We start from the raw sequence: 56782 nt of genomic DNA, 5'->3' as shown, positions 1-56782 counted from the left end.
CGACCCGAGCCGCGGCACCTGACCATCAGCGTGACGCCGACCTTCGCATCGAAGTGGCTGATCCCGCGATTGGCGGAATTTACGCACGCACATCCCGATATAGAATTGCGCATTGTCGCCAGCGACAAGGTCGCCAATTTCCAGACCGATGCCGTCGATCTGGCGGTACGCTACGGCGCGCCGCCTTTCGGTCCTGGGCTGAACGCGGAGCTGCTTTTCGAGCACGTGATTGTCGCCGTGGCAAGCCCGGTGCTGGTCGAAAGGCTTGGTGATCCGGGGCTGCCGGAAAATCTAAAGCGCTATCCGCTGCTGCACGACGCGCATAATTTCTGGCCGCAATATTTGGAAAAGGCTTTTCCGGGCGGTGTGTCGACATCGCCGAAGAATGTCCGCTTTAACCAGACGTCACTTGCCATCGATGCGGCGATTGCCGGGCAGGGGTTGGCACTGGCAAGCCGTTTCTTCGTGGAAAAGGACGTTGCAGCGGGCAGCCTCGTCCAGCCAATGGCCACCGAGCTACGGGTGGGCGCGGATTTCTATGCGGTTTCCCTGCGAAAACCGCGTCATCCGGAATCGGTCGACGCAGTCAAAGCCTGGTTAAAAAGCGCATCCCGAAAAGTGTGAAACGGTTTTCGGACAGTGCGTGTCAGGTTGATGGCTCGGGCACTTCCAGCGGGGCTTTCTGGCTGCGGGTCGGTATGGTGATACAGACAAGGCAGATGACAACCAGAAGAACACCAAACCAGCCGAGGGCGGAAAGGCGTTCACCGACAATGACCACTGCGAAGAACGCGGCGACAACCGGTTCAAAAAGTGTGATCGTCGTCGCCACACTGGTTTCAACGCGGCCCAACCCGTAACCGAAGCAGACATAGCCGAGGAACATCGGCACGAAGGCCATGTATAGGCCGACAGCTGCATTGTTCCACGAGGCGAGGAACGGTCCGCCGGTTGCGAGCAGAACTGGCATCAACAAAAGACCGCCTATACCGAAAGTCGCGCCCATGGCGGTTGTCGATGATATGCCGCCCTGCATCAGCTGGCGCGCGCATGAGGAATAAAGCGCATAGGTGAAGCCCGCCACCAATCCGACCAAGGCTCCCATGAGTGTGGAGCCTTCTGCTGACGCGGCGTGGCCGCCGCCGTCCTCCGACATGCTGAGCAGCACCATGCCGACAATGCCGATGATCGCACCTGCCAGCCAGCGCAGCGAAGGGCGAAAGCCGCTTTGCCGATACTCAATCCCTGCCGAAAGAAGCGGGGCGGAACCGAGCGAAATGACCGTTCCGATGGTCACGCCAGCCATCCGCATGGAGCCATAGAAGGCGAGGGGATAGATCGCGACGCAGACGGCTCCCACCAACAGGACGCGCCATTGATCGGCGAGCGCCTTTCGTGAAGCGATCAGCCCGCGCCAGGCGATTGCCGCCTGCGCCAGTCCACCAAGTCCCATGGCAGCGGCGCCGATCGCCGCCGCGCCAACCTCGGGCGCAAAGGTTGCTGCGGTGCCTGTCGTGCCCCAGATGGTGGAAGCGACGATGATGGCGGTCACTCCCAGAAGATAGCTTTTTGATGATTGCATTTTACACTGGTTTCAAAATTGTCGTGATCATGGCCTTGGCCTCGCCAAGACGCGCACTATTGCCTTCAAGGCCAGCCCGCATGATTGCTCCTTCGAGAATGAAGGAGAGCTGCACGGCGAGCTGGCGGACCCGAGGTGGATCGTCCGGGATCAAGCCGGTGAGATGTGTCACAAGCAGGCCTTCGACTTCTTCCTTGTGTTTTCTCACCGCCTTGCGGCCCGGATCGCCAGCGGGCAGTTCTGCTGCCGCATTCAGCAGCCCGCAGCCGCGAAACCCGTGTTCGTAGGCAAATTCCGCGTGATCGCGATAAGCGTCGAATATGGCCAGTATCCCATCCATCGGGCTTGCTGCCTTTTCCAGGCGCTTGTCATAGAGGCCCAGCCATTCGGCATGGCGATGCTCCAGATAGGTGGCCACCAGCTCCGCCTTGGATGCGAAGTTGTTGTAGAGGCTCTGCTTTGCCACGCCCGCACGCTGGATGATCGCGTCGATCCCGGTCGCCGAAATGCCCGCATCGTAAAACAATTCCGCTGCCGCTTGCAGAAGCCGCTCGCGTGCCGGTTTTGAACTAGGTGTCGCGGGATCGCTCATTACATTTCGTCCGAATGATTAGGTAGACCAGTCTACCTAATTGATAGGTGGAGTCAATCGGGGGAGAAAAACTGTTTGGAAGCCTCACTGGAGGAGAAGTTCTGCGCCGGTTTTGGTTTTAACCCCTTGTCCCTTGGGAGAGATTCACGTATCCGCTCTATTAGGCAGATGGAACGGGAGGTCGTCCGGTGCCGCAGAGAATTTCCCCCCTGGCGCCTTTCCAATACAAAACATTTCGGGCGCTCTGGTCAGCTACATTGGTTTCCAACCTCGGCGGTCTGGTGCAGACGGTCGGTGCTGGCTGGATGATGGCAACCATCGCCCATTCGGACGATATGGTTGCACTGGTGCAGGCTTCGACAACTCTGCCCGTGATGATCTTTTCAGTTGCTGCAGGCGCCTTGGCCGATAATTTCGACCGCCGCTGCATCATGCTCACCGCGCAGGTTTTACTACTGATTGTTTCGGTTGCACTGGCGGTTTTTGCCTATCTTGGCATTCTCACACCATGGATGCTGCTCAGCTTCACATTCCTGATCGGCTGCGGCGGGGCCTTGCACAACCCGTCATGGCAGGCGTCGATGGGGGACATCGTGCCCCGTACCAATCTGCCCGCAGCTGTAGCGCTCAACAGCATGAGCTTCAATCTCATGCGCAGCATTGGTCCTGCCATCGGCGGCATCATCGTTGCGGCAGCGGGTGCTGCTTTTGCCTTCATTTTCAACGCGTTCAGCTATTGTGCGCTTATTCTGGCGCTATGGCAGTGGAAGCCGGAAACGGTCAAATCCACCCTGCCGCGCGAAACGCTGGGACCGGCCATGGTGGCAGGGCTGCGTTATGTCGCTATGTCGCCGAACCTGCTCAAGGTGATGTTCCGGGGGTTTCTGTTCGGTCTGTCCGCGATTGTCATTCTGGCGCTTTTGCCGCTCGTCGCGCGCGACCTCGTCGACGGAACAGCGCTCACCTACGGTATCATGCTGGGCTTTTTCGGGCTTGGCGCCATTGGCGGCGCCTTGCTCAGTGCCCGGCTTCGCGAACTGCTCGGCAATGAATGGTTGGTGCGCGGTGCTTTTGTGGCCTTTGCGATCAGTTGTGCCTTGCTGTCGATCAGTCGGAATATGTGGCTGAGCTGCATTTTCCTGCTGCCTGCGGGTGTTTCGTGGGTTTTGGCGCTGTCGCTGTTCAACGTCACCGTACAGCTTTCCACGCCGCGCTGGGTGGTGGGGCGTGCTCTGGCGCTCTATCAGACGGCGACTTTCGGCGGGATGGCGGCAGGTAGCTGGCTATGGGGCTCTGTCGCAGATGAATATGGCGTGCCAGGCGCGCTTCTGGCTGCTGCCGTGGTGCTGATGTTCGGCGCGCTGATCGGTCTGCTCCTGCCGCAGCCTGAATTTGAAGACCTCAATCTCGACCCGCTCAACCGTTTCAGCGAGCCGCAGCTTCGGCTGGATTTGCGTTCGCGCAGCGGTCCGATCATGATCATGGTCGACTACAAGATCGCACAGGAAGATGTTCCAGCCTTCCTTTCCGCCATGGCTTTGCGCCGCCGTATGCGTATCCGCGATGGTGCCCGGCAATGGGTGCTGCTGCGTGATCTGGAGAATCCGGAAACCTGGACGGAAAGCTATCACGTGCCAACTTGGGTCGAGTATGTCCGCCATAACCAGCGTCGCACCCAGGCCGATGCCGAAGTGTCGGAACGGCTCCTTTCTTTGCACAAAGGGGACAAGCCGCCGCTCGTCCATCGCATGATCGAAAGGCAGACTGTTCCGGTTCATGACGACATGCCGCTCAAGGCACATCTGGATCTGTCTTAGAGCACCGATCTGATTCAATCAGATCGGTGCTCTAAGATTTTCTTTCCAAAGCATAATCTTATCGATCCTCGTTTTGCTCCGTTCGGATTATGCTCCAAGCGCCGATTTCAAATTGAGGAAGTTCGGGATTTGCGTCCGTTCGGCGCTGAAGCGGCATTTTTTGGAGCAAAATCTGCTTATTTCGCATCAAATTTTGTGGCGACGAACGGGCGAAAACAAGGCGAAACAAAGGCTAGAAGCCCAGGCGCTCCCGCAACGCTTTTCGATAGGATCGCGAGACCGGCCACGACTGATCGATGCCACGCATCCTGACCAGCCATTTGTCGATGGTACTTCTGTCCAAGTCCGATACATGCAGCACGTTTATGAACGTCGTGCGGTGAATGCGAAAAAAGACGCTAGCGGGGAGAATGCCTGCCCATATGCCAAGCGGTCTGGAATCAAGAACGGAGGAACCATCGCCAAGCCATATCTCGCTGTAATTGCCAGCCGAGCGCACCCCGATGATTTCCTCCGGGGACACTCCGCGCATTACGCCGCGTTTGCTGACATAGATTACTGATGTCGGGTCGGGCTCTTCGTCTGACACCGCTTCCTCATCGGAGGTCGAATATTTCGCCTGTGCGATCAGGCACGCACATTGGAACATGGCCTTGATTTCCGCGCGCGACCAGTGTCTGGCTTCCACGGTCGTATCGAAACCGACGATCCCTCGCAGCCGACGCTGATGAAAAACCGGTATGCTGAGTATGCTTTGATTGCCCTGACGCAGGAATTCAGCCTGGATGGCGCGCGCGGTGCGCGGCAGCCCCCTGACATCGTGGACGGCGACGGCCTGTCCCTCGGTCAGATAACGGTGCAGCCAACCAATTAGCGTGGTTGGGGTTTCCTGAAGTTCGGAAATATAGGCGGTTGTATCGCCTTTGCACCATTCATGCGTGTTACAAAACCGCAGCAGATCAGGCGAATATTCGATCATCCAGGCGCGATCAGCCCGCGATGCATTGCCCACGAAGGCGAGAAACTCCGAAATCGCGTTCTCGAAGGGTTCTCGGAGCAGGTGCAGTGCGCAAACGTAGGGCCAGTCGAGTGCAGGTGCGTCCGAGCACTCCTTTTCAGAATAAATCCGGTAGGCCCCAACTGCGCTGTCCAAGCTGCCTCCCAAAATGTTGCGTTATCGAAATCGATAGTCCTTTAATAGTAAGACAGTATATTGAATATAGTTTTTCGCTATTTGCAATGGAAATCATGCTGCGGCTGCAACCATTGTGCCGGTTGATTTACCTATCAGAGTGAAGAAATATCTGGAATGGGGCGGCGTAATGGACATGAAACGGCCAAAAGCCCCGGAAAGCCTCGGTATGTGTGGTGATAGCATAATCATACCGAGGCTGCGCATTTGCCTGATTCCGCCGAAGCGGTGCGCTGGATCAGATTAGTGATCATTGCGACAGAAAGAAGTCTTACTTCATGGCCCGATGTAATGCCTGTGGATCAATTAATTTGTATGCAAATTATTTCCATATCGCGGTTATTTTATTTCAAATACTTCGCGCGGCCATGCCTTCGATTTCGACCTTCAGCTCGGGCCGTGCCAGTCCGGCGACATAAACGAGCGTGGTCGGTGGAAGGCTGTCACCCAGTAACTCAGCGCGGATGTTTTTGGCGCGTTCCGGGTCGAGCCGGTCCACGAGGAAGATGTTCAGCTTCACCAGACTGGCCGGAGTGAGGCCCTGACTGTCGAGGATGCCGACAATGTTGCGCAGAGCCAGTTCGTATTGCTTTTCCGGCTCTTCGGGAATTGTACGGTTCAAGTCCAAGCCGACCTGGCCTGCAATAACCAGAAGTTCCGTGCCGGACGGAATGACTGCCAGATGTGAATAAGCCGCTATAGGCGGTGCGACATTGTCAGGGTTTAAAATCCGAACGGAATTCTTTGTTTCGTCTGGCAAGGTCGCCTCTATCTTTGGAGAGCATTCAGGCCCGAAACGGGTCCGGGCCTGACATAGAAATCAACCGATATCTTCGACCTGATCGAGATACTGACCATATCCCTCCGCTTCCATCCGGTCTTTTGGAACGAAACGGAGTGAGGCCGAATTGATGCAATAGCGAAGGCCGCCGCGATCAACCGGCCCATCCGGGAAGACATGGCCCAGATGACTGTCGCCATGTGCCGAGCGCACTTCGGTCCGTACCATGCCATGCGAGATATCGTTCAGTTCGGCAACATTGGCGGGTTCGATCGGCTTGGTGAAGCTGGGCCATCCGCAATGGGACTCATATTTGTCGGCCGAGGCGAAGAGCGGCTCGCCCGAAACGATATCGACGTAAATTCCCGGCTCTTTGTTGTAGAGATATTCACCGGTCCCGGGGCGCTCGGTGCCGCTTTCCTGTGTGACGCGATATTGCTCGGGCGTGAGCTTCGCAATCGCTTCGGGGTTCTTGCTGTAGGTCATGATATGCGCTCCCTTGATATGTGCCCTGAATCTAGGACGAAGGGAGCAACTATTCCAGCCCGTCGCAAGTGACGAACTGTTGAAGAAGGAAGGTTGCGTGCGAAAAAGATTTTCTTCACATGCAACAAACGCTTCAATTGCAGAGTTCAGTCAACTGCGATCATCACGTCGGATGCCTTCACCACGGCATAAGCGGCGCCGCCAGCTTTCAGGCCAAGCTCGTCGACAGCCTCGTTGGTGATGGACGAGGTAACGACCACACCATTGCCGATATCGATCCGGACATGGGATGTGGTTGCCCCTTTGGTGACTTCGACGATTGTTCCCTTTAGTCGATTGCGGGCGCTTATCCTCATTGTGCAGTCCTTTCGAAGGTTGATTTCGATCGCTGAATATAGAGTGACTCCACATATTTGGAACAGAAAAACCCCCGCTGGAGCGAGGGTTCTGTTTCAATAATTTCGCGAAGATGAACCTTATTTGGCAGTGACCACTCGCCCTCCTGGAGCGGCCTTGCGAGCACCTGCGAGAAGCAGAACAGCGATGCCGCAGAGGGCCGCAAGTGTATAGAAACCAGCATCGTGATTGCCCACTGCGACATCGGCCCAATTCTTGATTTGCGGCGCGAAGAATGCACCGAGATTACCGATGGAAACAATGAAGGCGATGCCGCTGGCCGCGCCGATCCCGCCCAGATAACGGGTAGGCAGGCTCCAGAATACAGGTTGCGAAGCTGTGAGGCCCGGCACGGCAATGCAGGCCGCAAGAAGCATCAGCCATGGGTTGCCGGTAAGCCCGATGACGGCAAGCGCCACTGTTCCAGCGATGACCATGCCCATACAGACAAGCCGATGCTGGTTGGTCTGGTCGGCCAGAACCGTGAAATAACGGGTTGCGATGACCGAGCACAGCCAGGGAAGGGCGAGAAGCGAGCCGATAAGAAGATTCATCTGCCCATTCGATGCTGCCTGTGCGAAGCGCGATGGGAAATAGAAGGTCAAAGGCGCGGTGCCGATCTGCAGGAAGAAGTAGATGCCAATAAAAGCCCAGACGCGGCGGTCTTTCAGTACCGACATGGCTGAATGCTGAGCCTGTGTTTCTTTTGCGGCTTCTTCCGCGGCGATAACCCGTGTGAGGGCATCGCGCTCCTCGACCGAGAGCCAGCGCGCTTTTTCGGGGCGATCCGTCAGGTAGAAAAGGGCGATGATCCCGACCAGTGATGCGCCAAGCCCTTCGACCACGAACATCCATTGCCAGTTGGTGAGGCCAAAAATACCGTGATGGGTCAGCAACCAGCCGGAAAGCGGGCTTCCCAGGACGAGCGCCAGCGGAACGCCAAGATAAAAGATACCGGTCGCGCGTGCGCGCTGCTTCGCGGGGAACCAATAGGTCAGATAAAGCAGGACGCCCGGATAGAAACCGGCCTCGCAAACGCCGAGCAGAAAACGCAGCGTGTAGAAGACGCCTTCCGTATGAGCGAACATCATGGCGGCGGAGACGATACCCCACGAAATCATGATCCGGCTCAGCCAGAGGCGTGCGCCGACCTTGTGCATGATGATGTTGCTGGGAACTTCAAAAAGCGCATATCCGATAAAGAATATGCCGGCTCCGAATGCATAGGCAGCGTCACTTAAGCCCGTGTCAGCCTGAAACTCGGACTTGGCGAAACCGATATTGGCGCGGTCCAGAAAGGCCAGGATCAGCATGATTGCCAGAAATGGCAGAAGTCGCTTTGTCGCCTTGCCAACGGCGGAATCGACGAGATTGTCTTGCATCGTTGAGCCTCCTCCTCAATGCTGCCCCTCCGGGCACGATGGTGAAGCGGAAACTAGTCGCAATTCTCTGATAAATATATAGCGCATATATGAATATATGGCGATGTATTTGAGGCTTTACCGGTATATCCGGTGCGATGACAGCTGCTTTAATCTTTGGTTCTATGTGTAAGTTGAGGTTTAATTTATATATAAATAGTATTTTTAGTATGCGAGTTTTGATGGATTATCAACGATAGTTTCCTATTGGAATAATCCGTGATTTTGCGTGTCAATCACCGGCTGATCCGCACGCGCGGGAAAATTTCCATGGTCAGATAGTGCTCATCGAAGCTTGAAATATGGACGAGAGCTGACCGGTTCAGAAATTCGACCTCATTATTGCGGAAGACGAGAAGATCGTCCTCACGAAGTTCACGCAGCATCCGGTTGATATGGATCGGCGTAAGCCCCAGCGCATCGGCCAGCTCGCTTTGTGTCAGCGGACAGAAAAAGCTGTTTTCATCACCCGTTCCGTTGATCCGCGCCCTGTGCCCCAGTTCGAGCAGGAGATGTGCGATACGCACAAGTGCACTTCGGCGGCCTATACTGATGAGATGCTCAATCAGAATGGCACGCTGGCGCGCCATCAGTTCCATGAATGTCATTGCAAGGCGAGGGGAGTTGAGAAGGCTTTCGGTGAGATGATCCAGGGAGATTTCGAGGACAGAAAGCTCGGTAACCGAAATCAGGGTATAATAGTTGAAGCCGAGCCCGGTTCGGAAACCCAGAAAATCACCTTTCATGGGAAAGTCCAGAATCTGGCGGTCGCCATCGGGAAGATCGCGATAGATGCAGCCCCAACCGCTCTTTATTATGTGAACCGAGTTGGCCCAGTCTCCCTGGCTGCTCACCACGGTGTGCGGGGCATAGTTTTTTGAGGATATGGGCAGGGCGCTAAGAACGCTCAAGTCGCTTTCATTGAAAACCGCACTGATAGGCGCGCTTTCCAGAAAATGGCGCAGCGTTTTTGCTTCGTCGGCATTTACCACCATAGAGCCTACCTGCCGTTTCGCCCAGCATGAGTGCATATAAGTTTAAAGTCGAGCGACCCCCACGGTTCGTTTCCCCCAGCTCTTCCAAGGAAGCCAGGTATCTAAAGAGTTTCAGCGAGGCCATTTGTTTTGGCAAGGTAGTAATTTCTACCACTAATTGGGTATATATCCGCGCTTTGTCTAAACCATATTTTGCCGAAACCCTTAATCTAGGTTAATGACACTCAAATAAATTTCAGGCAGTCTTTTCATCAAAATAAGAACAAAAACGAGAATTGCTTCCGGGGTTTTGTCTAGATCTCAAGAAGAAAAAATATAACAGGTAACCGATGCGCTTCCGTGATTGTGATGTGCAAACAATGGGGTCATGCGCATAAGTCGGATTAGAGGGCGAACAGATGAACATTTCTCCACAATTCAGTAGCAGGACGAGTGAATTAAAGAATAATGGCTTTGGGGCGTCAAAAGATAGTTCTTTTAAACCTGAACAGCCTAACGACAGCATGTTGCCGCTACTGGTCATCATAGACAACCGTGCGTTGGATCGCGAATGCCTCGCACATGGACTGACAAACCACAGCATCGAAATGTCGATCGCCACATTCAGCTCGTTCGAGCAGTGGCAGCATCAGCGCAAGGGCCGCACCGCAGGTGCAGTGCTCTTCAACATCGGTGGCCAGAAGGTTTCGGACCCGGCTGTCGGCAATTATCTCAATCGCATTGTTACTGACTGCGCTCCGGCACCGGTCATTCTTCTGGCCGACAAGGAAGAAATCTCGCAGGTTCTCAAAGCGCTCGACCATGGCGTGAAGGGGTATATTCCAACATCGGTGAATGTGAATGTCTGCGTTGAAGCATTGCGGCTCGCCATGGCAGGGGGAACTTTCGTTCCAGCCAGCAGCGTGCTGGCTCTGCGTCACGCCACCGATCCGAATTCGCAGCGGCTGCAGCCTCTTGGCGGAATGTTCACCCAGCGTCAGGCCGAAGTGGTCAATGCGCTGCGCCGGGGCAAGGCGAACAAGATCATCGCCTATGAGCTGAAGCTGCGGGAAAGCACGGTGAAGGTTCATATCCGCAACATCATGAAGAAGCTGAAGGCGTCCAACCGTACCGAGGTGGCTTGCATCATCAACGAGCTGTTTCCGTCGGAGACTTCGTTTTCCGATCTGCAATAGGTCGGAAACTGGAACAGTGGGCGTTCGGCAGCCTGCGGATTGAATTATTCCGTGAAGGAGAATTTTGGTGATTATCTCCGACGTTTCAGCAGGAAACGGGAGGCAGCCGGTGGCTGACCTGCTCGATATTATAAAACGTAGAAGAATGATGCTTGTCGTGCCGGTGCTTGCGGGCATCGGCGTCGGCTTTGCGGGCTATCTTACAGCACCGATCAGTTATGTGTCGGAGTCGGTACTGGTGCTGGATATGCGGCGATTGCAGGCACTGCCCAGTGAAAGCGCAATCACGCCGCTACCGCAGGACAGTCCGGTTCTGCGGTCCGAGCTCGACATCATCAATTCGCGCATGATGGCGCTGAAAGTCATCGACATCCTGCAAGCGGAGAACATTGTCGTGCCGACGGAGTTCCGTTCGCGCACGGTGTTGTCGTCTGCTTCGGATACGGGCTCGCAAACGAAAGGTGCGCGTGATGTCGATCCGGCGATGCGCGAACGCCAGCAGATCGACCTTCTTCTCTCGCGGTTGCGGGTTACCAATGACGGTCGGTCCTACACGATTTTCATTTCCTATCGTGCGTCCGATCGGGTTTATGCGGCACAGGTCGCCAATGCCTTTGCGACGGCCTATCTCAATCACCAGATCGATGTGCAGCAATCGGCCACGCGGCGTATCAGCGATTGGCTTGGCGATAAATTGGGCAATTTGCGCAGCGATCTTGAAAATGCAGAACGCGCGGCGGAAGAGTTCCGCCAGAAATCCCGGCTTGCAGGCGAGCAGGGGCAGATCAGCTTTCAGGCCCAGCGCGTTGCGGCGCTGAACAGCGAGATTGTCGCGGCAACAGGTGCGGTCTCGCTTGCCGAAGCGCGGCTGCGCACGGCCCAGGAGCTGAAGAACAACAATGAAGCGCCTGCGCTCGCCGAAGTGCTGGCATCGCCAGCGATCCAGAGCCTGCGCAATGAGGAGGCGCGTGTCGAGCGTCAGCTTGGCGAGTTACAGTCGAATGGAGCGCTGAAAAGTGCCGAAATTCCGGTGCTGAAGGCTGAACAGGAAGCGCTGAAGCAGCAGATTTCGAACCACGTTGGTGAAATCATCAAGAGCCTCGGCAATGAAATCCAGATCGCACGGCAGCGGCGCAGCGGACTGGAAGATGCGCTGAAGAATGCGGAAGCCGACCTTGCCGAAGCCAACCAGGCGCAAGTCAAGGCCGGGCAGCTCGACCGTGAAGCCAATGCCAGCCGCACGGTCTATGAAAGTTATCTCACACGCTACAAGCAGCTGATCGAGCAGGACGGCATCGCCGCGCCGGAAGCACAGATGATCTCGCCTGCCGAACCGGCCATGGCCAAGGCCAGCCCGAACTTGGCCAATTGGCTGCTGCTGGGGCTGGGGCTGGGTGGGCTCGTCGCGCTTGTTGGCACCATGCTGAAGGAAACATTCGACAAGATCAGGCCTGCGCAAACGGCATCTCTGGTGTTGCCCGGCATTCCGGCAGCGACGCTGCTGCCGGTTTCGCCGCGGCTGACTGTACCGCTTCTCGTCAATCGCGGTCTCGATCCGGCCAGCCCGTTCGGTCGCGCCATCAAGTCGGTCCATGACCGTCTTCGGGTCCTGACACGCGGTCGGGATTCGCTGGCACTGTCCATCGTTTCGCTGTCTGACGGCGAGGGAAAGACGCTGCTGATAACCGCACTTGCACAACAGATAGCGGCGACGGGCCTGACGGTTGCGGTCATCGACGCGACGAACAAGCGAGCGGGCTTGTCGGAGGCCTTCGGGCTTCCGCACAGCGATTACGGTGGCGTGTCGACCGGACGTCTGCTCACTGGCGCAACACTTATGCATGATCACGGTTCAGGGATCGATATTATCAAGCCGAACAGGCAGATGCGCGAGGGAGACTGGCTAGCCGATCTGATTGCCCAATTGCGCGCCGATCACAAGATTATCCTCGTGGATCTACCGGCGGTTATGGAAGACAAACGTTCGGTTCTCCTGTCGCGGGCGACGGATACGGCGCTTCTCGTCGTGCCGTCCGACCGCCAGGATCAGCACGCAACCAATGCGCTCATCCAGACGATGGCGTCTTTCGGGCGTAAACCTGCACTTGCGGTCGTGAACCACAATTCCTCGTCCTATCGAAGCTGGATAACGGTACCTGTCGTGCTTTGCGGGCTGGGTCTGCAGAAGGCGAAGCGGAGCGTGAGCGCCATGTTCTCGCGAAGGCGCAAGCCAGCCACAGATGGCGTTCAGGAACAGGCGTGAGGGGCAGACCATGTCACACAAGATCATCAAAAACCGCATCGGCATGCATCTCCGGGCCACTATGCTTTCCGGGCTCCTGCTTTTGGGTGGCAGTTTCGGAGCGCTCGCCGATGGGCAGGCCTATCGCGTCGGCCCCGACGATGTGCTTCAGGTTACCGTCTACGGGCAGCCGTCGCTTACAGGGCTTTATCCTGTCGATGTGGACGGCAATATCGGCTATCCGGTGGTAGGCAATATTTCCGTCACCGGGCTGACCACCAATGAGATCAGCGAGAAGATCGCGGGATCTCTATCCCAGCATATTCCGGGACTGACGGTCACAGCAACGATCAATCAATATGCGCCGGTATTTGTCGTTGGTGATGTGAAGGTACCGGGAAAATATCAGTTCCGGCCCGGAATGGTGGTGCTTGAACTCATGGCGCTGGGTGGCGGAGCCGGAAAAGCGGAATCTCCAGCCCTGACTGCCGGGATGCAGCTTATTTCCGCGCAGCAGGAATATGTCGACCTGCAGATGCAGATCACTGCCATGGCAATCCGGCGGGCCCGTTTCGAGGCGGAACTGAACGGCACGGATTTTACTTATACTCTGCCGGATCAGGCGGCTGCGAACAAGGAAACCGTGGCTCTGACGCAGAAGATGCTGGACGGTGAAAAGACAGTGTTCAACGTCCGCCGCAACAATCTTGCAGCCGAGCGTCGAGCGCTTGAAGCGCAAGCAGCGAGCTATGGCGATGAAATCCAGACCCTGCAGCAGAGTATCAAGCTGCACGACACCGAAATTGGGCTGTTGCAGGAGAATGTGGATTCCAGCAAGTCACTGGTGGATCGCGGCCTGGCCGCAAAATCCAACCTGCGCGACATGGAGCGTGATCTGTCGGCCACACGGCGGGCCGCGCTGGAGCTTGCTTCGTTTCTTGCACGGGCGAGACAGAACCAGCTTGCCATGGAGCAGCGCATCGCCAATCTGGAAGAAATTCGCAAAAGCGAAGCGGCTACCAATTTGCAGGATATTGACCTCAACATTGCCCGCATGGAGCGCCGCAGCAATACACAACTCCAGGCTATGGCCGAGATCGCCAAGTCTTCCGGTAATATTTCCGCGGCCACGCTGCGCCAGAAACTGGTGTTCTCGATCAGTCGTATCGTGAATGGCAGCTTTCAGGATATCGTCGCCAACGAAAGCACGGAAATCAAACCGGGTGACATCCTGCGCGTCGAGCTGGATATGAGCAGGGTCGGCGGCTCGCCGTCATAGGTTGAGAGTTTCACTTCAATGGAAACTTAGGAAGGCGGGGCGTCTCTTCGTGCTTCGGGACGACGCTGCGCGTCTCCCCGGCATGAGGGATGCCGAGGAGACTTGTCCAGGATCGACAATATCGAAGAAAACGTCGCGCTTGATCGGAAAAGCGGGTTCCGCTTTTCCGGGGGCTTCAAGCGGCGACAGGATCGGCGGCTTCCTCCAACCAATCGCGATAGACTTCACGCAGGCCGTCCTCCAGACGAATTTGCGGCTTCCAGCCCAGCGCCCGCATCCGCGACGTGTCGAGGAGTTTGCGCGGTGTACCGTCCGGTTTGCTGAGGTCGTGTTCAAAGCGACCTTCGTAACCGACGACGCGGGCAACGGTCAGCGCCAGATCCTTGATTGAAATCTCTTCACCCGTCCCGATATTCATCGGCTCAATGCCGTCGTAGAAACGCAGTATGTGCAGGCAGGCATCGGCAAGATCGTCCACATGCAGGAACTCCCGCAAGGGTTTGCCGGTGCCCCAGAGCGTCACATGGTCGGTCCCTCGCACCTTGGCCTCGTGAATCCGGCGGATCAGTGCCGGCAGGACATGCGAGGTGTTGGGATCAAAATTGTCGTTTGGACCGTAAAGATTGGTCGGCATCGCCGTCATGAAGTGATTGCCATATTGCCGTGCGCAAGCCCGCGCATATTCAAGCCCTGCAATTTTGGCGACGGCATAGGCTTCGTTGGTCGCTTCCAGCGGGCCTGTCATCAGGGCATCCTCGGTGAGAGGCTGCGCTGCGTCGCGGGGATAGATGCAGCTTGATCCGAGCCACAACAGGCGTTCGACACCGTTCTGATGGGCAGTGCGGATGAGGTTCATGCCGATGGCGAGATTGTCATAGAGAAAATCTGCCGGATATTGCGAATTGGCAAGGATGCCGCCAACGCGAGCGGCAGCGATGATGATGACATCGGGTTTGCGACCGCTGATGAAATTCTCCGTTGGTCCCTGCCGGGTCAGATCGAGTGCGCTGTGCGCTGCAGTGATGATGTCGCAATCCGTGCCTTGCAGGCGGCGCAGAATGGCCGAGCCGACCATGCCTGTATGCCCGGCAACGAACACCTTCTTGCCTTCGAGTGAATAAAACGGAGCGGGGGTGATGTCAGCCGTAGAAGTCATTGCGTCCAACCTCCCGCATGATGTTGCGCAAATCCCAGTCGACCATTTCGGTGACAAGATTGTCGAAGCCGGTCCTATGCTGCCAGCCGAGGCGATTTTTCGCCTTGGATGCATCGCCGAGCAGGAAGTCGACCTCGTTCGGACGGAAATAGCGGGGATCGATCTCTATCAGGCAATTGCCGGATTTTCGGTCGCGGCCGATTTCTTCCACGCCGTTACCGTGCCACTCGATCTCCTTGTCGACGGCCTTGAAGGCGTGTTCGACAAACTCGCGCACGGTGTGCGTTTCGCCGGTCGCCAGCACATAGTCGTCGGCGGTGTCTTCCTGCAGGATACGCCACATGCCCTCGACATAATCACGCGCATGACCCCAGTCGCGACGGGCATCGAGATTGCCGAGCCGAAGCCTGTCTTGCAAGCCGCGTTCAATGGCCGCGACAGCACGGGTGATCTTGCGGGTAACGAAGGTTTCGCCGCGAAGCGGGCTTTCGTGATTGAACAAAATGCCGTTGGAAGCATGGAAGCCATAGGCGTCGCGGTAGTTTACCGTCGTCCAGTAGGCATAGAGCTTTGCTGTCGCATAAGGACTGCGCGGAGCAAAAGGCGTCTGTTCGTTCTGTGCCTGGGGCGAGCTGTTACCGAAAAGTTCCGACGTGGAAGCCTGATAGAAACGGCATGTCTTGCCGAGACCCAGAATACGCATGGATTCGAGCAGGCGCAGCGTGCCGAGCGCATCGGCATTGGCCGTATATTCAGGCGTTTCAAAGCTTACCTGAACATGGCTTTGCGCGCCGAGATTATAAATCTCGTTGGGCCGCACTTCCTGAATGACACGGCACAGATTGGTTGCATCGGTCAGGTCACCGAAATGCAGGCGGAAGCGAATGTCCTCCTCATGCGGGTCCTGATAGAGATGATCGATACGCGCAGTGTTGAACGAGGAAGACCGCCGTTTCAGACCATGTACGCGATAGCCTTTTTTGAGCAGAAGCTCGCTTAGATAAGCGCCGTCCTGTCCAGTCACACCGACGATGAGAGCTGTTTTCTCTTGCAAGGGCTTCCCTCCGACCAAAGCTTTCCAAAGCTGCAATGAAACCATGTTAGCGATTTCCTGCGTGGGCAGAACGGCTCCAAAACGGCAATTGCGGGCCGGAACATCCCTCTTCGGATGAGGCTTGAGGCGCGCCCGGTATGTCCGGTTTCACCCAAAGAGGTAGGCGGTTCGCCCGGTGTCGGTGCGTGCCATGCCTTTGTGTTTCTTGCGGTATCTGCTGCGCAGTTGCGATGCTCGTTTCAACGGGATCGAACAACAGGACGTGAAATCATGCGTGTGGTGCTTGCCAATCGTTACTTCTACCCGGACCAGTCGGCGACGAGCCGGATGGTGACGAGCCTTGCCCATACGCTTGTGCGTGAAGGCATCGAAACGACAGTGCTGGCAAGCCGCAGCTATCACGACAAGCGGAAGGACGTGTTGCCCGCGCGTGAAACGATCGACGGCATAGATGTGCATCGCATATGGACCTCGGGCTTTGGTCGGGGCAAGCTTGTCGGGCGCGCGGTCGATTATGCAACCTTTCATCTGTCCGCGGCCGCCTGGTTTGCATCTAATGCCCGCAAGGACGATGTCTGCGTCGTCTGTACCGATCCGCCGCTTCTTTCCGTTTCGGCAGCGCTGCCTGTTCGCTTGCGACGGGCAAAGCTGGTCAACTGGGTGATGGATCTTTTTCCCGAAACGGCAATGGAACTCGGCCTCATCAAGTCCGATACCGTTTCCGGTAAGCTCGCCCTGATCCTGCGCAACTGGTCGATGCGCCAGTCCGCACTGACAATCTGTCCGATAGACCGCATGGCGCATTATCTTTCGACGCGGGATATTCCGGCGGAAAGCCTGAGCGTGGTTCACCACTGGGCCGACCGCAACGAAATCGTTCCGGTGGAGCCGTCGCAGAACCCCTTGCGCCGTGGCTGGGGGCTCGGTCGAAAATTCGTCATCGGTTACTCGGGCAACTTCGGGCGCGCGCACGAGTTCAAGACGGTGCTCGATGCTGCGGAGCGGCTCCGGCATATGAAAAGCATCGTCTTTTTGATGATCGGCGAGGGGCAGCAGCGTGGTTTCGTCGAAAGTGAAGTCAAGCGACGCGGTTTGACCAATGTGATGATGAAACCATTCCAGCCCGTGGAAAAGCTCTCCGAGAGCCTTGGCGCGGCCAATGTGCATCTGGTTTCGCTGAAGCCGGAGCTGGAACATTGTATCGTGCCCAGCAAGTTCTATGGCGTCCTCGCGGCGGCCCGTCCGACAATCTTCATCGGTGATACGGAAGGCGAGATCGGCACAATCGTCCGCGATTTTCAGTGCGGTATGGCGCTGAGACCGGGCGATGTCGATGCATTGGTCAACGCGATCCTTCATTTGCGCCATTCGCCTGTGGGACGCATGTCGATGGGCAACAATGCCCGCTATCTGATGGAAACGGCCTATTCGCGTGAATATGGCGCAGCCGTCTGGCAGTCGGCCATCTCGCGGCTTGAGGAAAAGGTGGTGCCACAGGCTATGCCGGTTCTCGACCGGCAGTTCCAGCCGAGGGAATTATGATGGATGGGTCGGTCGTTGTCAGCCAGTTGGGCGCCCGCCGGCACTATGCAGTCCCGCGGATTTTTGCGAATAATCAGAAGCTGGCACATTTTTATACGGACATATGCGCTTTTCAGGGATGGCCACGTTTCCTCAACAGCTTGCCCTCCAATGCGCTCCCATCCTCTGTTCGGAGATTGATTGGACGCAAACCCCAGGGAATTCCCCAACAACAGATGACAACTTTTCCGGGCTTCGGACTGCATTCCGCCGTACGCAGACTGGCGAACCAGACCGGGCCGAAATCCACTGCCAATGCAATATGGGCTGGTGAAACCTTCGGAAGGCTGGTCGCTGAAAGCGGATTTCACGGCGCAAGTGGTGTCTATGCCTTCAGCGGTGAAGCTGTTGAGCTGTTGTCGGCTGCGCGAAAAATGGGTCTTTGGACAGCGATCGATCAGGTGATCGCGCCGCGCGCCATCGTCGACCAGCTTGGTTATGAAGAGGAATTGTTGAACCTGGGGTGGCAATTGCCGCTCGAAAGCGATGGATATTCCGAGGCTTTCGCGGAGCGTGAACGAGCCGAATGGCAGCTGGCCGATGTGGTTGTGTGTCCATCACCTTTTGTTGCCCGTCATGTGGTTGAAGAAGGTTGTGCTCCCGAAAAGATCGTGGTGGTTCCGACAGGTGTCGATACGCGTTTCCAGGTTGAACGGAAACCACGGGCACCAGGCAAATTGCGCGTGCTGACAGTGGGCGCGGTTGGCTTGCGCAAAGGTTCGCCTTATGTCGGCGGGGTTTCTCGATTGCTGGCGGGAGAGGTGGAATTCCGGATGGTCGGCCCGCTGGAACTGTTGCCGGAAGCACAGAAGAAGCTCGCCGCCTCGGTCGAATTGACAGGCCCCATTCCGCGCAGCGAGATGCGCAAGCAATTTGAGTGGGCCGATGTCTTTCTGTTGCCTTCGTTATGCGAAGGGTCGGCGATTTCCGTTTATGAAGCGCTGGCCGCTGGGCTGCCTGTAATTTGTACGGAGAATACGGGCAGTGTCGTTCGCAACGGTATCGACGGCTATATCGTGCCTATCCGGGACGTCATGGAGACAACAGAAATCCTGCGGGAACTTGCAAGCAATCCGGCAGCGCTGGAACGGATGGGCGAAAGCGCCCGCGAACGCGCGGCTGATTTTACTTTATCGCGTTATGGCGAACGGTTGACCTCAGCAATCTTTCGGGAGAAGGCGGCATGAACATTGTCCACGTCATCGGTTCCTACGATCCTGCCAAGGGCGGCCCGCAAGCCGTCGTGGTGCGGCTTGCAGCAGCGCAGGCCACGCTCGGTCATGAAGTGACAATCGTGAGCTATAGCGATGATGAAGTGAGCGGTCGCGCCGTCAGCGCCACGGCCACAATTCCCGGTTTCGACAAGGTGCGTACCCTGCTTTTACCAATGCCTGACCTGCGGGAAACCTTGTTCGGCGGGGCTGCAGCAAAAGCAATGGAGATGCTGCTGTGCTCGGCAGATTTTGTGCATCTTCATGGCATATGGGAAACCAATCTGTTGCGGGCATCAATGCTTTGCCGCCGCTATCGTGTGCCATATTGCGTATGTTGTTGCGGTATGCTTGACGTGTGGAGTATGCAACAGAGCGCATGGAAGAAGAAGATCGCGATGATGCTCGGTTTTCGTCGTATGCTCGACGGTGCAGCGTTCATCCACGCGCTGAATGCGGATGAAATCGAGCTGATGCGGCCGCTAGGCCTGAAATCACCCTCGATGATCATCCCGAACGGAATTTTCCTCAATGAAGTCGAGGGCGACAAGGATATTGCCGTGCGCGGATTGCCGGAACGGCCCTACATACTTTTTCTGTCGCGGCTGCACTACAAGAAAGGTCTTGATATACTTGCCGATGCCTTTCGTCGTGTTGCCACCTTGTTCCCTGATGTGGATCTGGTTGTCGCGGGTCCTGATGGTGGTGCGGAAGAAGATTTTCGGCAGCGTATTCGTCAATACGGGCTTGAGACGCGGGTACACATGACAGGCGGGCTCTATGGTTCGGCGAAGATCGCTGCCCTGAAACAATCGGCCTGTTTTTGCCTGCCAAGCCGTCAGGAAGGATTCAGCGTCGCCATAACCGAGGCGTTGGCCTGCGGCGTACCGGTTGCGATTACCGATGTATGCCATTTTCCGGAAGTGGCTGAAGCTGGTGCCGGTGTGGTCTGTTCGCTCGACCCGATGGCTGTGGCTTCAGCGCTTGAGCAAATTCTGGAAGATCCCGATCACGCGAGACGCATGGGTGCGGCTGGTGCCAGACTTGTGCGGGCCAACTACACCTGGCCACGCATCGCTCTCCAGACAATTGCGGCCTATCAAAGCTTTCAGCCGCAAAAAAGCGGCGCCGTTGCGGGCAGCAAGGCGCTCCGGTCCGTTCCTGCTTCCTGATTGTCAGGGCTTTCGTCGGGGTCTCACGGGCTTGGCCGGATTGCCGACATAGACCATCCATGGTTCCATATCACGGAAGCCGACCCCGCGTGCGCCAAGAACTGCGCCTTCACCGATGGTCACGCCCGGCCCGACAAAGGCTTCAGCTGCAACCCAGCCATAAGGCCCGATTTGAATAGGTGCTGCCGTGAGAGGAAAATCCGCCTGATCGATATTGTGCCCCGCCGTGCACAGATGCGCGCGTTGTGAAATGATGGCAAATGGGGCAAGCGTTACGTGCGCTACGTTATAGCAGAGTGCTCCCGGTCCCAGCGATGAATGAGCGCCCATGGTCAGATTGCCCGGCCACCAGATGCGCGCACTGCCGCGCACGATGGCGGTCTTGTGAACCTTCGCGCCGAAGGCACGCAACACCGCGCCACGCCAGCGCCACAGGAAAGACGGCGTCCATGCCGCCAGTAACAGCCAGCTTGCCTGCCAGCACAGACGCTGAACACGGTGTCCGAGTGTGAAGGTCGCGCCGCCTTCCATGGGGCGCGACGCGTTCATTCTGCCTGAAATGCCATCCAGTTGGCGCGATTTACCGGTTTCTCCGGTGAACGTCCCTTTGTGGTCTGACGTCACGGTCATGATGACCATCCTTCCTGAAACCTGGCCCCCGCAATGTTGATCGCGCCGCTTTGTGATGGCGGAAGCGGGAGCTGGATTGATCGATTGCGGATTACGCAGAACGACAGAACGGGAATGAGGAACAATGCCATGTGAATCCAGACAGGCACGACCCAATCCGTGTGATGAGAAATTGAGTGCATGGCCGGAACAATGGAAAGCATATACACCAATTGTCCGAGCATCTCGCCTGCCATTGCCGTTTCCCAAAGTCTGCGCATGGCCCAGGCAAGCAGCAGGAATTTCAGGGCTCCGAAATACCAGAATGACAAGAACGCATCGACCAATCCCGTTTCGGTCGAGCCTGTCAAAGGGTTGTAATCCCGGCTGGGTTCCGGGACATCGAGATAGAGCGCTTCCTTGATGCGACTACCCACAAGTTGCGCCGGAACGAATGTAAAGATGATACGGTTCCAGTGATACTTGCCGTAATCAAACTCGAGCCGCCGATCAATTTCATCAATACGTTGCACGGCATTGCGCATTTCCGGACCACCACGGTCAAGGGTAGCGCGAAAATTGGCGGCATAGTCGATCTCCAGAATCTCATCGAGAACAAAGCTCGCATCCGCACGGGTTACCTGTCGATAATCGCCCATACTGGTCATGAGAAATGTGCCAGCCAGGATGCTGATTGCCATGATTGTTCGAGGTACGACAATTCGTCGGTAGAACCAGAAGGCGAGAAGGAACATGAGGACCAGCTGGATGGTCTCTGCGCGTTTTCCTGTGACCAGAATACGGTCCAGATAGAAAACCAGATCGAACAGGATGATCGCGATGGCAAACCATGACGGCCGCCGTGCGAAACACAGGACGGCGATGGCCAGGCCATAGGGCATGAGCTGTGCAAAGAAGAGGTACACCACCGGCATACCAGTCATTTGTACGCCGATGGAGACGTCTCCTGGAAGGCGGCTAAGGAGGAAATAGAAGACAGCGCCGAAAGCCGACAGGCCTGCTGCAGCCCAGAGCAGTCTGCGTTCGCTGAAACTCATGCTGAGAAACTGTATCGGCTTTTTCGTCAGGCGCCACCCAAGCATCAGCATTGCGAACGACAGAATGCCCATGATCATGGTCTTGGCATAAGCGCCGGAAGGCAGAAACTGATCATATACGAGGGCGGGAAGCTGCGGCAGCAGGAAGCCGAAGGTCATCACCCCTGCAAGAAACGGAAACTGATACATGCGTTCCGGTCTGGAGAAGAGACCGCCAGCCAGAAGGCAGAGGACGCAACCGACGAAAATCCAGGTGAGTGAGAGGTTCATTGTGTAACCCCCGCATCAGCGCATACATCCGAAAGATCGGGTGCCGGTTCGTCCGTGGAAAGGTCGTGTGGGAAGATGCGGCCTGAAATCAGATACCAGCCAAGTTTCACATATTCCTTGACGACGAGTTCCATGTCCGTGGGTGTTGTTGGAAAACCGGGCCGACCGTCATCGCCGCCGATGGGAGACGAGATGAAACGCATCTGGGGGCAGGCGGCGCGAAAGCTCGCTATGGCACGGCGCGAGTGATACCAGTTAGTCACGATCAGCGCACTTCTGGCCTGTATTTCGCGCATGAGGGGCGCGGAAAATCGGGCATTCTGCCAGGTGCTGCCCGATTGGCATTCCACAAAAATCGCCGATGGTGTCACGCCTTTGCGCACCATGATCCGTTTGTTGGAGAGACAATCCCCGTCGCCGGTAACAAGGATCACCGGTGAGCGGCCTTCCTTCCAGAGACGTGCGGCCTCCGCCGCGCGGGGTGGTCCGTCTCCGCCGGGTACGACGATCACATCAGCTCTGCCGCCATCATCCTGCAAGGTCAGAACAGGTTCCGAGAAGAACATGGCGACCAGTCCGAACAAAACGGCACAGGGCAGAATAATGGGCAGCATCATACCATACGCCGTTCTGGTGCTTCGGTTTCCAAAGGGCGTCTGACTGATGATGATTCAGCCAGAAGCGCCGATTGGCGCTGGCGTTGCTCTTCCATCTTGATCACGATCATGAACTCGTAAGCCGAAAGCAGGCGGCAATAGAGATAGCCGGGCTTGCCGTCGAGGAAGCCACCGCGCAGCACATACATGTAGAAGAAGCGCAAGGTCGGCCGACACGGTAAATTGTAGGACAGGGATTTCATGGCGCGCCGACGCCGTTCCGGATTGCCCGACAGGAGGCCACCCCAATCGACGCGCCGCTCAAGAAGCCGCGCTGCCGACAAATCCGCTTCAACGGTGGAATAGAGATTGTGTTTGTCGTACCAGGCGGCGAGCCCCTTGTTGAAGCTGTAATGGATGAAATGCGCCTGTAACTGGCCGCTCGGACCTCCGGTTGCGCGTGCATGGATTGAACGCTCGAAGCGTACGCGATCCGACCTGACCAGCCGGGTGATCCATGTCGGATAGAGGCTTGCATGGCGTATCCAGCGCCCCATGAACATGTTCTTGTAGCGAAGCCGGAAAAACACTTCCGGTCGGTCGGGATCAGCGGTGACCGACAGTATTTCATCTCGCAGGTCCGGCGGTGTGATTTCGTCCGCATCGGGTGTATAGATCCAAAGATGTTTGAACTCGATTTCCGTCAGCCCGTACATGCGCTGGCGGTCCTCGGTGTCATAGACGCGCTGATAGACGCGCGCGCCCGCTGCTTTGGCGATTTCCACGGTACGATCAGTGCTGAATGAATCGAGCACTACGATATCGTCGCACCAGTCGAGTGAGGCGAGGCATGCAGGTAGATTGACTTCCTCGTTAAGCGTTCTGATGAGGACGGACACAGTCATGAAGTTGCCCCTGGATAAGTGATGTTCGGTTTGGTGGTCGGGTTGGCCTCGGCCATCGAAGCGGTAACGATCGGACGTGCGCCTCTGGTCATGCGCAGCACGAAGAGCGTGTGCGCTGCGGCAGGGATCGCCAGCGCCAGAAGCATCGGCCAGACGGGTATGTCGAACCGGATGGCGATGTAGGCGATGGCTCCCGCCAGAAGATTGAGCGCCATGACCGCTACGGCTGTTTGCCCGCAGGAAAGGCCCGCATCCATCAGCAGATGATGCAGATGCTGCCGGTCCGGCGAGAACGGGCTTCTGCGTACAGACATGCGGCGCACGATCAGACTCAGCGTATCAATGACTGGCACGATCACGATCCAGATCAGGACGGGAAAGGCGACGGCGGCGGTTCCGCTTGCAAGGATGAGGATAAATCCGGCAAGGGCTGCACCGAGAAATGTGCTGCCGCCATCGCCAAGGAAAAGGCTTGCTCGTGCGCGCCAGCGATGCCGCATGTTGAAAACCAGAAAGCCGAGGCAGGCAGCAGCAAGAGCGAGCGCCTGGAGCCCGAGGCGATGTTCGCCGATCCCGAAGCCGATGACGGCCAGCCAGAAGAATGCGGCAGCACTCGCCGACCCTGCCAGTCCGTCCACGCCGTCACTCATATTGACCGCATTGACAAGGCCGACAATGAAAGCAAGCGCGATAATCAGGAAAAGCGGTCCGGTCAGGACCTGTATAAGCATTTCCGGAGTGGACGTGGCGGCAGTTTCGACGCCATCGGAAGCAAGCCCGAGATAGGTCTGCGTCACCCCGGTGATAGCAATTATCAGGAAGGCTGCGAGCAACTGGATTGCAAGGCGCGGCGCGACAGGCAGGTTGAAACGGTCATCGAGAACACCGGCGACGAGGATGAGCACAAGCCCTGGCAGCAAGGCCATGGCATTGGCATGTCCTGAAACGCCAAACGCCAGAAACGTGGCTGCGGAAAACGAGAGGAAAATGGCAATGCCCCCGCAAAGCGGGACATTCCCGTCATGCCTCTTGCGGGCATCAGGAATGTCGATGAGATGCCATTCGCGTGCCAGCCCCCGAAAGCCGAGGCAGAAAGCGACGGAAAGAGCGAAGGCCAGAAGCGTGATCCAGGAAAGACTCGTCATGTCTCCTCCGAGGCGCGTGCAAAAGATCAAACTCCGGAAATTTTTACGCACTGACGCTGCTATCCACGACTTGGCTTTAGAGCGTGCCGCATACTCCTTTCAGGTCAGGTGCTAACACCAAGGGCGACATTTCGTGCCTGTGGCAAAGGATTATTCTGAGCGAGGATTGGAAAATTGCGCCTGCGGACGCTTTTGCCCGCGCTGTCATGAATGGGGGATGAAACGATGATGCAGAAAACGCTGGCGGTGCCAGAGAATACCTGTTGGAGCGGATCATGAATGGCAGTCGCAGGGGTTTCCTCATGGCGGCGCTCGAACAATATGCAGGGCTGCTCTTCAACTTTGTGACGGTGGCTGCGGTGTCACGTGTTCTGGGGCCAGCCGAAACCGGAATGGGTGTGATAGGCTTGAGCCTTACGGCAGTCGTGTTTTCGCTGCGTGAATTCGCCAGTCCCGAATTTTTGATAAAGATCGATAAGGTACGCGATCAGGACATCCGGACTTCGCTTACTTTTCTGATGGGTGTAACGGTTCTGCTGTCGCTGATCCTGTATTTTGCACTCGGATACTTCGCCGAATCCTATAACGATCCGAAGTTGAAGCTTTTTCTCAGCATCACGATTGTGGCCGCGCTGGTCGAAAGCCTGTCCTTACCGATTGTCGCATTGCTGAAGCGCGACATGGCCTTCGGAACATTAGCGCGCATCCGCACCGCCGGGGCCGGTCTGGGTGCATTGGTAACCATTGCCATGGCCTTCAGCGGTTTCGGGCATATGTGTTTTGCCTTCGGACTGCTGGCAAGCGCGTTGATAACAACGGGGCTGGCTGTCTCGATCCACCCTTTGAAAAATCTGTTCCGCCCGTCATTGGCCAGTTTCGACACGGCCTGGCGGTTCGGGATTTATCTTGGAGGCAATGCTGGTCTGAACAAGATTTGCATGACGCTTCCGCAGCTTCTGCTCGGGCGTTTCATGCCCATATCGGCAGTTGGCATTTACAACCGTGCCGACACTTTGAGTGGTTTGCCGGATCGCATCATCCTTTCAGCCGTCTTCACCGTGGCGTTCCCGATGCTTTCGGCGCAAGTTCGTGCCGGAGCGGATATCAGCCAGTCATACATCCGCGCCTTGTCCTATATTACCGTCGCCTACTGGCCGGCACAGGCATTGCTGGCGCTGCTCGCCTATCCGGCAGTGCACATCGTTCTTGGCCCCGACTGGACTGAATGCGTGCCCATAGTGGCGATCCTCAGCCTTGCCTGCCTTTTCTGGTTTCCTGCGATTCTGACCTATCCCTTGCTGATGGCATTGGGTGAAAACCGCGAAGCTTTCCTGTCCAATCTCATTTCGCGGCTGGTCGCACTCACCGTTATAGGCACAGCTGCATTTTATGGGCTGCTTGCCGTCGCGCTGGGTCAGTTCATCAGCTTGCCCATACAGATGGTCATAGCCATCGTTTTCGTGCGCAGGCACGTGGCCTTTTCCTATGCCGTGCTTGGTCGGGAATTGCTGAAAAGCGGTCTTGTGACTCTGATTGCGCTGGCCATACCGCTTGCAATGGTTGCCGCTGATGGTTTTTCGCTGGAAATCCCTTGGACCAGAGGCGTCGTGATGGGCCTCATCGCGGTGGTGAGTTGGCTGGGCGCGCTATTTGTGGTGCGCCATCCCTTCGCTGCCGAGGTCGAGCCATCGCTGAGCTGGCTTTTCGGAAAGCTTCGGGCGCGGCTTATGCCCCGATCGGCGTCGACCCCTGCAGAATAGGACGGCCTGTCATGGACAAATGCAAATTGGAACAGCCGACAATCGACGTTGTTATTCCCAACTTCAACTATGGTCGCTATCTTTCCGCCTGCTCCAACAGCGTCTTGCAACAATCAGGCGTCAATGTCCGTCTGCTCATCATCGACAATGCCTCGACAGATAATAGCGTCGAGGTTGCCAAGAGCCTTGCGGCCGGCGACAGCCGTGTCCAGCTGCTGCTCCGTCAGAAAAATCTGGGGCCGCATGCTTCGTTCAACGAGGGCATAGACTGGGCCGCATCGGAATATTTCCTGATCCTGTGTTCGGATGATCTGCTGGCGAGAGGGGCTCTGGAAAGGGCGACAAGAATGCTGTCGCAACGCGACGACGTTCATCTCGCGCATGGCGCGACGGGCCGGATAAAAGCCGACGATGGTGAAGCTCGTGTGACAGGTGCCACGTCCCCCGCTTCGGACGAGTGGCGGATATGGTCCGGGGAAGAATTCATTGAGTTTGCCTGCCAGCATGCGTTTAACCCGGTTACAGGCCCGACTGCGGTTGTGAGGACTGCGATCCAGAAACAGATGGGATATTACCGCACGTCGCTTTCCCATACTGACGATCTCGAAATGTGGCTTCGCATCGCCACACGCGGTTCCGTCGCCTCTACCGGCCAGATACAGGCTTTTGCGCGGTCGCATCCCCAGAACCGGTCGGCGACGGTGAATGGTATTCTGTCCTGGAACCGCGAGTTTGAGGCGGGATTCCGGTCCTTCTTCGATCATGAAGGCGCCAGCTTGCCGCATCAACACCGTCTGTTTGCAATGGTTCAGGATTGCCTTACCAAACGGGCTTATTGGTCAGCGGTCTCCAATCTGGTGCGGAGGCCGAAAGTGGCGGGTTCGCTGATGGCATTCGCGCTGAAGCGGGAGCCCTTGCTCGCTGTCATGCCACCCTTCGACTACCTGTTGAAGCGTTCCGCCTGGCGAAGCGGACGCGGCGCCTAGAACGCATCCCGAGAAATCCGAAACGATTTTCGGATCAAGGTGTGTGTAAATACAAAAAGATAGGGCTTTTCCAAACACGCACTAGTTCGGTCGTAGTGACTGAATGGCTGGATCAGCCGTACTCCTGACATTGTCGAGAAATGTGGTGCGAAGAAGCTCTTCCTGTCGTGCCAGCCGGCTGCGATAGCGCTCCACACCGGCTTTCACCTGCGTGGTCAATATCGTTCGATGCTCGAAAGCAAAGTCGACCTGGGAGAGGATTGTTTCAGGATCAAAACTGTCAATCCGGTGGCAGAATGCCGCCAGTCCGGTATCGTGCAACAAAGCGTCGTTTTTGATCGCATAAGCCGTGGAGATTGTGGGGCGTCCCATGGCCAGCGCGCAGACGATGTTATGGTAGCGGCTTGCGATAACGACGTCGGTTCTGGCGATCTGCTGCATGAGTTCGTGCAGGGAAGCGGATGGTTCAAATGCGACTTTGTTCGCTTCCGCCGGAGCGAGCTGCTCCAGTATATCGCGGGCCGCCTCTATGTCGCCCTTGTCTCCGATCAGCAGACGCACCTGACGCCCGCTGGCCAGAAGCCTGTTCACCAGTGTCGTCACTTTGGAGACATAGTCCCTGTAGATGGCATCGCCATCCTTCTCCATCTTTTTCCACCCGCGATAAGTCATCACGCCGATGCCCACACATTGTTCCGGGCTATCCCGGTTCTGATCTGGAACCGTTGGCAATGCAAAGGCGATATCAGCACTGACGAAATCCTGAGCGGGTTTTACGCCCAGCTGTTTCATGAAGTCATGAGAGATCTGATCTCTATAGGAACGAAAAGACGCCAGCATTGCAGCCTGACGGATGAAGAACCTGCTCCATCGATGATCGACCGGTCCGGCACCGATCGACACGAAGATCATGCGCGTGCCGGTCAGTCTGGCCGCCAGCGACCAACGCAGTACTGCAAAAGGCCAGCCAAAGGGGTTCTCGTTGAAGTCATCCAGTATGCCCGTACCCGGCACAATGATGAGATCGAGCTGAGAAGCAAGCAGAAGCGCGCAACTGAAACCAACTGTTCGTCGGGGAAAATGCAGCATCGCTTTGTTGGCTGCCCGGAGCAGCCAGTTGGATGGATCGGGCTGGGAGACCGGATGAGCCGAAAGATCGAATGTCTGCGCAACGATATCGGGTTTGGAGCAGATGCAGACAAGCTGGGCGTCGGGACAGTTACGCTTCAAGAGTTGCAACATGGCTTCCAGCGAACCGTCATTGCCGGTATTGCCGGAACCAAACTGCCCGAAAAGTCCTATTCTCATGCGCGTGTCTCCCGCTGCACCGACAAGCTTAGGCCAGACCGACCTGCAGGAAAACTGGCAGAAGGGTGAACACCATACTCTATTGTAGGATGGGGTGTACCCCTCATAGCCGAAATGCGTGGCAGAGCAATTTCGATACACTGGCCAGCGGTATATCCATTGCCCCCCGATATACCGGAGTAAGGCTTCGAGGGAGTTGTTCCCTCGAAGTCTTGTCTCCCCTGAGGTGTTTCTGTGGCAACAAGGTTCTGGCCATGAAATGTGCTTACTTTGTCCGTCCTCACATAGGCGGGACCTATTCGGTTTTCACGCGTCTGCGCGCCTCGCTTGCCCAGTCGGGCATAGAGCTTCGCTGGCTTGCTGCAGGCGCTGCTGGCGATACGGTCAATGTGCCGACAGGGCAGGGCCTTGATGATGCGCTTCGCAAGGGCGATGCCATCGACCGCATGGGTGTGCTGGATGAAGAAACCCGCGCAAGGCATATGATCAGCTTCCTGCGCGAAAACCATTTCGACGCCGTTTTCGTCAATGTTCTTGCGAACCGTTTCGAAACCAATCTGGCGCGCTATCTGCCCGCCGATATTCTGCGCATCATGATTGTGCACAATATCACACCCGGCACCTACGCGGCGGCGCGGGCAATCCGCGATCATGTTCACGCAACTGTCGGCGTTTCAAAACGCTGCCGTGACGATCTCGTGCGCCAGCATGGTTTCGATGCGTCGCGCACGCTTGTCATCCCGCATGGACTGAACCGGGACATTCACTTGTCGCGCAATGTTCAAAAGCCGGATGAGTCCGGCCCGCTTCGCCTGCTTTATCTGGGGCGGATGGAAGACAACTCGAAGGGCATTTTCTGGCTGCCGAATATTCTGCGCGAGCTCGATTGCTCCTATCACCTAACGGTCGCCGGTAATGGTCCCGATCTGGAACAGCTGCGGCATCGTCTTGCGCCTTTCGGCGACAAGGTGAGTTTTAGTGGCTGGGTTGCGCCTGCCGATGTTCCCTGGCTGGTGAACCAGCATGACGTCATGATCATGCCGTCACGCTTTGAAGGTTTCGGCCTGACGCTCATTGAAGCGATGAGCCAGGGATGCCCGGCGGTCGTCTCGAAGATCGCTGGTGTGACTGATACGATTGTCACCGATGGCGAGGACGGGCTCTTGTTTCCCGTCGGCGATTTCCGTCAGGCTGCGTGTCATATCAACCGGCTTGCACGCGACCGAGAGCTACTTGCCGGCATGGCAGCCGCCGCCCAGCAGAAAGTGGAAACGGTCTTCGACAACGATATTGCCGGTCGAGCCTATGCCGGTCTTCTCGAACATCTCGCGGAGGATCGCCCAGCCATTGCGCCGCCACTGCCGCTTTCGCAATGGTCGATGCCGAACGCACTTCATTCCAGTTTGCGCAGTCGCTTGCCAAAACCGGTAAAGAACTGGCTGCGTCAGGTGCGCGAGCGCCTGCATACGAGATGGTCGGCAGCATGATCTGTGAATAAGAAAGGAGAAGGGGCATGAACCTTTTCACATCGCAGTTCCGCAATTCTCAGTTGCTCGCCAGCAAGGCGCACGCGCTCATTCCGGGCGGCTGTCACACCTATGCCAAGGGTGACGACCAGTATCCGGTACTCGCGCCCGGGTTCATCCAGCGCGGGTCCGGTTCGCATGTCTTCGACGTCGATGGCCATGAATATATCGAATATGGCATGGGCAATCGTGCGGTCGGGCTTGGCCATGCCTACCCGCCCGTCGTGCGCGCCGTGCGCGATGCCTTGCAGGACGGATGTAATTTTACGCGCCCAAGTGCCATCGAAGTCGAATGCGCGGAAAGTTTTCTGGAGCTGATCGACGGAGCCGAGATGGTGAAATTCTGCAAGGACGGTTCGGATGCGACCTCCGGCGCGGTGCGATTGGCGCGTGCCTATACCGGACGTGACATGGTTGCCTGTTGTGCCGATCATCCATTTTTCTCGACCGATGACTGGTTCATTGGAACGACGAAGATGAATGCAGGCATTCCAGCTTCGGTTTCGGCTTTGACGGCAACTTTCCGTTACAACGATATTGCAAGCGTTGAAGCCCTGTTCGAGGATTATCCGGGGCGTATCGCGGCCATTATCCTCGAACCTGCAAAGGCTGACGAGCCGCGAAACAACTTCCTGCAGGAAGCAAAGCGCATCGCCCATGAAAACGGAGCCTTGTTCATTCTGGACGAGATGATTACCGGCTTCCGCTGGCATATGCGCGGCGCGCAGAAGCTTTATGATGTCGAGCCGGACCTGTCCTGTTTCGGCAAGGCGCTGGGCAACGGTTTTGCAATATCGGCGCTGGCAGGCAAGGCGGAATATATGCAGCTGGGTGGACTGACACAGACCGACCATCCACGTGTGTTCCTGCTTTCGACCACCCATGGCGCTGAAACCCATGCCATGGCAGCCGCGATTGCCACGATGACGATCTATCGCGACGAGCCAGTGATCGAGAGGCTCTATGAGCAAGGTTCCAAACTGGCAGAGCGCGTGAATGCGACGATTGCCAGTCACGGCCTGCAGAACCATGTTCGCCTGTTCGGGCGTCCTTGCTGCCTTGCCTATGGAACACTCGACGAGAAAGGGCAGCCGTCGCAGGAATTTCGCACATTGTTCCTTCAGGAGACAATCCGGCGCGGCGTTCTGATGCCATCGCTGGTGGTGAGCTATACGCACAGTGACACCGACATTGCGCGCACGGTGGATGCCATCGACGGTGCGCTCGACGTTTACGTCCGGGCGTTGAACGACGGTGTAAGCTCTTATCTGACCGGACGTCCTTCACAGGTGGTCTATCGCCGCTTCAATGAAGCGCCGACCTATCCGCCGACGATGCGATGAAACACTTTGCAGCGGCCATGATCGCCACGATCCTGCTGTTAATGGCAGCAGGATCGTCCGATGCAGCTGCTTCGTTCCCGATCAAGATCAGCCAGGATCGGCGCATTTTCGAGGATGCGACGGGTAAACCGTTTTTGTTGCAGGGCGATACTGCCTGGTCGTTGATCGCCGAACTGAAGCGCGAGGATGTCGAGATCTATCTGCAGGATCGCCGGAAGCGCGGTTTCAACGCCATTCTGGTCAATCTTGTCGAACACTATTTCTCCCGTGATCCACCCGCCAATGCCTATGGTGAAAAACCGTTCAAGGGCGATGCCTTTGGCGATCTCAACCCGAAATATTTTGACCACGCCGCTTGGGTGATCGGGCGGGCGGAGCAATTGGGGATAGTTGTTTTTCTGGCTCCCGCCTATCTGGGCGTGAACGGTAACAGTCAGGGCTGGTTCTCGAAGGCTGAGGTTGCCGGTCCCCAGAAAATGCGCGTCTATGGCGAGACGATCGCCCAACGATTTAAGGAATTTCATAATATAGTCTGGGTCTTGGGCGGTGATTTTAATGCGCCGGATCAGCGGCTTGTCTCTGAAATGGCCGAGGGTATAGCGCGCGTTGATCCAGACGCCCTCCAGACGGTGCACTCTGGCCGCAAGACGAATACGGCGGAACTCTGGGCCGATCAGTCCTGGCTGAGTTTCGATACGGTTTATACCTATGACGATGTGCATGCCACGGTTTCCGAGCGGCGCAAACCGAACAAAATGCCCGTCATTTTGCTGGAGGGGGGCTATGAGTTCGAGCGGGAGACGACCGCGCAAATGATCCGGCGCAACGCCTATGGTGCTTTGCTTGCCGGTGCTGCCGGACAGTTCTTTGGCAATAATCCCATCTGGCATTTTACCGGGCCGGGTGTTTTCACTGCTGATCGCAGCTGGCAGGAAGCACTCGACAGCCCCGGCGCGCAGTCGATGACGGCGTTGAAGAGGCTCTTCGACAAACTGTCCTGGCCGCAACTTAAACCAGATGGCGAAGGAGCTGTTCTGGTCAGCGCGAAAAGCTATGCCGTATCGCTGCCTGATGGCACTTTGTCGGTGGTCTACGGGGACGCCAACGATTTCAAGGTACAGAAAAATGTCGTGAAAGATGGCCGGAAGGCCGTCTGGTATGACCCTGTTTCCGGCAAGTTTGCCGATGCAGGCCAGCCGAGGGTGGAGGGGCCGATTGCCACCTACACGCCAAAGCAGGTGCAAAATTCCGGCGGCGGAACCGATTGGCTTCTGCTGATCGGCAGCAACGAGCGTCTGCGACCCATCCAAAAGAGGTAGGCGATACGTCCTTTCACGCTTTTCATAAACGCTTGTCCTAATCGGGCATGCCTTCGGTCAAGTCGTCGCTCCTGTCCTCTCTGGCTAACATGCATTTATCAAAGCTTGAGGAGTCGGACATGAAAGTACTGGTTACGGGCAATCAGGGCTATATCGGATCGGTCATGGTACCGGTCCTCATGAATGCGGGGCATGAAGTGTCCGGCTATGACATCGGCCTTTACGAACATTGCCTCTTTGATGAAGGCGGTGCCGTTATGAACGTGCCGACCATCCGAAAGGACGTGCGCGATGTGTCGCCGCGCTATCTGGAAGGGTTCGACGCGGTCATTCATCTAGCCGCGCTCTCCAATGATCCGCTGGGTAATCTCAATGAGGAATTGACCTACGACATCAATCACCGGGCAAGTGTCGCCATGGCGAAAGCGGCCAAGCGGGCAGGTGTCGGGCGTTTTCTGTTTGCATCATCCTGCAGCAATTACGGCATCAGCGATGCTGATTTGATCGACGAAACTGGAGAATTGAAACCGGTAACGGCCTATGGCCGGTCCAAGGTGCGGGCGGAACAGGAGATCCGGGAACTGGCGGATGCAAGCTTCTGCCCGGTCTATCTGCGTCCAGCAACGGCTTACGGTGTTTCGCCTTTCCTGCGCTTCGACATAGTGCTCAACAATCTCGTGGCATGGGCGGTGACGAAGGGGCTGATCTATCTCAAATCCGATGGCACGCCATGGCGACCCATCGTGCATATCCGCGATATTTCCCGCGCCTTCATGGCGGCTATGGAAGCACCGCGCGAAAAAGTCTGGAACGAAGCTTTCAATGTCGGTTCGACGGAGCATAACTACCGCATCCGCGACATTGCGGGCATCGTCGCCGAGAATGTTCCCGATTGCCGTATCGAATATGCGGATGATGCCGGACCGGATACACGTTCCTATCGCGTCAGTTTTGAAAAGCTGGCGCGGGTGCTGCCAGAGGCAAAACCGGAATGGGATGCCGTTGCTGGTACACGCGAACTGCTTGCCGCCTATAGCCGCTCGACGCTGACACTTGAGGAGTTTGAGGGCCCGCGCTTCCAGCGCATCGCGCATGTTCGCAAGCTGATTGCGGAAGGGGTCTTGGATGCCGATCTGCGGCGCGCCGACGATGAACCGCAACCGCTTCGGGCAACGGCGTGATGGATACGGGGGCCGGGCACAAGGGCGTTGAAATTGCCATTCCGCCATTGTCGAACGGGATGGCCATCTACGATCTTGCTGCCCGCCTCTATCCAGTCTGCCGCAGTCTCGCCGGTGATGGCGTGCGCGAAACGCTTGCCATCATCGGGGAACATTTGCCGCTGACGGTTCATCAGGTTCCAACGGGCACTCTGCTTTATGATTGGAAAGCGCCGCAGGAATGGATCATCCGTGAGGCCTATATCGCGGACATGAACGGCAATCGCATCGTCGATTTTGCCCGGCATAATCTGCATGTGGTGAATTTCAGCGTGCCTGTGCGGGTGCGAATGCCGCTCAACGCGCTGAAGGAGCATATTCATACACTGCCCGACCAGCCGGACCTCATTCCCTATCGCACCTGTTACCATGCGGAGGGCTGGGGCTTCTGCATGACGCATAACGGGTTTCTGTCGATGCAGGACGGCGACTATGACGTCGTGATTGATGCGGAGCGCCGGGACGGTTTTCTGACCTTCGGCGAGTTCATTCACCGGGGGGAAACCGACGAGACGTTCATCCTGTCGGCACATCTTTGCCACCCGTCGCTGGCCAATGACAATTGCTCCGGGCTGGCGCTGCTGGCGCGTCTTGGCGAAGTGCTGCAATCACGGTGCACGCGCCTGACCTACCGGCTGCTTTTCGGCCCGGCGACTTTCGGCGCTCTTGCATGGCTAAAGCAGAATGAAGAGCAACTGGGGCTGGTCCGGCACGGGCTGGTCCTGTCTTGCGTCGGCGATGCTGGTGGGCCGAATTACAAGCGCAGTCGTCGCGGTGATGCGGAGATTGATCGCATTATGGGCCATGTCCTTGCCGGTTGCACCAATGCGACGCTTCATGATTTCTGGCCATATGGCTATGACGAGCGCCAGTTCTGTTCTCCGGGATTCAACCTGCCAGTCGGTATGTTCCAGCGCAGTCTTTATGCCACCTTTCCGGAATATCACACATCAGCCGACAATCTCGATTTCATCAAACCGGACTATCTTGAGCAATCGTTCAACATGGTCTTGCAGGCTGTTGAAATTGCTGAGCGAAACTGGCTTCCGCTGAACACGTCGCCAAAGGGGGAGCCGCAGCTCGGGCGGCGTGGCCTTTATGGAAACATGGGTGGAGACAGTCGCGCCGCGCAAAACGCCATGGCGCTGCTGTGGGTGCTCAATCTGGCGGATGGCGAGCACTCCATTCTCGATATGGCCGAACATGCGAAACTGCCATTCGCAACCCTTGCCGATGCCGCAGGCCGGCTCCGTGATGCAGGCTTGTTGGTGGAGAGCTAAAGCAGCGGCCAGGCCAGATCCTTATCGGAAATGACGCTTGGCCTGTTCGGCCATGGTATGCCGAGCGACGGGTCGTCATAGCGTAAACCTGTCGCATAATCAGGTGCATAGGGCTTCGAGATCATGTAGCGCACGAGGACGTCAGATGTCAGGGTCTGGAAGCCGTGTGCGCAGCCTTCGGGGATGTAGAGCTGGACGCCGTTTTCGGCGGATAGTTCCACGCCGGCCCAGCGCCTGTAGGTCGGTGAATGCGGGCGCAGATCGACCAGAACATCCCAGATGACGCCCTGCAGGCAGGTGACGAGTTTGGTCTCCGAATGTGGCTCGTTCTGGTAGTGAAGGCCGCGCAATGTTCCTTCTTCGCGTGAGAAAGACAGGCTGTGCTGCGGAAAATGTGTTTCCATCTGTCGCTCCGCGAAGGCGGCTTCGCAATAGACCCGCGCGAACCAGCCGCGCTCGTCCTCAAGCCTTTCCGGCTCGATAGACCAGGCGCCATCGATGTTGAGCGAAGTGAAACGCATGTTTTGCTCCGATTTCCATACATGCGCATTCTGACAGCGGGATTATCGGGCGATAGAAGTTTCTTCGATGCATCCAAATAGCCTTCCGGGCGAGGCCAACCTGTCCGAATGAGGTAGGTGCCTACGCCCACGTCGCCATAGGGTGAAGATCGGGTACCTACTCCTCGTAGTCCGTCCGGTGAATGTTGCGCCCGATCGTATGTACGGCTCGCCCCTGATGACAGTCTCGGCAATTTTTAGGCCGCTTAGTAGTTTTGATTATCCGACGTGGATCGGAGTTCAACCCCATCAACCCGTAACGGACCAGTCCGAAGGTTCGTTGAGGCGAGGAACGACGTATGACCATCCAGACGCCGGATATTTCGCGGAGCACGAGCATGGCGCAAGAGCAGACCGGCTGTCGCCTGTGCGGTAAACTACTCAAACACACCTTTGTTGATCTTGGGATGTCGCCGCCTTGCGAAAGCTTCATTACGGCGGATCGCCTCGACCGCATGGAGCCTTACTACCCGCTCTACGCGCTTGTCTGCGATCATTGTTATCTGGTGCAGTTGAAGGAGTATTTCTCGCCTGCCGAGATTTTCACTGAATATGCCTATTTCTCGTCTTTCGCCACCAGCTGGGTCAGCCATGCGAAGACCTATTGCGACGAGATAACCGAGCGGTTGGGACTGAACGAAAACAGCTTCGTGGTCGAGATTGCCAGCAATGACGGTTATCTCCTGCAGCATTTCCTGCCGAAGGGCATCCCGATCCTAGGCATCGAACCGGCGGCCAATGTGGCAGAAACGGCCATTGCCAAGGGCGTGCCGACGCGCGTGGATTTCTTTGGTTCGACGCTCGCTGCCGAACTGGTCGGCACAGGACGCAAGGCCGACCTCCTGATCGGTAACAACGTTCTGGCGCAAGTCCCTGATCTCAATGACTTTGTGCGCGGTCTGCAGCTGTTGCTGAAGCCGGAAGGCGTGATTACGCTGGAGTTTCCGCATCTCGCCAATCTTATCGAACAAAACCAGTTCGACACGATCTATCACGAGCATTTCTCGTATTTCTCGTTGCTGACGATCCGGTACATGGCGCACCGCCATCACCTGAAGGTCATCGACGTGGAGGAACTGCCAACCCACGGCGGGTCGCTCCGGGTGTATCTTGCGCATAACAGCAGCAAGCGGAAGGCAGGACCGCGTGTGGCCGCCCTTCTGAAGCGCGAAGAGAGTTTCGGCCTCAACGAGATTTCGACCTATGAGCAGTTTGCCGAAAAGACCCGGCGCACCAAGCGCGATCTCCTGTCCTTCCTGATTGCAGCCAAGAATGCCGGCAAGCGCATCTGCGGTTATGGCGCGCCGGGCAAGGGCAATACGCTTCTGAACTATTGCGGCATTGGCACGGATTTCCTGGATTTCACGGTCGATCGCAATCCGTACAAGCACGGGCGTTTTACACCGGGCATGCACATTCCGATCTACGATGTGTCGGCGATCGACAAATACCGGCCCGATTACATCCTCATCCTGCCGTGGAACTTCAAGGACGAGATCATCCGGCAGATGCAGCACGTGGTCGAATGGGGTGCAAAGTTCATCATTCCGATCCCACACGTCACGTTGATTGACCCGGCACTACTCACAGAGGAGCGGTAAGTCATGAAAGTCGTTCTGTTCTGCGGCGGTCTTGGAACCAGAATCCGCGAATATTCGGAGAACATCCCGAAGCCGATGATTCCGCTCGGCCATCAGCCGATCCTGCATCACGTTATGGAATATTACAGCGACTACGGGCACATGGAGTTCGTTCTGTGCCTGGGCTACAAGGCCAATGTCGTGAAGGATTTCTTCCTGACGATCCGCCCGCAGACCTTCGCGGACTGTGTGGTTTCCGATGGCGGGCGCAATGTGCAATTGCTTGAGGAAGTGGATCGTGACTGGAGCGTGACGCTGCTCGATACGGGGATCTGGCGCAATATCGGCGAGAGGCTCTGGAGCGCACGGTCGCATGTGGCGAATGAGGATATGTTCCTTGCCAATTACAGTGACGGGCTCAGTGATGTCGATCTCGACGACATGACGGAACGTTTCCGTGCCAGCGGCAAGATTGCCTGTTTCCTCGCCGTCCGCCCGCCGCTGACCTATCACCTTGCCGATATTGCCGAAGGCGGCGACGTGCGAGCTTTCCGGACTTCGAACACCTCCGATATCTGGATCAACGGCGGTTACTTCCTCTTCCGCAAGGAAATCTTCGACTATATGCGCGAAGGCGAGGAACTGGTGCTTGAGCCATTCGGCCGTCTGATCGCCGAAAACCAGCTGATGGCCTATAAATATGAGGGTTTCTGGCGCTCGATGGATACGCTGCGCGACTGGCAGACGCTTGAGGACATGGTCGAAAAGGGCGACATGCCCTGGAAGAGGCACAAGGCGGAAGAGGCCGAACGACGCGCTACCAATGTCGCGATAGCGCTATGATTGATCTGCGCTCGCTCGCAAATCAGAGCCGTCCGCTGCAGTTGCTTTGTCTGGGCGCGCATTCCGACGATATCGAAATCGGTTGCGGCGGCACGCTTCTGAGCCTGATCGAGAGCGGCACGCCATTGCATGTGGAGTGGTGTGTTTTGTCGGGAAACGAGGAAAGGCGTGCGGAAGCGGAAGCTTCCGCGCGCGATTTTCTGCGCGGGATAGACAGTTTCAACATTCATCTTGCCTCGTTCGAGGATAGTTATTTCCCGGCGCAAAGCCGTGAGATTAAACAATGGCTGATCGAACAGCGCGGGCGAGGGCAGCCGGATATGGTCTTTACTCATCGCCATGGCGATGCGCATCAGGACCACCGCACGGTCAACGAGCTGACATGGAACCTGTTTCGGGATCAGGTGATCCTTGAATATGAAATCCCGAAATGGGATGGCGATCTGGGCCAGCCCAACGCCTATTCGGCGCTACCGGCTGTGATCATGGATCGCAAGATCGACCTGTTGATGAAACACTTCGGCACGCAGCGCTCGAAGGACTGGTTTGACGCGGAAACTTTTCGCGGGCTTGCCCGGCTACGCGGCATGGAATGCCGCGCGCCTGAAACTTACGCCGAGGCGTTCCATGCCCGTAAGTTGCGGTTGTTTTAGTTTGCAACTGGCTCAGCATTTGTGTCGACACGGACGACCACCGACATGCCGGGCACTAGACGTGCCGCATCCGGTTGATCTTCATTGATGGCGATGCGAACGGAAAGGCGCTGCGTGATCTTGGTGAAGTTGCCGGTCGCGTTGTCGGATTTGATGACGCTGAATTCGGAACCGGCAGCAGGCGCGAAGGCTTCGATGTGCCCCTTCAGCTCTGCGTGACGCAGCGCATCGACGGTGAATGTGACCGGCTGGCCAATCTTCATGCCGTAGAGCTGAGTTTCCTTGAAATTCGCCATTACCCATTTGATCTTCGGTACGACGGAGACGAGCTGCGTTCCCGCTGTCACATATTGACCGAGACGCACGCCCACTTCGCCGAGTGTGCCGTCACGCGGTGCAATGATATGGGTGTTCTGCAGGTCGATCCGCGCCAGTTCAACGGTTGCTTCCGCATTGGCGATATCGGCATTGAGGCTGTCGCGATTGACGATGATGGACTGCAGGTCCTGTTGTGCGACGGCCAGCGCTGCCTGAGCTTCCTCGACGGAGGCCTGCGCCTGAAGCAGGGTGCCGTGAGCCGTATCGGCAGAACTTTGCGTGGTCACACCGCGCGGCAGCAAAGCCTCGACGCGCTTTGCATTGGCTTCGGCCACCTCAAGTGCTGCCTTGGCGCCGGAAATCTGTGCCTGCCGCGACTGGATCGTCGCTTCAGCCGAACGCTGGCTCTGTTCTGAATTGGCCAGGGCTGCCTTCTTGCTGTTGAGTGCGGCCAGCGCCTGATCCAGCTTCTGCTGATAGCTGCGGCTGTCGATCTCAAACAGTAGGTCGCCCTGTTTTACTGTTTGATAGTCGTTGACATTGACCTTGGTGACATAACCGGCGACCTGCGGACTGATAACCGTCACCTGTCCACGGACATAGGCGTTATCGGTTGTCTCGACGGTGTGTTTGAAAGGCGGCAACTGCCACGCCCACAGCACCATCAGAACGCCTGCAAGGCCGATGATGAGGGCGAAGCCGCCGCGAATATACTGTTTTCCAACTGACATTTTCAAATACTCGTCGATTTAACCAGCCACCGTAGCGTTATGGTGGGTGTGCATGTTTTCATAGAAGCGATAGGCGATCAGGCAAACGAGCGAGAGGCCCGCAATGACGGAGATTGCGAGAAAAGCATCGTTATAGGACAGCACCGTCGCTTCCTTGGTGACCTGTTGTCCGAGAAGCGCCAGCCCTTCGGCCTTCGTCAGTCCCTGATCAGCCAGAACCTTTGCATAGGTGCCGGAGAGCGCCTGAACGCGCTGGGCGACGACGGGGTTGGACATAACCAGTTGCTCCACCAGATAGGCGGAATGATACTTTTCGCGGATCGCGATGAATGTGCTGAACACGGCAGAGCCGATAAGACCGCCGATGTTCTGCGTGAACAGGAAGATGACGATGAAACTCGTCATGTAGGTCGGTCCTTGTTTCAGCGCCTTGGTGATGCCCGCAAGCATGGCCGGGGGCAGGAACAGAGCGCCGCCGAAGGCTATCAGGCCCTGACTGAGATAGGCGTTGTGCGGGCGGGTCAGGTTTGTGGCATGGCTGTCCAGAAAGGCACCGACCGCGATGAAGACCAGCGCCAGCCCGAAGATGAACGATACGCGTTCAAGCTTCATCCACATGCCGCAGGTAATGCCCCCCGCCAAGGATGCAGCGAGAATGACGAGATAAAGGCCGCGGCTCTGGCCGTCCTGCAGGCCGAATGCCTGAAAGAGGCCGACCGCACCGGTTGTCTGCTCGGCAAGCACGATGCGGAATATGAAGAGGATCAGCGTGAAGCGCAGGATTTCCGGTTGGAACAGCCAATGCAGGTTCATCAGCGGCTGCTCGCGGTTGAGTTCGATTGCGGCAGCGCAGGCAAGAACAGCGATTGAGATCGCCAGACATATGCCGATCCAGGGGGCTTCGAACCACCAATAGTTCTTGCCCTGAACCAGTACGACCGCGAGAAGCCCAAAGCCGATGGCAATCAGTCCGTAAGCGACGAAATCCAGCCAGTGCAACACTTTTGCACGCGGCGCTTGTGTCATCGGCAAAATATAGACCACGGCGAAGGCTGCGAGCGACAAGCCTATCTCGACCATATAGAGCTGCTGCCATTGGCCGATATCGAACAGTAGCGGTGAGATGACACGCGCCAGTGGGCCTGCCGCAGCCGAACAGGTGAGCGCGAGGCTGAGGCCCCAAGTCATTTTCTTGGCGGGCGGAAAGGCTTCGAGCATGTAAAGAAAGCCGATGGTCGAGATCGGCGCCGCAGCAGCGCCCGCAATGAAGCGGATCGGGATCGCCGACCAGATATCATAGACAAGCAGATGCAGCAGGGAAGAAATCAGGAAAACGGCAATCGCGATTTCCGCAAAGCGGCGCAGACCGAACTGGGTGCGTATCTTGATGAGAAGGATCGTCAGGCTGGCATAGGGAGCCATATAGGCTGCGATCAGCCACGAGGTTTCCGTCAGCGTTGCGCCGAGTGATCCCTGTATATGCTGCGTGTTGGCCGAGATGAAATACATGCTGAGACCGCGCGTCGACCACATGAGGACAGACGCGGCGATGTAGATAGCGGACATGTAAACCGGCATATGCGGAACAGCAGGCGCGGCAGCCGGTTGGCTTGCCGGGGAAGCCTGTTGTCCTTGCTGATTGTTGTCTTCTTCCGACATGGTTCTAGCGGTCTTTCCCCGCGAGTGTCGTTTCCACCGTTTGGCTGATTTCCTGAAGAACAGTAAGGGCAGTTTCAAGTGACTTCTGATCGAACTTCTGCAAGAGCTCCGACCGGATGTTGCGGGTGATTTCCTGTAACTCGCGCACCTGCGCCTGCGCTTCACCCGTCAGCTCGATACGTTTCGCGCGGCGATCGCTTTCAACCGCGGCGCGATAGATCAACCCCTGCTTTTCAAGGCCATCCAGAAGGCGGACCACGGAAGGGTGCTCGATTTCCAGAGCATCTGCCAGCTCGCGCTGGTTCCAGTCGCGCTGCTGGGCGAGAAGCAGGAGCACGCGGGCACGTGCCAGCGTCAGCCCGCGTTCCCGGACGCGGGAATCGAACAGGTTGCGCATTTTGCGCGCGGCCGTGGAAAGCTCCATCGTGAAAGCCGCTTCGAGATCATGTTTTGACTGAGACATTGTATAGCTATCTATTATATGTGTAGCTATATATAATGTTTAGAGCCTGCTAATCAATGGTTTTGATGGCATTCAGATGCAGGAACGGAAAAATATTTGCGGCTTCGGGAATAAATCGCGGTTGTCGATTGTCTTATCTCCATATCGCATGTCGCGATTGGAACCCCGTGAGGCAGATCATGAAAACGTTTGGTTTTATGTCCGTACTGGCAATCGCTACCGTGGCGGCGTCAGCCGCGCTGGCCGCGCCATCCGTCAAGACGATGGAAAGCTCGAAGGGGCAGGTGCTGGCAGGCGCCAAGGATATGACGCTCTACACTTTCGACAAGGATAGCAAGGGTGAATCCAGCTGCTATGATACTTGCGCAAAGAACTGGCCGCCCTTCATGGCGATGAAGGGAGCAAAGGCTTCCGGCGCATATACGCTGGTCAAGCGCAAGGATGGCAGCGAGCAATGGGCGAAAGACGGAATGCCGCTCTATTACTGGGTGAAGGACAAGAAGCCCGGCGATGTCACCGGAGACGGCGTTAATGGAGTCTGGCACGCAGCAAAGCCATGAGGCCGATGTGAGCCATCCTGCTCCCGAAAGCTTCGAGGGCCAGCTTCTGGCCCTCCTGCCGGTCATGCGGCGTTATTCGCGTAGCCTTGCTCAGTCCGATGCCGAAGGCGAGGACCTTTTGCAGGATTGCGTGGCGAAGGCGTTGTCGCGGCGCGGCCAGTGGCGTGGCCTCAATCTGCGTGGGTGGATACTCACGATGATGACCAACCTCTATCGCAATGGCTACAAAAGCCGCGCCCGGACCCGACATGAAACGCTGGATGCTGTGCAAAATGTCAGTGTAGCTGCGACGGAGACGGATCCGTTCCAGTTGCAGCAGCTTGAGGAGGCGATCAACACCCTGCCGGACGATAACCGCGCGGTGCTGATGCTCATCGTCGTCGAAGGCTACAGCTACGGCGAGGCGGCGGAAATGCTGGGCATACCTGTCGGAACGGTCATGTCGCGGCTTTCACGGGCAAGACATCGCGTTGCCGAACATATGAGCGGCTCGAATATTGTAACGCTTCGGAGAAACCGATGACAGAACGCAATTCTCCCATAACCGAAGCGGAACTGCTCGGCTTTGTCGACGGGCAATTGTCCGAAGCAGAACATGCGCGCATTGCCGGGCTTCTTGAGTGCAACCCCGAGCAGGCGGCGCTGGCTGCCGAATGGCGCAGACAGAACGAAGGTATCAGGCAACTCTTTTCCGGTTATGCCGAGGCAAAGAACGACGATCCCGGAATGATCCGCTCAGCGGGGATACGCCAGTCGCGCACCTATCGTAGCGCTGTTGCCGCAGCGGTTCTGGCGGCCTTGTTGATCGGCGCCGCTGGCGGCTTTGCTGGCTCGCGCCTGTTTGCGGAAGCAGAGCCACAAATAGCGAGCGTGCAGACTCTGCCGCAGCAGTCGCAGGCGGCATATCTCATCTATGCCAGCGAAGTACAGCATCCGGTTGAGGTCTTTTCCAACGAAGAGGCGCATCTTGCGACATGGCTTGGCAAACGGCTCGACATACCCGACCTTCGTGTTCCCGATCTCCGTTCGTTGGGCTTCCAGCTTGTCGGTGGGCGCCTGTTGCCGGTTGACGGCAAGGCGGGCGCCTTCTTCATGTATGAGGACGAGGCAGGGAAACGGCTTTCGGTGATCGTCGGTCGCAATCCGGATAACCGCGATACGAGTTTCCGTTTTGCTTCAAGCGATGGTGTCGAAACTTTCTACTGGATCGACAACGATCTTGGTTATGCAGTAAGCGGCGAGATTTCGCGCGAACGGCTGCGGCAGGTGGCGGAAGAATGCTACCGCCAGTTTCCGGGCTGACCTGCTTATCGGTCGTCGCTGAAAGCGTGAACCATCGCATCCTTTGAGCTGCCACTCGCGATCAATGCGGCAAGCAGGATGCGCGCCTGACCCGGGCGAAGCGTATGTGCGTGAATGGCTCCAGCTTCGCCAAGATCATATCCGCCGCCGCCGCCGCCATAGCCGGGTGTCAACAGGCCTTCCGGTACGCGGCTTGAAACTGCAACGGGAATATTGCGGCGCGAGCATTCGCGGACAGCTTCGACAACGCAGGGTGTGGTATTGCCCGAACCGAGCGCTGCAAGAACGATGCCGCTGGCACCGGCTGCAATGCTCGCTTCTATGTGGAGGGCATCGCAGCCGGGATAAATGGCAATCGTGTCGATCCGGCGTTCACCGACAGGGGCTGGAAGCGTCGGGCTCTGGATCTGCATCATACGTGCAGAGCGGAAGGCGTCGGCGCTGTCGCTGTTGAACTTGTATGCCCCCCAAGCCGGTACGATCCGTCCGCCGAAGGCAATAAGGACGCCTTTGTCGGCATTGGCCGGATCGCAGGCAAGCCGAATGGCGGTGGCGAGATTTTCCGGCCCATCCGCCTGCGGGTGGTCGGCGGTAAATTGTGCTCCGGTGAAAACCACGGGTTTGCTGATGCGGCGCTGCAGATGCACCAGCAGCGCCGTTTCTTCCATGGCATCCGTTCCGTGCAGGACGACGATGCCGTCGACGTCGCGATCCTTGAGGCAGGAACCGACGGCACCGCTGATGCGCTGCATGTCGGAAAGGGTGAGGCTTGCAGAATCCTTCGCCATCAGGTCGACCGGGAGAAGCTCCGCTTCAAGGTCCGGTACGAATTCCAGCAGATCCTCACCGGACAGGACCGGTGTGCTTGCTCCGTCTTCCCCACGCTTGCTGGCGATGGTGCCGCCAGTGGCGATCACCGCTATGGAAGGCTTTGCAAGCGTCATATTTCCGAATCCTCTCACTTACCGGGAATGCTGGCGTCTACAGCACGTTCGGTAGCAAGTCGATGGATGCGTTCACGCATCATATACCAGCCCAAGATGAGGGCAGGGCCGATGATTGCCAGCGAAGCAATCGTCCATGTGCCGACTGGATAGTCGAGTGCCATCAGGACAAGTACGCCAAGCAGGAATGCGAGTGTGAGGATGCCGGTGTAAGGTGCACCGAACATGCGGAAATCCGGGCGCACGATTTCGCCGCGACGCGCAAGATGCCAAAGTTTCAGCTGGCAAAGGACGATGACGCCCCATGCCGTGATGATGCCGAGCGCGGAGAGATTAAGCGCGATTTCAAAGGCTGCTGCAGGCACGACAGCATTGAGAACAACACCGATGACAGTGACGACAGCGGTAACCGCGATGCCCATATAGGGAACGCCGTTCTTGTTCATCTTGGCCAGTGAGGCTGGCGCCGAGCCGGAAATGGCCATGGAGTGCAGGATGCGTCCGGTGGAATAAAGCCCGGCATTCAGCGACGACAGAACCGCGGTCAGGACGACGAGGTTCATGATGATATCCGCACCTTCGACGCCGATCTTGCCGAAGAAGGTCACAAACGGGCTCTCGCCAGCAGAATAGGCTGTGTAGGGAAGAAGCAGCGACAGCAGCAGAACAGAACCTACATAAAAGACGAGAAGGCGGAAGACCACAGTGCGGATTGCGCGGGGCATGACCTTGCGCGGGTCTTCGGTTTCTCCCGCTGTGGTACCCAGCAACTCGATGGATGCATAAGCGAAAACCACACCCTGGATGATGATGAATGCAGGCAATATGCCGTTCGGGAAAAGGCCTCCGCTATCCGTGATGATGCTGAAGCCAGCCGAATGACCGTCAATCGGCGTGCCGGAGACAACGAAGTAAATGCCGACAACCAGAAAGGTCACGAGCGCAATGACCTTGACGAGACTGAACCAGAATTCCAGCTCGCCAAACACTTTCACCGACAGAAGGTTCATCGACAACACGATGACAAGGGCCGTCAGTGCGAACACCCATTGGTCAATGCCTTGCAGCCACGGCACATAGTGCTTGAAGAAATTCATATAGAGCGCGACAGCCGTTACGTCCGCAACCGACGTCATGGCCCAGTTGAGCCAGTACATCCAGCCTGCCACGAACGCCAGTTTTTCACCGTAGAATTCGCGGGCATAGGAGACGAAGGAACCGGAGCTGGGGCGATGCATGATGAGCTCGCCCAGTGCACGCAGCACCAGAAAGGCAAAGAAGCCGCAGAGGGCATAGACGAAGACCAGGGCCGGACCTGCCATTGCGAGGCGTCCGCCTGCACCGAGAAAGAGCCCGGTACCGATCGCGCCGCCGATGGCGATCATCTGGATCTGACGCGGTTTCAGGGCTTTGTGATAACCACGGTCCTCTTCAATGAACACTTCGCGTTCGGCCGGGGTGGCCTTCATGGTTTCGATCGGCATTGCTCCTCCCTGAGAGCGCGGTTTCGACAGGCGACCGTTCGGCGTGAAAGGCCAATTAGGGCGCGCCGCCGGTCATTCAATGAGGGTATGGAATTCATCCCTATTTGATGGGTATTCTGTAAAGCTGCATGACAGATTTTGAAGCCGGTTTTAACGCATATCGCAGAACGCGCGTCAAGTATTCGGCTTCAAATGAGAAGCATCGCATGCATTTCCGAAATAGGCTGGCAGGGAAAAAATAAGCAGGAATAAAGTGTTACCGGCTTGTGCTTATCTGGCATGAAAATACCGTGCCAAGCCGGATTGGCATGAATAATCTGCGCGAATCCTGTGTAAAGCAGTGTTCCTGCAATTGTGGTGTCAGACCTCATCCTTGCCGATGATCGTCGTTACAGCAGTCTTGACTTTGCTCAGATGCGCTTCCATCGCAGCGCGGGCATCAGCTTCCGATCCCGCCTCAATAGCTTCGACAATCAGGCGATGTTCGACATTCGAAGCTTCGCGGCGGCCAGACATCAGGTTGACGAGTTCAGATTGCTGGATCAGCGCCTCGCGGGCATCAGCGACAATCTTGGAGAAGACCGTGTTTCCGGAAGCCTCGGCAATCGCGCAGTGAAATTCGGAATCGAGCAATTCCCATTTCTGCGGGTCCGTCTGGCGGTCCATCTTGTCGCAAAGTTCAAGCAGGTTGGCGAGTTGTTCGGCGCTGCGTCGTAAAGCTGCCCAACCTGCCGCCGGCACTTCGATGAACGGGCGTGCCTCGATCAGATCACGCGCGGAATAGCCGCCATAATTCAGTTCGCTCGCGGGGGAAGCATTCAGGACGTAGGTGCCACTACCTGTCCGGGTCTGGGTGAGGCCCAGTGTCTGTAGTGACCGCAGCGCCTCCCGCACGATTGGGCGGCTGACACCGAACCGGCCAGCGAGTTGAGTTTCAGAGGGCAGGCGGGTGCCCACGGCAAGGCGACCGGATGTGATGGCCAAGCGAATATCGTCGAATACAACTTCAGCCGCATTCTTTCGTGTGACCGGATGTGTGTCCGATAACCAGTCGGCCAATTCGCTCATGTCCGAACCTCCGTCAATTGCTTCGCTCCTGTCAAGCAGCTAGGCAATTTTCAGAAGGATATCAATCCCAAAGCGGTTCAAAAGGGCAGATCAAAAGACACAAAAAGCCCTGCGATCCGGCTGGAGCGCAGGGCTTTCCTATTGGAACTTATCAGGCCGCTGTGGCGGCCGTGTTCAACTTGTTGGCCGACAGGATGCTGATGAAAGCTGCACCATAAGCCGTGAGCGGCGCCATCTTGGCAAGCGCGCTCGCAATGGCGTCATGGTGGCTCAGCTCTTCCTCGGAATCGTGGCGGAAGGATACGCAAACAGTTTCGCCATCTTCACCGATGAATTCTACCTGATAGGAATTTTCCTTGTCGCATCTTTTGACCAGAGCATCGACAATTTGCATGCAATCATTCTCCTTCCGAGCCGCATGAACGCGCTGGAATGAAGATGGTTCCATAAAATTTTATCTTTTTGTCCAATCTCAGTTCCGGCTTGACAGGCGGGCTGCACCCAGTGCCGCTGCGAACGCAATGGCAAGCATGACAAAGGTGAATTCGGCAACCGCAGACCATCCATCCGCAACCCAGAAATAGCCGCCCGCTGCACCGGCGACACTGGAGCCGAGATAGTAGGCGAGCAGATAGAGCGATGACGCATGTCCCTTTGTGTGGAGAGCGAGCCGACCGACCAGAGCGCTGGCGACCGAATGGCTGACGAAGAAGCCGACTGTCACGAGGATGATACCCACAATGATGACAGGCAGCGGTGCAAAGAGGGTCAGAAGACAGCCCGCAGCCTGTATGGCAAGCCCGATGGGAAGCACGGTGAAATAGCCGAGCCTGTCGCCCATTCTGCCAGCAAGCCATGAAGCTGCAATGCCGAACAGATAGACCGTGAAAATGGCGCCGAGCGCCGTCTGGCTGAGGCTAAAAGGCGCCGTCACGAGGCGGAAACCGATATAGTTATAGATGGTGACGAACGAGCCCATCACGAGAAAGCCAATGGCAAAGAGCAGTGGCAAGGCCGGGTTGCGGATGTGACTGATCTACGCGCTGAGGTGAAACCGTGCATTGAAGCCGGGGCGCGGGACGAAGTTCTGCGAGGCGGGCAGCAGGAGGAGGAAACCAATGGATGACGCTAGTCCCAGCAGGCCCATACCTGCCAGGCCGACACGCCAGGAGAAATACTCTGCGAGCGTTCCGGCGATGACACGGCCCGCCATGCCGCCGAATGCATTGCCAGCAATATAAAGTCCCATTGACGCGCCAAGGCCGCGCGGGTCGATTTCTTCCGCCAGATAGGTCATGGCGACCGCAGGCACGCCGCCAAGCAGCAGGCCCTGCAGGGCGCGAATGACGAGCAGCATATGCCAGTCCGGCACCAATGCACTGGCTATTGTGCAGAGTGCGGAGCCGAGGAGCGAGGCGAACATCAGTGTCCTGCGCCCGAAGCGTTCGGATACGGCTGCGGCACAGAAAATTGCAAAGGCGAGAAAGCCTGTCGAAACAGAAAGCGACAAGGAGCTGGCTGCAGGCGTGATGTTAAAATCATGCGCGAAAAGCGGCATCAGCGGCTGGACACAGTAAAGCAGGGAGAAGGTCGCAAAGCCGGACAGAAACAGCGCGATGCTCGCATTACGGAATGCCGGCGTTCCCTTGACGAGATAATTTTTCTGTTCGGTTGCCCTGGGAGCTGAAACGAGCTTGAGCTGGCTTTCCGGTGTTCTGACGCTGTCGAGGCTGCGTTCTGCGAGGCGTGACATGACTTTGCCTTTTTAAATCCTCCCGCTTTTTGATCTAGTCAAAGATGTTTCATTTGTCCAATATATGGATGTGACGATTGTAATAGCTTTTGGATATGGCGATGGAACTGCGTCATCTGCGTTATTTTCTGGCTGTGGCCGAAGAGAGCAATTTTACACGTGCGGCTGCGAAGCTCGGTATCGGCCAGCCACCGCTCAGCCAGCAGATACGCGACCTCGAAAACGAGATCGGCGTTGCGCTGTTTCATCGCGTGCCGCACGGAGCGGAACTTACCGCAGCAGGAACGGCTTTCCTCGGTGAAGCGAAGGCTTCTCTTGCTGCCGCCGAGAAGGCGAAGCTCGCAGCGCAAGGCGCGGCACGGGGAGAAACCGGCAGGCTGGCATTGGGCTTTACCGCTTCGTCTGCCTTCAATCCGGTCGTCAGTGGCACGATCCGTAAATTTCGCGCCAGATGGCCCGATGTCCGGCTGACCCTGACGGAGATGAACAGCCATCTTCTGATGGAAAAGCTGGTCAGGGGGGAAGTGGACGCCGCCTTCATCCGACCCGGTTTGGAAAACCCCAAGGATGTGCGCATGAAACGGCTGGCTGATGAGCCGATGCTGATCGCCCTGCCGAGCCATCATCCGCTTGCGGTTCACCCCAAATTGCCAATTTCAGCTCTGGCAAATGAGGCATTTGTGCTTTTCCCGCGTATTGTGGGGCTTAGCCTTTACGACGACGTGGTTGAGGCTTGCCGAAATGCAGGCTTTGAAATGATCGTGGCGCAGGAAGCGCCGCAGATGCCGTCGGTCGTAAACCTGGTCGCTGCCGATCTTGGCGTTTCGATTGTTCCCGCTGCCATTGCCCAGATCAAGCTGGCCGGTGTCACATACAGGCCTATTGAAGGAGAGCCGCTTCTGGCTCGGCTGGGGCTGGTTTCGATGAAGAACAACCGGTCGCCGCTCATCGATAATCTGATTAGCCTGTTACCGGATCAGTAATCATTCCGTATCGTCGTCGGAAGCGATAAGTTGCCGGCTGTGTCGGCGTTGACCGTCACTTTTGGACATGTATGATGGTTGTCGCGGCGACGTACTTGGGAAGGGGACGCTGCTTTTCCATCCTTAAGATAACCGTTCACGAGGGCTGACGCCCACAAGCCGAACGGTCGATTTTGCTCTATCCCGTCCGATTGGAGATTTTCGTGAAAAGACTTCTGATTACCGGTGCTGCGGGCGGACTCGGGCGCGTAATGCGAGATAAACTGGCCGGCAAAGCCGAGCTGCTACGCCTGTCCGACGTTGCCGATCTCGGCAAAGCCAAACTCAATGAAGAGTTGGTTCAATGCGACCTCGGCGATTTAGAGGCAGTCATGCGTCTTGTCGAAGGTTGCGACGGTATTCTGCATCTCGGTGGTATTTCGACCGAGGCGTCTTTCAGCAAGATACTCAACGCAAATATCGTCGGGATGTACAATCTGTATGAAGCCGCGCGGGCGCATGGCCATCCGCGTATCATTTTTGCCAGCTCAAACCATACGATCGGTTTCTATAAACAGGACGAATATATCGACGCAAAGGCCCCCACACGTCCAGACGGTCTTTACGGCATTTCAAAATGCTTCGGCGAGTCCATTGCCAGCATGTATCATGACAAATTCGGTCAGGAGACGGCAATCGTTCGCATCGGCTCGTGTTTTGAGGAGCCGCGCAATCATCGCATGCTTTCGACCTGGATGTCGTATGACGATTTCGCTGGTCTGATTGAGTGTGTTTTCCGGGCGCCGATGCTGGGATGTCCCGTTATCTGGGGTGTTTCGAACAACGATTCGGCGTGGTGGGACAACAGCCATGCCCGTTTTCTCGGCTGGCACCCCAAGGACAATGCGGAACGTTTCCGGGTCGAGTTGGAGAAGACAACGCCGCGACCAGCGCCGGATTCAGCACTCGCGGTCTATCAGGGCGGTACATTTGTCGATGAACCGGTCCATCAGGATGATTGATCGGAACCTTTCTGTTTAACGGCAGAAGCCTTGTAAGGTCAGGGCTCCTCCGGTTTGATAACACCTTGGAGTGCATATTTTGCTTTACGTACCTCAAAACGAAAGCTAAGCTTTTTATCGTGACGCTTTGGGAGGAGTTCACGTGCAGCCAGAACTGTCGGCAAAGAGCATATTAAAGACGCAAAAAATGCGGCAGTTCGCTGTGGGTGGTTGCGCATGAGTGCGCCAGATAAAGATGACGGGCCAACACTGCTGGAGGCTGTGTCGCTTTCCAAATCATTCGGTCCTGTTCAGGTTCTGAAAAATATCGATCTGCGCATTTTCGGCGGCGAAGTCCATGCGATCATCGGCGAGAATGGAGCCGGGAAATCGACGCTGATGAAGTTGCTTGCAGGCAATGAGCGTCCTACGAGCGGAGAAATCCGCATCGACGGCAAGCCGGTTACTTTCTCGGGGCCGGTGGAGGCCGAAGCGCAGGGCATTGTGCTGGTGCATCAGGAAATTCTCCTCGCACCCGATTTGACCGTCGCGCAGAACATCTATCTTGGTCGCGAGCTTAACCGTGGACTGGTTGTCGATGATAAATCGATGCGCGAAGGTGCGCGCAAGGCCATTCATGATCTGGGCGCCGATATCGATCCGGATGCGGTTGTCGGCTCCCTGTCGATTGCGCAGCGCCAGCTGGTCCAGATCGCCCGCGTGCTGCTGGTGCCGCATCGTGTGGTGATTTTTGACGAACCGACCGCTTCGCTGACACCGTTTGAGACGGAAGCGCTGCTGAAAGTCATTCGCGACATTCGCGCAAAGGGCGTCGCTGTTCTTTATATCTCGCACCGCCTGCCGGAAGTGAAGGAAATATCCGATCGCGTGACCGTGCTTCGCGACGGCAAGCTTGTTTCAGCACACCTGTCTTCGGAATTACAGCCGTCCGACATGGCCCGCCTGATGGTCGGTCGTGACGTTTCAAAGCTTTATCCTGACCGCGCAAGCCAGCATGACAACGCTGCCATTCTCGAAGTCGATAGCTTCAGCGTACCCGGCTACGTGCAAAATGCGAGCTTCCATCTCAACCGGGGCGAGATACTCGGCTTTGCCGGTCTGGTCGGCGCCGGACGCACGGAGCTGATGGAAGGGATCGTCGGTCTGCGACCCGGTAAGGGGGATGCACGCCACAATGGCAAGCCGGTTCATTTCCGCAATGCGCATGAAAGCCAGAAGGCGGGAATTGTTTATCTCAGTGAGGATCGGAAGGGCAAAGGGCTGCTTCTGTCCAAGGACCTTGGCGTCAATCTCACGCTAGCTTCATTGAAGAAATTCGTGAGTGGTTTGCAGATCGACCGCAACCGGGAACGCTCCGCGCTCGATGATGCGATCCGCGAGTTCGATATTCGCACGGGCCGCAAGGACATTCTGGCAGGACAGCTTTCGGGAGGAAACCAGCAGAAGCTTTTGCTTGCCAAGATGATGATGCTCGATCCGTCCATCGTGATCATCGATGAACCGACACGCGGCATCGATGTCGGCACGAAGGAACAGATTTATCAGTTCATCGCCAATCTGGCCGATGAGGGGAAATCAATCATCGTCGTTTCGTCGGAAATGCCGGAACTGATCGGTATCTGCGACCGCATCGTCGTGATGCGGGAGGGGCAGGTTGCCGGTGAGGTGACAGGCGACCGCATGACGGAACATGACATCGTCGTGCTTGCAACCGGCGTTAAAGCCGAAAATGCCGCATAAAAACAATAAAGTGGGAAGCAGATGACACAGGTTGCGACCGATAAAAGCTCAGTGGCGAGGACGTCCAAGGATTGGGATCTGCGGGCAATTGCCCCGTTCATCGCGCTCGCCCTGCTGCTTGTTCTGGGCACGATTGCCAATCCGAACTTCATCAGCATCGACAATCTTCTCAATGTCGCAACGCGTAGCGCTTTCATCGCCATTATCGCGCTTGGTGCCACCTATGTGATTTCATCCGGCGGGCTCGACCTGTCCGTGGGTGCAATGGTGGCATTTGTCGCCAGTATCATGATCCTGTTTATGAATAGTGGAGTGATTGCCGATCCGGTGATGATGCTGATTGCAGCCGTGATGCTGGCGCTGATTGTCGGTGCAGCCTGCGGCCTGTTGAATGGTCTGATAACGACGGTTGGCGGCATCGAGCCATTTATCGCCACGCTCGGCACTATGGGCATCTATCGTGGTCTCACCACATGGTTGTCGCAAGGTGGCGCGATCACCTTGCGCAATCCGGACATTCAGGCGCTTTATCGCCCGGCCTATTTTGGTTCCATTTTTGGCGTGCCGGTGCCGGTTATCGTGATCTTCGTGACTGCGGCACTTGCGGCATTCGTCCTCTATCGGACCCGCTATGGCCGCCATGTCATCGCAGTCGGATCGAACGAGGATGTAGCGCGCTATTCCGGCATTTCAGTCAAGAAAGTGCGGACTATAGCCTTCATCATTCAGGGCCTTTGCGTCGCTGTGGCCGTGCTTTTTTATGTGCCGCGTCTGGGTTCTACCTCGGCGACGACCGGCCTGATGTGGGAACTGCAGGCGATTACCGCCGTCGTTGTCGGCGGAACAGCTCTACGTGGCGGGGTGGGCCGTATCTGGGGCACGATCTGTGGCGCATTCATTCTGGAGATCATCGGAAACATCATGATCTTGTCGAACTTCGTCAGCGAGTATCTGCTCGGGGCAATTCAGGGCGCGATTATCATCATCGCCATGCTGGTGCAACGTTCGCTTTCGCGAAGATAGGTCTAATGCATGTCTCCCAAAAGTGAAAACCGGTTTTGGGATGAAGACATGCATAAAAACAAAAGCTTAAAGCGTGTCATACGAGTACGATAAAATGCGACACGCTTTAAGGATTGGCGGAATTGTTGGGGCGATTCCAGCCAGAGAGGAATGAGAGCCCCGTGTTTACTGGGAGGAAGACTATGCGAGGGAATTTGATGAAGCTTGCTTTCGCCGCTTTGACGGCGGGTGCGCTTGCCTTTGGCAGCGCAGCAAGCGCACAGGACAAGAAGGTGACGATTGGCGTGTCGATCCCGGCTGCCGATCACGGCTGGACGGCAGGTGTCGTCTATCACGCCGAACGCGTGGCGAAGCTTCTGATGGCTGAACATCCGGGCCTCAACGTCATCGTCAAGACGTCGCCCGACGCGGCATCGCAGGCCAATGCGTTGCAGGATCTGGCCGTTCAGGGCCTCGACGGGCTGGTTGTTCTGCCGACCGATCCCGATCCGCTCGTCAACGCCATCAAGGAAATCAAGGACAAGGGAACCTTTGTCGCTCTGGTCGACCGCGCACCGAGCAGCAACGACAATTCCATCCGCGATCTTTACGTGGCGGGTAACAACCCGGCACTCGGACAGGTGGCTGGCGAATATATCAAGAAGACCACGCCCGATGCGCAGGTCGTCGTTATTCGCGGCCTGCCGATCCCGATCGATCAGCAGCGTCAGGACGGTTTCGACAAGGGCATTGAAGGCTCCAACGTGAAGGTTCTCGACCGCCAGTATGGCAACTGGAACCGCGACGATGCTTTCCGTGTCATGCAGGACTTCCTGACCAAATATCCGAAGATCGATGTGGTCTGGGCACAGGATGACGACATGCTTGTCGGCGTTCTCGAAGCTATCAAGCAGGCCAACCGCAGCGACATCCAGTATGTTGTGGGCGGTGCAGGCTCCAAGGACATGATCAAGAAGGTGATGGATGACGACAAGCTTGTGCCGGTTGATGTTCTCTATCCGCCAGCAATGGTTTCAACTGCCATGGAACTCGCCGCCGGTCATTTCTATGACCAGATTCCTGTGAGCGGCAGCTACATCCTCGATGCAACGCTCGTCACCAAGGACAATGCGAAGGATTTCTATTTCCCGGATTCGCCGTTCTAAGGTGCTAGAATATCGTGCGCCTGTCTAAGCGGGCGCACGGCTTTTCTTTTCATTCCCGATATGCAGCGCGAAGCGCGCTCTCAAATTGCTCGATGCCGGTTGATGGCGGGGTCTGGGCAGATTCAGGAGAAATTTGATGAAGACGATCAAGGGCCCCGGGATTTTTCTTGGGCAGTTCGCAGGCGATGAAGCGCCGTTCAACACATGGGATGGCATCACCAAATGGGCTGCCGAAAAAGGCTATGCCGGGGTGCAGGTTCCCACATGGGCGAGCCAGCTGATCGATCTGAGGCAAGCTTCTGAATCGAAGGATTATTGCGATGAATTCGCCGGTGTAGCACGTCAGAATGGTGTCGAAGTCACGGAGCTTTCGACCCATCTGCAGGGACAACTCGTTGCGGTGCACCCGGCCTATGACGAAGCTTTCGACGGTTTCGCAGTACCGGAAGTACGCGGCAATCCCAAGGCGCGTCAGGCCTGGGCGGTCGAGCAGGTAAAGATGGCGATCCGCGCCTCACGCAATCTCGGCATCGGCGCACATGCGACCTTCTCCGGCGCGCTGGCCTGGCCGTTTGTCTACCCATGGCCGCAGCGTCCTGCCGGTCTGGTGGAAACAGCATTTGGGGAACTTGCCCGACGCTGGAAGCCGATCCTCGATCACGCTGACGAACACGGCGTCGATATCTGCTATGAAATCCATCCGGGCGAAGACCTTCACGACGGTGTGACCTTCGAGATGTTTCTGGAGCAGGTCAAAAATCACCCGCGGGCCAATATGCTTTACGACCCGTCGCATTATGTCCTGCAGTGCCTCGATTATCTGGACAATATCGACATCTACAAGGACCGTATTAAGATGTTCCACGTCAAGGATGCGGAGTTTAATCCGACCGGGCGGCAAGGTGTCTATGGCGGCTATCAGGGCTGGGTCAATCGTGCAGGCCGCTTCCGCTCGCTCGGTGACGGGCAGGTGGATTTCGGCGCGGTATTCTCCAAAATGGCCGCGAACGATTTTGACGGCTGGGCCGTTGTCGAATGGGAATGCGCGCTGAAGCATCCTGAAGATGGAGCGCGTGAAGGCGCGGAGTTCGTCAAGGCGCACATCATCCGCGTCACTGACAAGGCATTTGACGATTTCGCATCCGGCGGCACCGATGACGCTGCCAATCGCCGTATGCTCGGCCTATAAGATATAGGGATCGATATGACCATCGAAGCAAAGACCACGGAAACAGCTGCTCCCCGTATCCGCCTCGGCATGGTGGGTGGTGGTGCTGGCGCGTTTATCGGCGGTGTTCACCGTATGGCGGCGCGGCTCGACAACCGGTTCGAACTGGTGGCAGGCGCTTTGTCGTCATCAGTGGAAAAGGCGCAGGCCTCGGGGCGTGAACTGGGGCTGGCCGAAGACCGCATCTATTCCAGCTACAAGGACATGGCTATTCGTGAGGCGCGGCTGAAAAACGGCATTGAAGCCGTTTCCATCGTAACGCCGAACCACGTTCACTATGAAGCTGC

At 56.8% G+C, this 56782-nt stretch carries 52 protein-coding genes and 1 pseudogene (2 of these 53 cut by a window edge); 28 read left to right on the top strand and 25 right to left on the bottom strand.

Annotated elements, in window-relative coordinates:
• Positions 1-624, top strand: the 3' portion of a protein-coding gene (locus AAE521_RS11165) for a LysR substrate-binding domain-containing protein (RefSeq protein ID WP_342061342.1). Its footprint begins 258 nt before the window's first position; only the last 624 of its 882 coding nucleotides appear in the window; its start codon lies beyond the left edge, outside the window; it ends in the stop codon at positions 622-624.
• Positions 625-646: 22 nt separating this feature from the next.
• Here the strand turns inward: AAE521_RS11165 and AAE521_RS11160 are convergent, their stop codons facing one another.
• Together AAE521_RS11160 and AAE521_RS11155 are read right to left on the bottom strand one after the other, a co-directional pair.
• Positions 647-1582 carry a DMT family transporter gene (locus tag AAE521_RS11160; RefSeq protein ID WP_071630903.1) on the bottom strand — a complete coding sequence of 312 codons (936 nt, stop codon included), beginning with the start codon at positions 1580-1582 and terminating at the stop codon, positions 647-649.
• A 1-nt stretch (position 1583) separates the two neighbouring features.
• On the bottom strand, positions 1584-2174 hold the full coding sequence (locus tag AAE521_RS11155) for a TetR/AcrR family transcriptional regulator (protein ID WP_071630902.1): 591 nt from the start codon (positions 2172-2174) through the stop codon (positions 1584-1586).
• A gap of 188 nt (positions 2175-2362) precedes the next feature.
• Between AAE521_RS11155 and AAE521_RS11150 the strand changes: the two genes are divergently transcribed.
• Positions 2363-3991 carry an MFS transporter gene (locus AAE521_RS11150; RefSeq protein ID WP_342061341.1) on the top strand — a complete coding sequence of 543 codons (1629 nt, stop codon included), beginning with the start codon at positions 2363-2365 and terminating at the stop codon, positions 3989-3991.
• Between the two features lie 232 nt (positions 3992-4223).
• On the opposite strand, the gene AAE521_RS11140 is transcribed toward AAE521_RS11150, so the two are convergent.
• From AAE521_RS11140 to AAE521_RS11115, 6 genes are all read right to left on the bottom strand, one after another.
• Complete coding sequence (locus tag AAE521_RS11140; protein ID WP_010658560.1) at positions 4224-5144, bottom strand: LytTR family transcriptional regulator DNA-binding domain-containing protein; 921 nt, start codon at positions 5142-5144, stop codon at positions 4224-4226.
• A 388-nt stretch (positions 5145-5532) separates the two neighbouring features.
• A complete protein-coding gene (locus AAE521_RS11135) occupies positions 5533-5943 on the bottom strand; it encodes a RidA family protein (RefSeq protein ID WP_071630900.1) in 411 nt (136 codons plus the stop codon).
• 60 nt (positions 5944-6003) lie between these two features.
• Complete coding sequence (gene msrB / locus AAE521_RS11130; protein WP_010658562.1) at positions 6004-6450, bottom strand: peptide-methionine (R)-S-oxide reductase MsrB; 447 nt, start codon at positions 6448-6450, stop codon at positions 6004-6006.
• A gap of 146 nt (positions 6451-6596) precedes the next feature.
• Positions 6597-6806 (bottom strand): TOBE domain-containing protein, encoded by a 210-nt coding sequence (locus AAE521_RS11125; protein ID WP_342061340.1) that lies wholly within the window; start codon positions 6804-6806, stop codon positions 6597-6599.
• 120 nt (positions 6807-6926) lie between these two features.
• Complete coding sequence (locus AAE521_RS11120; RefSeq protein WP_071630899.1) at positions 6927-8228, bottom strand: MFS transporter; 1302 nt, start codon at positions 8226-8228, stop codon at positions 6927-6929.
• A gap of 275 nt (positions 8229-8503) precedes the next feature.
• On the bottom strand, positions 8504-9262 hold the full coding sequence (locus AAE521_RS11115) for a Crp/Fnr family transcriptional regulator (protein WP_010658565.1): 759 nt from the start codon (positions 9260-9262) through the stop codon (positions 8504-8506).
• Between the two features lie 398 nt (positions 9263-9660).
• Here AAE521_RS11115 and AAE521_RS11110 point away from each other — a divergent pair, with 398 nt between their 5' ends.
• From AAE521_RS11110 to AAE521_RS11100, 3 genes are all read left to right on the top strand, one after another.
• A complete protein-coding gene (locus AAE521_RS11110; protein ID WP_012092799.1) occupies positions 9661-10437 on the top strand; it encodes a response regulator transcription factor in 777 nt (258 codons plus the stop codon).
• A gap of 67 nt (positions 10438-10504) precedes the next feature.
• Positions 10505-12700 (top strand): GumC family protein, encoded by a 2196-nt coding sequence (locus AAE521_RS11105; RefSeq protein WP_342061339.1) that lies wholly within the window; start codon positions 10505-10507, stop codon positions 12698-12700.
• Between the two features lie 10 nt (positions 12701-12710).
• A complete protein-coding gene (locus AAE521_RS11100; RefSeq protein ID WP_342061338.1) occupies positions 12711-13958 on the top strand; it encodes a polysaccharide biosynthesis/export family protein in 1248 nt (415 codons plus the stop codon).
• 175 nt (positions 13959-14133) lie between these two features.
• Here the strand turns inward: AAE521_RS11100 and AAE521_RS11095 are convergent, their stop codons facing one another.
• Both AAE521_RS11095 and gmd read right to left on the bottom strand, forming a co-directional pair.
• A complete protein-coding gene (locus AAE521_RS11095) occupies positions 14134-15114 on the bottom strand; it encodes a GDP-L-fucose synthase family protein (protein ID WP_071630896.1) in 981 nt (326 codons plus the stop codon).
• The gene (gene gmd / locus AAE521_RS11090) at positions 15098-16168 is read right to left on the bottom strand and encodes a GDP-mannose 4,6-dehydratase (protein ID WP_342061337.1); all 1071 of its coding nucleotides are present in this window, start codon (positions 16166-16168) and stop codon (positions 15098-15100) included. The genes AAE521_RS11095 and gmd overlap by 17 nt, the downstream gene beginning before the upstream one ends.
• 270 nt (positions 16169-16438) lie before the next feature.
• Between gmd and AAE521_RS11085 the strand changes: the two genes are divergently transcribed.
• Genes AAE521_RS11085 through AAE521_RS11075 form a run of 3 tightly spaced genes read left to right on the top strand, consistent with a single transcriptional unit; the run spans position 16439 to position 20132 of the window.
• The gene (locus AAE521_RS11085; protein WP_071630895.1) at positions 16439-17710 is read left to right on the top strand and encodes a glycosyltransferase family 4 protein; all 1272 of its coding nucleotides are present in this window, start codon (positions 16439-16441) and stop codon (positions 17708-17710) included.
• Positions 17710-18936 (top strand): glycosyltransferase family 4 protein, encoded by a 1227-nt coding sequence (locus AAE521_RS11080; protein ID WP_342061389.1) that lies wholly within the window; start codon positions 17710-17712, stop codon positions 18934-18936. The genes AAE521_RS11085 and AAE521_RS11080 overlap by 1 nt, the downstream gene beginning before the upstream one ends.
• Positions 18933-20132, top strand: a complete 1200-nt coding sequence (locus AAE521_RS11075) for a glycosyltransferase (RefSeq protein ID WP_071630893.1) — start codon at positions 18933-18935, stop codon at positions 20130-20132. Before AAE521_RS11080 ends, AAE521_RS11075 begins: the two co-directional genes overlap by 4 nt.
• A gap of 3 nt (positions 20133-20135) precedes the next feature.
• Here AAE521_RS11075 and AAE521_RS11070 read toward each other — a convergent pair whose 3' ends face one another.
• From AAE521_RS11070 to AAE521_RS11050, 5 genes are all read right to left on the bottom strand, one after another.
• Positions 20136-20681, bottom strand: a complete 546-nt coding sequence (locus AAE521_RS11070) for an LbetaH domain-containing protein (RefSeq protein ID WP_071630962.1) — start codon at positions 20679-20681, stop codon at positions 20136-20138.
• Positions 20682-20758: 77 nt separating this feature from the next.
• Positions 20759-22069 (bottom strand): hypothetical protein, encoded by a 1311-nt coding sequence (locus tag AAE521_RS11065; protein WP_012092807.1) that lies wholly within the window; start codon positions 22067-22069, stop codon positions 20759-20761.
• Entirely contained in the window at positions 22066-22686 is a 621-nt protein-coding gene (locus tag AAE521_RS11060) for a YdcF family protein (RefSeq protein WP_010658576.1), read from the bottom strand. Before AAE521_RS11060 ends, AAE521_RS11065 begins: the two co-directional genes overlap by 4 nt.
• The gene (locus AAE521_RS11055) at positions 22683-23570 is read right to left on the bottom strand and encodes a glycosyltransferase family 2 protein (RefSeq protein WP_342061336.1); all 888 of its coding nucleotides are present in this window, start codon (positions 23568-23570) and stop codon (positions 22683-22685) included. The genes AAE521_RS11060 and AAE521_RS11055 overlap by 4 nt, the downstream gene beginning before the upstream one ends.
• The gene (locus AAE521_RS11050; protein ID WP_342061335.1) at positions 23567-24715 is read right to left on the bottom strand and encodes an MraY family glycosyltransferase; all 1149 of its coding nucleotides are present in this window, start codon (positions 24713-24715) and stop codon (positions 23567-23569) included. Before AAE521_RS11050 ends, AAE521_RS11055 begins: the two co-directional genes overlap by 4 nt.
• Positions 24716-24990: 275 nt before the next feature.
• Between AAE521_RS11050 and AAE521_RS11045 the strand changes: the two genes are divergently transcribed.
• Complete coding sequence (locus AAE521_RS11045) at positions 24991-26475, top strand: oligosaccharide flippase family protein (RefSeq protein WP_342061334.1); 1485 nt, start codon at positions 24991-24993, stop codon at positions 26473-26475.
• Between the two features lie 11 nt (positions 26476-26486).
• Positions 26487-27461, top strand: a complete 975-nt coding sequence (locus tag AAE521_RS11040) for a glycosyltransferase (protein ID WP_342061333.1) — start codon at positions 26487-26489, stop codon at positions 27459-27461.
• 81 nt (positions 27462-27542) lie between these two features.
• Here AAE521_RS11040 and AAE521_RS11035 read toward each other — a convergent pair whose 3' ends face one another.
• Complete coding sequence (locus AAE521_RS11035) at positions 27543-28769, bottom strand: polysaccharide pyruvyl transferase family protein (RefSeq protein ID WP_342061332.1); 1227 nt, start codon at positions 28767-28769, stop codon at positions 27543-27545.
• Between the two features lie 254 nt (positions 28770-29023).
• Here AAE521_RS11035 and AAE521_RS11030 point away from each other — a divergent pair, with 254 nt between their 5' ends.
• The 5 genes from AAE521_RS11030 to AAE521_RS11010 all read left to right on the top strand — a co-directional run bounded on the left by AAE521_RS11030 (position 29024) and on the right by AAE521_RS11010 (position 35457).
• Positions 29024-30256 (top strand): glycosyltransferase family 4 protein, encoded by a 1233-nt coding sequence (locus AAE521_RS11030; RefSeq protein ID WP_342061331.1) that lies wholly within the window; start codon positions 29024-29026, stop codon positions 30254-30256.
• A 26-nt stretch (positions 30257-30282) separates the two neighbouring features.
• On the top strand, positions 30283-31638 hold the full coding sequence (locus AAE521_RS11025) for a glutamate-1-semialdehyde 2,1-aminomutase (RefSeq protein ID WP_342061330.1): 1356 nt from the start codon (positions 30283-30285) through the stop codon (positions 31636-31638).
• Positions 31635-32957, top strand: coding sequence for a glycoside hydrolase family 140 protein (locus tag AAE521_RS11020; protein WP_342061329.1), 1323 nt, complete (start codon positions 31635-31637; stop codon positions 32955-32957). The genes AAE521_RS11025 and AAE521_RS11020 overlap by 4 nt, the downstream gene beginning before the upstream one ends.
• A 119-nt stretch (positions 32958-33076) precedes the next feature.
• On the top strand, positions 33077-34138 hold the full coding sequence (locus AAE521_RS11015) for an NAD-dependent epimerase/dehydratase family protein (RefSeq protein WP_342061328.1): 1062 nt from the start codon (positions 33077-33079) through the stop codon (positions 34136-34138).
• Positions 34138-35457, top strand: a complete 1320-nt coding sequence (locus AAE521_RS11010; protein WP_342061388.1) for a DUF4910 domain-containing protein — start codon at positions 34138-34140, stop codon at positions 35455-35457. The genes AAE521_RS11015 and AAE521_RS11010 overlap by 1 nt, the downstream gene beginning before the upstream one ends.
• Here AAE521_RS11010 and rfbC read toward each other — a convergent pair.
• Entirely contained in the window at positions 35454-35978 is a 525-nt protein-coding gene (gene rfbC, locus AAE521_RS11005; protein WP_010658587.1) for a dTDP-4-dehydrorhamnose 3,5-epimerase, read from the bottom strand. The genes AAE521_RS11010 and rfbC overlap by 4 nt on opposite strands.
• Positions 35979-36316: 338 nt before the next feature.
• On the opposite strand from rfbC, the gene AAE521_RS11000 reads away from it, so the two are divergent.
• From AAE521_RS11000 to AAE521_RS10990, 3 genes are read left to right on the top strand one after another with little or no spacing between them, the layout of a single operon-like run.
• Complete coding sequence (locus AAE521_RS11000) at positions 36317-37618, top strand: class I SAM-dependent methyltransferase (protein WP_036586513.1); 1302 nt, start codon at positions 36317-36319, stop codon at positions 37616-37618.
• A gap of 3 nt (positions 37619-37621) precedes the next feature.
• A complete protein-coding gene (locus tag AAE521_RS10995; protein WP_342061327.1) occupies positions 37622-38440 on the top strand; it encodes a sugar phosphate nucleotidyltransferase in 819 nt (272 codons plus the stop codon).
• A complete protein-coding gene (locus tag AAE521_RS10990; protein WP_258124373.1) occupies positions 38437-39093 on the top strand; it encodes a PIG-L deacetylase family protein in 657 nt (218 codons plus the stop codon). The genes AAE521_RS10995 and AAE521_RS10990 overlap by 4 nt, the downstream gene beginning before the upstream one ends.
• On the opposite strand, the gene AAE521_RS10985 is transcribed toward AAE521_RS10990, so the two are convergent.
• Genes AAE521_RS10985 through AAE521_RS10975 form a run of 3 tightly spaced genes read right to left on the bottom strand, consistent with a single transcriptional unit; the run spans position 39090 to position 42264 of the window.
• Positions 39090-40142 (bottom strand): HlyD family secretion protein, encoded by a 1053-nt coding sequence (locus AAE521_RS10985; protein ID WP_342061326.1) that lies wholly within the window; start codon positions 40140-40142, stop codon positions 39090-39092. The two genes, AAE521_RS10990 and AAE521_RS10985, sit on opposite strands and share 4 nt — an antisense overlap.
• Positions 40143-40160: 18 nt before the next feature.
• On the bottom strand, positions 40161-41801 hold the full coding sequence (locus AAE521_RS10980) for an MFS transporter (protein WP_342061325.1): 1641 nt from the start codon (positions 41799-41801) through the stop codon (positions 40161-40163).
• 4 nt (positions 41802-41805) lie between these two features.
• Positions 41806-42264, bottom strand: coding sequence for a MarR family winged helix-turn-helix transcriptional regulator (locus AAE521_RS10975; protein ID WP_029927683.1), 459 nt, complete (start codon positions 42262-42264; stop codon positions 41806-41808).
• Between the two features lie 179 nt (positions 42265-42443).
• On the opposite strand from AAE521_RS10975, the gene AAE521_RS10970 reads away from it, so the two are divergent.
• Genes AAE521_RS10970 through AAE521_RS10960 form a run of 3 tightly spaced genes read left to right on the top strand, consistent with a single transcriptional unit; the run spans position 42444 to position 44126 of the window.
• Positions 42444-42824, top strand: a complete 381-nt coding sequence (locus tag AAE521_RS10970) for a COG4315 family predicted lipoprotein (protein ID WP_012092824.1) — start codon at positions 42444-42446, stop codon at positions 42822-42824.
• Positions 42796-43347 carry an RNA polymerase sigma factor gene (locus AAE521_RS10965; protein WP_342061324.1) on the top strand — a complete coding sequence of 184 codons (552 nt, stop codon included), beginning with the start codon at positions 42796-42798 and terminating at the stop codon, positions 43345-43347. Before AAE521_RS10970 ends, AAE521_RS10965 begins: the two co-directional genes overlap by 29 nt.
• On the top strand, positions 43344-44126 hold the full coding sequence (locus tag AAE521_RS10960; RefSeq protein ID WP_342061323.1) for an anti-sigma factor family protein: 783 nt from the start codon (positions 43344-43346) through the stop codon (positions 44124-44126). Before AAE521_RS10965 ends, AAE521_RS10960 begins: the two co-directional genes overlap by 4 nt.
• Positions 44127-44131: 5 nt before the next feature.
• Here the strand turns inward: AAE521_RS10960 and AAE521_RS10955 are convergent, their stop codons facing one another.
• The 5 genes and pseudogenes from AAE521_RS10955 to AAE521_RS10935 all read right to left on the bottom strand — a co-directional run bounded on the left by AAE521_RS10955 (position 44132) and on the right by AAE521_RS10935 (position 49375).
• Positions 44132-45070, bottom strand: a complete 939-nt coding sequence (locus AAE521_RS10955) for an asparaginase (protein ID WP_071630874.1) — start codon at positions 45068-45070, stop codon at positions 44132-44134.
• Between the two features lie 14 nt (positions 45071-45084).
• Positions 45085-46554, bottom strand: coding sequence for an amino acid permease (locus AAE521_RS10950; protein ID WP_010658598.1), 1470 nt, complete (start codon positions 46552-46554; stop codon positions 45085-45087).
• Positions 46555-46914: 360 nt separating this feature from the next.
• Positions 46915-47622, bottom strand: a complete 708-nt coding sequence (locus AAE521_RS10945; protein ID WP_342061322.1) for a FadR/GntR family transcriptional regulator — start codon at positions 47620-47622, stop codon at positions 46915-46917.
• Positions 47623-47773: 151 nt separating this feature from the next.
• Positions 47774-48016, bottom strand: coding sequence for a hypothetical protein (locus AAE521_RS10940; protein ID WP_084094010.1), 243 nt, complete (start codon positions 48014-48016; stop codon positions 47774-47776).
• Positions 48017-48094: 78 nt separating this feature from the next.
• Positions 48095-49375 (bottom strand): annotated as a pseudogene (locus AAE521_RS10935) (MFS transporter).
• A gap of 101 nt (positions 49376-49476) precedes the next feature.
• Between AAE521_RS10935 and AAE521_RS10930 the strand changes: the two are divergent.
• The 7 genes from AAE521_RS10930 to AAE521_RS10900 all read left to right on the top strand — a co-directional run.
• The gene (locus AAE521_RS10930; protein WP_071630870.1) at positions 49477-50358 is read left to right on the top strand and encodes a LysR family transcriptional regulator; all 882 of its coding nucleotides are present in this window, start codon (positions 49477-49479) and stop codon (positions 50356-50358) included.
• 203 nt (positions 50359-50561) lie between these two features.
• A complete protein-coding gene (locus tag AAE521_RS10925; RefSeq protein ID WP_071630869.1) occupies positions 50562-51359 on the top strand; it encodes an NAD-dependent epimerase/dehydratase family protein in 798 nt (265 codons plus the stop codon).
• A gap of 216 nt (positions 51360-51575) precedes the next feature.
• Positions 51576-53099 (top strand): sugar ABC transporter ATP-binding protein, encoded by a 1524-nt coding sequence (locus tag AAE521_RS10920; protein WP_071630868.1) that lies wholly within the window; start codon positions 51576-51578, stop codon positions 53097-53099.
• A 21-nt stretch (positions 53100-53120) separates the two neighbouring features.
• On the top strand, positions 53121-54122 hold the full coding sequence (locus tag AAE521_RS10915; RefSeq protein WP_342061321.1) for an ABC transporter permease: 1002 nt from the start codon (positions 53121-53123) through the stop codon (positions 54120-54122).
• A 182-nt stretch (positions 54123-54304) separates the two neighbouring features.
• The gene (locus AAE521_RS10910; protein WP_071630866.1) at positions 54305-55267 is read left to right on the top strand and encodes a substrate-binding domain-containing protein; all 963 of its coding nucleotides are present in this window, start codon (positions 54305-54307) and stop codon (positions 55265-55267) included.
• 136 nt (positions 55268-55403) lie between these two features.
• Positions 55404-56456, top strand: coding sequence for a sugar phosphate isomerase/epimerase family protein (locus AAE521_RS10905; protein WP_012092836.1), 1053 nt, complete (start codon positions 55404-55406; stop codon positions 56454-56456).
• Positions 56457-56471: 15 nt separating this feature from the next.
• On the top strand, positions 56472-56782 hold the start of the coding sequence (locus tag AAE521_RS10900) for a Gfo/Idh/MocA family protein (protein WP_071630865.1). The gene runs 862 nt beyond the window's last position; the window shows 311 of its 1173 coding nt (coding positions 1-311); it begins with the start codon at positions 56472-56474; its stop codon lies off the right edge, out of view.

Source organism: Brucella cytisi, assembly GCF_038433355.1.
Lineage (GTDB): Bacteria > Pseudomonadota > Alphaproteobacteria > Rhizobiales > Rhizobiaceae > Brucella > Brucella cytisi.
Note: the sequence above shows the minus strand (reverse complement) of the source record. Positions and strands in the feature narration are given on the sequence as shown.

Excerpts from the sequence above, each read along its gene's own strand:
- AAE521_RS11160 (WP_071630903.1), bottom strand. The coding sequence starts at position 1,582 with ATGCAATCATCAAAAAGCTATCTTCTGGGAGTGACCGCCATCATCGTC.
- AAE521_RS11155 (WP_071630902.1), bottom strand. The coding sequence starts at position 2,174 with ATGAGCGATCCCGCGACACCTAGTTCAAAACCGGCACGCGAGCGGCTT.
- msrB (WP_010658562.1), bottom strand. The coding sequence starts at position 6,450 with ATGACCTACAGCAAGAACCCCGAAGCGATTGCGAAGCTCACGCCCGAG.
- AAE521_RS11125 (WP_342061340.1), bottom strand. The coding sequence starts at position 6,806 with ATGAGGATAAGCGCCCGCAATCGACTAAAGGGAACAATCGTCGAAGTC.
- AAE521_RS11120 (WP_071630899.1), bottom strand. The coding sequence starts at position 8,228 with ATGCAAGACAATCTCGTCGATTCCGCCGTTGGCAAGGCGACAAAGCGA.
- AAE521_RS11115 (WP_010658565.1), bottom strand. The coding sequence starts at position 9,262 with ATGGTGGTAAATGCCGACGAAGCAAAAACGCTGCGCCATTTTCTGGAA.
- AAE521_RS11110 (WP_012092799.1), top strand. The coding sequence starts at position 9,661 with ATGAACATTTCTCCACAATTCAGTAGCAGGACGAGTGAATTAAAGAAT.
- AAE521_RS11100 (WP_342061338.1), top strand. The coding sequence starts at position 12,711 with ATGTCACACAAGATCATCAAAAACCGCATCGGCATGCATCTCCGGGCC.
- AAE521_RS11095 (WP_071630896.1), bottom strand. The coding sequence starts at position 15,114 with ATGACTTCTACGGCTGACATCACCCCCGCTCCGTTTTATTCACTCGAA.
- AAE521_RS11085 (WP_071630895.1), top strand. The coding sequence starts at position 16,439 with ATGCGTGTGGTGCTTGCCAATCGTTACTTCTACCCGGACCAGTCGGCG.
- AAE521_RS11080 (WP_342061389.1), top strand. The coding sequence starts at position 17,710 with ATGGATGGGTCGGTCGTTGTCAGCCAGTTGGGCGCCCGCCGGCACTAT.
- AAE521_RS11075 (WP_071630893.1), top strand. The coding sequence starts at position 18,933 with ATGAACATTGTCCACGTCATCGGTTCCTACGATCCTGCCAAGGGCGGC.
- AAE521_RS11070 (WP_071630962.1), bottom strand. The coding sequence starts at position 20,681 with ATGAACGCGTCGCGCCCCATGGAAGGCGGCGCGACCTTCACACTCGGA.
- AAE521_RS11065 (WP_012092807.1), bottom strand. The coding sequence starts at position 22,069 with ATGAACCTCTCACTCACCTGGATTTTCGTCGGTTGCGTCCTCTGCCTT.
- AAE521_RS11060 (WP_010658576.1), bottom strand. The coding sequence starts at position 22,686 with ATGATGCTGCCCATTATTCTGCCCTGTGCCGTTTTGTTCGGACTGGTC.
- AAE521_RS11055 (WP_342061336.1), bottom strand. The coding sequence starts at position 23,570 with ATGACTGTGTCCGTCCTCATCAGAACGCTTAACGAGGAAGTCAATCTA.
- AAE521_RS11050 (WP_342061335.1), bottom strand. The coding sequence starts at position 24,715 with ATGACGAGTCTTTCCTGGATCACGCTTCTGGCCTTCGCTCTTTCCGTC.
- AAE521_RS11045 (WP_342061334.1), top strand. The coding sequence starts at position 24,991 with ATGAATGGCAGTCGCAGGGGTTTCCTCATGGCGGCGCTCGAACAATAT.
- AAE521_RS11040 (WP_342061333.1), top strand. The coding sequence starts at position 26,487 with ATGGACAAATGCAAATTGGAACAGCCGACAATCGACGTTGTTATTCCC.
- AAE521_RS11035 (WP_342061332.1), bottom strand. The coding sequence starts at position 28,769 with ATGAGAATAGGACTTTTCGGGCAGTTTGGTTCCGGCAATACCGGCAAT.
- AAE521_RS11030 (WP_342061331.1), top strand. The coding sequence starts at position 29,024 with ATGAAATGTGCTTACTTTGTCCGTCCTCACATAGGCGGGACCTATTCG.
- AAE521_RS11025 (WP_342061330.1), top strand. The coding sequence starts at position 30,283 with ATGAACCTTTTCACATCGCAGTTCCGCAATTCTCAGTTGCTCGCCAGC.
- AAE521_RS11020 (WP_342061329.1), top strand. The coding sequence starts at position 31,635 with ATGAAACACTTTGCAGCGGCCATGATCGCCACGATCCTGCTGTTAATG.
- AAE521_RS11015 (WP_342061328.1), top strand. The coding sequence starts at position 33,077 with ATGAAAGTACTGGTTACGGGCAATCAGGGCTATATCGGATCGGTCATG.
- AAE521_RS11010 (WP_342061388.1), top strand. The coding sequence starts at position 34,138 with ATGGATACGGGGGCCGGGCACAAGGGCGTTGAAATTGCCATTCCGCCA.
- rfbC (WP_010658587.1), bottom strand. The coding sequence starts at position 35,978 with ATGCGTTTCACTTCGCTCAACATCGATGGCGCCTGGTCTATCGAGCCG.
- AAE521_RS11000 (WP_036586513.1), top strand. The coding sequence starts at position 36,317 with ATGACCATCCAGACGCCGGATATTTCGCGGAGCACGAGCATGGCGCAA.
- AAE521_RS10995 (WP_342061327.1), top strand. The coding sequence starts at position 37,622 with ATGAAAGTCGTTCTGTTCTGCGGCGGTCTTGGAACCAGAATCCGCGAA.
- AAE521_RS10990 (WP_258124373.1), top strand. The coding sequence starts at position 38,437 with ATGATTGATCTGCGCTCGCTCGCAAATCAGAGCCGTCCGCTGCAGTTG.
- AAE521_RS10985 (WP_342061326.1), bottom strand. The coding sequence starts at position 40,142 with ATGTCAGTTGGAAAACAGTATATTCGCGGCGGCTTCGCCCTCATCATC.
- AAE521_RS10980 (WP_342061325.1), bottom strand. The coding sequence starts at position 41,801 with ATGTCGGAAGAAGACAACAATCAGCAAGGACAACAGGCTTCCCCGGCA.
- AAE521_RS10975 (WP_029927683.1), bottom strand. The coding sequence starts at position 42,264 with ATGTCTCAGTCAAAACATGATCTCGAAGCGGCTTTCACGATGGAGCTT.
- AAE521_RS10970 (WP_012092824.1), top strand. The coding sequence starts at position 42,444 with ATGAAAACGTTTGGTTTTATGTCCGTACTGGCAATCGCTACCGTGGCG.
- AAE521_RS10965 (WP_342061324.1), top strand. The coding sequence starts at position 42,796 with ATGGAGTCTGGCACGCAGCAAAGCCATGAGGCCGATGTGAGCCATCCT.
- AAE521_RS10960 (WP_342061323.1), top strand. The coding sequence starts at position 43,344 with ATGACAGAACGCAATTCTCCCATAACCGAAGCGGAACTGCTCGGCTTT.
- AAE521_RS10955 (WP_071630874.1), bottom strand. The coding sequence starts at position 45,070 with ATGACGCTTGCAAAGCCTTCCATAGCGGTGATCGCCACTGGCGGCACC.
- AAE521_RS10950 (WP_010658598.1), bottom strand. The coding sequence starts at position 46,554 with ATGCCGATCGAAACCATGAAGGCCACCCCGGCCGAACGCGAAGTGTTC.
- AAE521_RS10945 (WP_342061322.1), bottom strand. The coding sequence starts at position 47,622 with ATGAGCGAATTGGCCGACTGGTTATCGGACACACATCCGGTCACACGA.
- AAE521_RS10940 (WP_084094010.1), bottom strand. The coding sequence starts at position 48,016 with ATGCAAATTGTCGATGCTCTGGTCAAAAGATGCGACAAGGAAAATTCC.
- AAE521_RS10930 (WP_071630870.1), top strand. The coding sequence starts at position 49,477 with ATGGAACTGCGTCATCTGCGTTATTTTCTGGCTGTGGCCGAAGAGAGC.
- AAE521_RS10920 (WP_071630868.1), top strand. The coding sequence starts at position 51,576 with ATGAGTGCGCCAGATAAAGATGACGGGCCAACACTGCTGGAGGCTGTG.
- AAE521_RS10915 (WP_342061321.1), top strand. The coding sequence starts at position 53,121 with ATGACACAGGTTGCGACCGATAAAAGCTCAGTGGCGAGGACGTCCAAG.
- AAE521_RS10910 (WP_071630866.1), top strand. The coding sequence starts at position 54,305 with ATGCGAGGGAATTTGATGAAGCTTGCTTTCGCCGCTTTGACGGCGGGT.
- AAE521_RS10905 (WP_012092836.1), top strand. The coding sequence starts at position 55,404 with ATGAAGACGATCAAGGGCCCCGGGATTTTTCTTGGGCAGTTCGCAGGC.